The organism is Erwinia sp. PME.40.26/001 (assembly GCF_055556675.1).
The window spans coordinates 228562-286232 of sequence record NZ_JBVHNP010000002.1; the positions used below are offsets into that span (position 1 = coordinate 228562).

General features: G+C 57.5%; 54 protein-coding genes (1 of these 54 running past the window's edge). 33 read left to right on the forward strand and 21 right to left on the reverse strand.

Annotated elements, in window-relative coordinates:
• Positions 1-20: 20 nt before the first annotated feature.
• Positions 21-1490, reverse strand: a complete 1470-nt coding sequence (gene tolC / locus ACZ3HG_RS08570; protein ID WP_191933725.1) for an outer membrane channel protein TolC — start codon at positions 1488-1490, stop codon at positions 21-23.
• Between the two features lie 210 nt (positions 1491-1700).
• Between tolC and nudF the strand changes: the two genes are divergently transcribed.
• The 7 genes from nudF to ACZ3HG_RS08605 all read left to right on the forward strand — a co-directional run bounded on the left by nudF (position 1701) and on the right by ACZ3HG_RS08605 (position 7554).
• Positions 1701-2336: an ADP-ribose diphosphatase gene (gene nudF, locus ACZ3HG_RS08575; RefSeq protein WP_191933726.1), complete on the forward strand. Its 636-nt coding sequence runs from the start codon at positions 1701-1703 to the stop codon at positions 2334-2336.
• Positions 2336-2755: a DUF1249 family protein gene (locus ACZ3HG_RS08580; RefSeq protein WP_191933727.1), complete on the forward strand. Its 420-nt coding sequence runs from the start codon at positions 2336-2338 to the stop codon at positions 2753-2755. The genes nudF and ACZ3HG_RS08580 overlap by 1 nt, the downstream gene beginning before the upstream one ends.
• Positions 2756-2796: 41 nt before the next feature.
• Complete coding sequence (gene cpdA, locus ACZ3HG_RS08585) at positions 2797-3624, forward strand: 3',5'-cyclic-AMP phosphodiesterase (RefSeq protein ID WP_191933728.1); 828 nt, start codon at positions 2797-2799, stop codon at positions 3622-3624.
• Positions 3625-3627: 3 nt separating this feature from the next.
• A complete protein-coding gene (gene yqiA / locus ACZ3HG_RS08590; RefSeq protein ID WP_191933729.1) occupies positions 3628-4206 on the forward strand; it encodes an esterase YqiA in 579 nt (192 codons plus the stop codon).
• 55 nt (positions 4207-4261) lie between these two features.
• Complete coding sequence (gene parE / locus ACZ3HG_RS08595) at positions 4262-6157, forward strand: DNA topoisomerase IV subunit B (RefSeq protein WP_118665516.1); 1896 nt, start codon at positions 4262-4264, stop codon at positions 6155-6157.
• Between the two features lie 179 nt (positions 6158-6336).
• Entirely contained in the window at positions 6337-6504 is a 168-nt protein-coding gene (locus ACZ3HG_RS08600; protein ID WP_157076019.1) for a YnfU family zinc-binding protein, read from the forward strand.
• A 147-nt stretch (positions 6505-6651) separates the two neighbouring features.
• Entirely contained in the window at positions 6652-7554 is a 903-nt protein-coding gene (locus ACZ3HG_RS08605; protein WP_191936324.1) for a LysR family transcriptional regulator, read from the forward strand.
• Between the two features lie 88 nt (positions 7555-7642).
• Here the strand turns inward: ACZ3HG_RS08605 and ACZ3HG_RS08610 are convergent, their stop codons facing one another.
• Positions 7643-7951 carry a putative quinol monooxygenase gene (locus ACZ3HG_RS08610; RefSeq protein ID WP_062745822.1) on the reverse strand — a complete coding sequence of 103 codons (309 nt, stop codon included), beginning with the start codon at positions 7949-7951 and terminating at the stop codon, positions 7643-7645.
• A 43-nt stretch (positions 7952-7994) separates the two neighbouring features.
• Positions 7995-8576, reverse strand: coding sequence for an NAD(P)H-dependent oxidoreductase (locus ACZ3HG_RS08615; RefSeq protein ID WP_191933730.1), 582 nt, complete (start codon positions 8574-8576; stop codon positions 7995-7997).
• A gap of 132 nt (positions 8577-8708) precedes the next feature.
• On the opposite strand from ACZ3HG_RS08615, the gene ACZ3HG_RS08620 reads away from it, so the two are divergent.
• Positions 8709-9476, forward strand: a complete 768-nt coding sequence (locus ACZ3HG_RS08620) for a transporter substrate-binding domain-containing protein (RefSeq protein ID WP_191933731.1) — start codon at positions 8709-8711, stop codon at positions 9474-9476.
• Between the two features lie 147 nt (positions 9477-9623).
• Here ACZ3HG_RS08620 and ACZ3HG_RS08625 read toward each other — a convergent pair whose 3' ends face one another.
• From ACZ3HG_RS08625 to ACZ3HG_RS08645, 5 genes are all read right to left on the reverse strand, one after another.
• Positions 9624-10487, reverse strand: a complete 864-nt coding sequence (locus ACZ3HG_RS08625; RefSeq protein WP_191933732.1) for a ketose-bisphosphate aldolase — start codon at positions 10485-10487, stop codon at positions 9624-9626.
• 200 nt (positions 10488-10687) lie between these two features.
• On the reverse strand, positions 10688-11779 hold the full coding sequence (locus ACZ3HG_RS08630) for a PTS fructose transporter subunit IIC (RefSeq protein WP_465332688.1): 1092 nt from the start codon (positions 11777-11779) through the stop codon (positions 10688-10690).
• Positions 11780-11800: 21 nt separating this feature from the next.
• Complete coding sequence (locus tag ACZ3HG_RS08635) at positions 11801-12115, reverse strand: PTS fructose transporter subunit IIB (RefSeq protein WP_062745833.1); 315 nt, start codon at positions 12113-12115, stop codon at positions 11801-11803.
• A gap of 20 nt (positions 12116-12135) precedes the next feature.
• The gene (locus tag ACZ3HG_RS08640; protein ID WP_191933735.1) at positions 12136-12606 is read right to left on the reverse strand and encodes a PTS sugar transporter subunit IIA; all 471 of its coding nucleotides are present in this window, start codon (positions 12604-12606) and stop codon (positions 12136-12138) included.
• Between the two features lie 11 nt (positions 12607-12617).
• Positions 12618-14201, reverse strand: coding sequence for a BglG family transcription antiterminator (locus tag ACZ3HG_RS08645; protein WP_191936321.1), 1584 nt, complete (start codon positions 14199-14201; stop codon positions 12618-12620).
• Between the two features lie 403 nt (positions 14202-14604).
• On the opposite strand from ACZ3HG_RS08645, the gene parC reads away from it, so the two are divergent.
• The 3 genes from parC (at position 14605) to ftsP (ending at position 19305) form a co-directional block, all read left to right on the forward strand.
• Positions 14605-16881, forward strand: a complete 2277-nt coding sequence (parC, locus tag ACZ3HG_RS08650) for a DNA topoisomerase IV subunit A (RefSeq protein ID WP_191936320.1) — start codon at positions 14605-14607, stop codon at positions 16879-16881.
• A gap of 122 nt (positions 16882-17003) precedes the next feature.
• Entirely contained in the window at positions 17004-17741 is a 738-nt protein-coding gene (locus ACZ3HG_RS08655; protein WP_191933738.1) for a 1-acylglycerol-3-phosphate O-acyltransferase, read from the forward strand.
• Positions 17742-17877: 136 nt separating this feature from the next.
• A complete protein-coding gene (gene ftsP, locus ACZ3HG_RS08660; RefSeq protein ID WP_191936319.1) occupies positions 17878-19305 on the forward strand; it encodes a cell division protein FtsP in 1428 nt (475 codons plus the stop codon).
• Between the two features lie 96 nt (positions 19306-19401).
• On the opposite strand, the gene dkgA is transcribed toward ftsP, so the two are convergent.
• Both dkgA and yqhD read right to left on the reverse strand, forming a co-directional pair.
• On the reverse strand, positions 19402-20226 hold the full coding sequence (dkgA, locus tag ACZ3HG_RS08665; RefSeq protein ID WP_062745846.1) for a 2,5-didehydrogluconate reductase DkgA: 825 nt from the start codon (positions 20224-20226) through the stop codon (positions 19402-19404).
• Positions 20227-20312: 86 nt separating this feature from the next.
• Positions 20313-21470, reverse strand: coding sequence for an alcohol dehydrogenase (yqhD, locus tag ACZ3HG_RS08670; RefSeq protein WP_465332689.1), 1158 nt, complete (start codon positions 21468-21470; stop codon positions 20313-20315).
• A gap of 179 nt (positions 21471-21649) precedes the next feature.
• Between yqhD and ACZ3HG_RS08675 the strand changes: the two genes are divergently transcribed.
• The 3 genes from ACZ3HG_RS08675 (at position 21650) to ACZ3HG_RS08685 (ending at position 25618) form a co-directional block, all read left to right on the forward strand.
• A complete protein-coding gene (locus ACZ3HG_RS08675; protein WP_137269491.1) occupies positions 21650-22543 on the forward strand; it encodes an AraC family transcriptional regulator in 894 nt (297 codons plus the stop codon).
• A gap of 216 nt (positions 22544-22759) precedes the next feature.
• On the forward strand, positions 22760-24142 hold the full coding sequence (locus ACZ3HG_RS08680; protein WP_191934040.1) for a diaminobutyrate--2-oxoglutarate transaminase: 1383 nt from the start codon (positions 22760-22762) through the stop codon (positions 24140-24142).
• Positions 24143-24154: 12 nt separating this feature from the next.
• On the forward strand, positions 24155-25618 hold the full coding sequence (locus ACZ3HG_RS08685) for a pyridoxal phosphate-dependent decarboxylase family protein (RefSeq protein ID WP_465332690.1): 1464 nt from the start codon (positions 24155-24157) through the stop codon (positions 25616-25618).
• Positions 25619-25679: 61 nt separating this feature from the next.
• Here ACZ3HG_RS08685 and ACZ3HG_RS08690 read toward each other — a convergent pair whose 3' ends face one another.
• Together ACZ3HG_RS08690 and metC are read right to left on the reverse strand one after the other, a co-directional pair.
• A complete protein-coding gene (locus ACZ3HG_RS08690) occupies positions 25680-26336 on the reverse strand; it encodes a DedA family protein (RefSeq protein ID WP_191933743.1) in 657 nt (218 codons plus the stop codon).
• 222 nt (positions 26337-26558) lie between these two features.
• Positions 26559-27749, reverse strand: coding sequence for a cystathionine beta-lyase (gene metC, locus ACZ3HG_RS08695; RefSeq protein WP_191933744.1), 1191 nt, complete (start codon positions 27747-27749; stop codon positions 26559-26561).
• A gap of 248 nt (positions 27750-27997) precedes the next feature.
• On the opposite strand from metC, the gene exbB reads away from it, so the two are divergent.
• Together exbB and exbD are read left to right on the forward strand one after the other, a co-directional pair.
• Positions 27998-28732, forward strand: coding sequence for a tol-pal system-associated acyl-CoA thioesterase (exbB, locus tag ACZ3HG_RS08700; RefSeq protein ID WP_191933745.1), 735 nt, complete (start codon positions 27998-28000; stop codon positions 28730-28732).
• Positions 28733-28737: 5 nt separating this feature from the next.
• Positions 28738-29160, forward strand: a complete 423-nt coding sequence (gene exbD, locus ACZ3HG_RS08705) for a TonB system transport protein ExbD (RefSeq protein WP_191933746.1) — start codon at positions 28738-28740, stop codon at positions 29158-29160.
• An 84-nt stretch (positions 29161-29244) separates the two neighbouring features.
• On the opposite strand, the gene tcuC is transcribed toward exbD, so the two are convergent.
• Positions 29245-30564, reverse strand: a complete 1320-nt coding sequence (gene tcuC, locus ACZ3HG_RS08710; RefSeq protein WP_191933747.1) for an MFS transporter — start codon at positions 30562-30564, stop codon at positions 29245-29247.
• 334 nt (positions 30565-30898) lie between these two features.
• Here tcuC and ACZ3HG_RS08715 point away from each other — a divergent pair, with 334 nt between their 5' ends.
• A complete protein-coding gene (locus tag ACZ3HG_RS08715; protein WP_465332691.1) occupies positions 30899-31792 on the forward strand; it encodes an SDR family oxidoreductase in 894 nt (297 codons plus the stop codon).
• 52 nt (positions 31793-31844) lie between these two features.
• On the opposite strand, the gene ACZ3HG_RS08720 is transcribed toward ACZ3HG_RS08715, so the two are convergent.
• From ACZ3HG_RS08720 to ACZ3HG_RS08740, 5 genes are read right to left on the reverse strand one after another with little or no spacing between them, the layout of a single operon-like run.
• The gene (locus ACZ3HG_RS08720) at positions 31845-32834 is read right to left on the reverse strand and encodes a Csu type fimbrial protein (protein ID WP_465332692.1); all 990 of its coding nucleotides are present in this window, start codon (positions 32832-32834) and stop codon (positions 31845-31847) included.
• A complete protein-coding gene (locus ACZ3HG_RS08725; protein ID WP_465332693.1) occupies positions 32831-35254 on the reverse strand; it encodes a fimbria/pilus outer membrane usher protein in 2424 nt (807 codons plus the stop codon). The genes ACZ3HG_RS08720 and ACZ3HG_RS08725 overlap by 4 nt, the downstream gene beginning before the upstream one ends.
• A 3-nt stretch (positions 35255-35257) precedes the next feature.
• Positions 35258-35977: a fimbrial biogenesis chaperone gene (locus ACZ3HG_RS08730; protein ID WP_191936313.1), complete on the reverse strand. Its 720-nt coding sequence runs from the start codon at positions 35975-35977 to the stop codon at positions 35258-35260.
• Between the two features lie 24 nt (positions 35978-36001).
• Positions 36002-36526: a Csu type fimbrial protein gene (locus tag ACZ3HG_RS08735; RefSeq protein ID WP_342214466.1), complete on the reverse strand. Its 525-nt coding sequence runs from the start codon at positions 36524-36526 to the stop codon at positions 36002-36004.
• Positions 36527-36549: 23 nt separating this feature from the next.
• Positions 36550-37125 (reverse strand): spore coat protein U domain-containing protein, encoded by a 576-nt coding sequence (locus tag ACZ3HG_RS08740; RefSeq protein WP_062745880.1) that lies wholly within the window; start codon positions 37123-37125, stop codon positions 36550-36552.
• Between the two features lie 552 nt (positions 37126-37677).
• On the opposite strand from ACZ3HG_RS08740, the gene ACZ3HG_RS08745 reads away from it, so the two are divergent.
• Both ACZ3HG_RS08745 and ACZ3HG_RS08750 read left to right on the forward strand, forming a co-directional pair.
• The gene (locus ACZ3HG_RS08745; protein ID WP_191933752.1) at positions 37678-39810 is read left to right on the forward strand and encodes a putative bifunctional diguanylate cyclase/phosphodiesterase; all 2133 of its coding nucleotides are present in this window, start codon (positions 37678-37680) and stop codon (positions 39808-39810) included.
• A 64-nt stretch (positions 39811-39874) separates the two neighbouring features.
• Positions 39875-41290: an aminotransferase class I/II-fold pyridoxal phosphate-dependent enzyme gene (locus tag ACZ3HG_RS08750; RefSeq protein ID WP_191933753.1), complete on the forward strand. Its 1416-nt coding sequence runs from the start codon at positions 39875-39877 to the stop codon at positions 41288-41290.
• A gap of 31 nt (positions 41291-41321) precedes the next feature.
• Here the strand turns inward: ACZ3HG_RS08750 and ACZ3HG_RS08755 are convergent, their stop codons facing one another.
• Positions 41322-41804 carry a YlaC family protein gene (locus ACZ3HG_RS08755; RefSeq protein ID WP_191933754.1) on the reverse strand — a complete coding sequence of 161 codons (483 nt, stop codon included), beginning with the start codon at positions 41802-41804 and terminating at the stop codon, positions 41322-41324.
• A gap of 201 nt (positions 41805-42005) precedes the next feature.
• On the opposite strand from ACZ3HG_RS08755, the gene ACZ3HG_RS08760 reads away from it, so the two are divergent.
• Positions 42006-42986 carry a lysozyme inhibitor LprI family protein gene (locus ACZ3HG_RS08760; protein ID WP_465332694.1) on the forward strand — a complete coding sequence of 327 codons (981 nt, stop codon included), beginning with the start codon at positions 42006-42008 and terminating at the stop codon, positions 42984-42986.
• Between the two features lie 20 nt (positions 42987-43006).
• On the opposite strand, the gene ACZ3HG_RS08765 is transcribed toward ACZ3HG_RS08760, so the two are convergent.
• The gene (locus ACZ3HG_RS08765) at positions 43007-43462 is read right to left on the reverse strand and encodes a hypothetical protein (protein WP_191933756.1); all 456 of its coding nucleotides are present in this window, start codon (positions 43460-43462) and stop codon (positions 43007-43009) included.
• A complete protein-coding gene (locus ACZ3HG_RS08770; protein ID WP_465332695.1) occupies positions 43437-44390 on the reverse strand; it encodes a winged helix-turn-helix domain-containing protein in 954 nt (317 codons plus the stop codon). The genes ACZ3HG_RS08765 and ACZ3HG_RS08770 overlap by 26 nt, the downstream gene beginning before the upstream one ends.
• A 398-nt stretch (positions 44391-44788) precedes the next feature.
• Between ACZ3HG_RS08770 and ACZ3HG_RS08775 the strand changes: the two genes are divergently transcribed.
• The 13 genes from ACZ3HG_RS08775 to ACZ3HG_RS08835 form a co-directional block, all read left to right on the forward strand.
• A complete protein-coding gene (locus tag ACZ3HG_RS08775) occupies positions 44789-45403 on the forward strand; it encodes a cupin domain-containing protein (RefSeq protein WP_465332696.1) in 615 nt (204 codons plus the stop codon).
• 320 nt (positions 45404-45723) lie between these two features.
• Complete coding sequence (locus ACZ3HG_RS08780) at positions 45724-47160, forward strand: circularly permuted type 2 ATP-grasp protein (protein WP_191933759.1); 1437 nt, start codon at positions 45724-45726, stop codon at positions 47158-47160.
• On the forward strand, positions 47154-48083 hold the full coding sequence (locus ACZ3HG_RS08785) for an alpha-E domain-containing protein (protein WP_191933760.1): 930 nt from the start codon (positions 47154-47156) through the stop codon (positions 48081-48083). The genes ACZ3HG_RS08780 and ACZ3HG_RS08785 overlap by 7 nt, the downstream gene beginning before the upstream one ends.
• The gene (locus tag ACZ3HG_RS08790) at positions 48083-48883 is read left to right on the forward strand and encodes a transglutaminase family protein (protein ID WP_191933761.1); all 801 of its coding nucleotides are present in this window, start codon (positions 48083-48085) and stop codon (positions 48881-48883) included. Before ACZ3HG_RS08785 ends, ACZ3HG_RS08790 begins: the two co-directional genes overlap by 1 nt.
• An 18-nt stretch (positions 48884-48901) precedes the next feature.
• A complete protein-coding gene (locus ACZ3HG_RS08795) occupies positions 48902-49612 on the forward strand; it encodes a proteasome-type protease (protein ID WP_191933762.1) in 711 nt (236 codons plus the stop codon).
• A 153-nt stretch (positions 49613-49765) separates the two neighbouring features.
• Positions 49766-51487 (forward strand): bifunctional ornithine lipid synthase OlsF, encoded by a 1722-nt coding sequence (gene olsF, locus ACZ3HG_RS08800; protein WP_191933763.1) that lies wholly within the window; start codon positions 49766-49768, stop codon positions 51485-51487.
• Positions 51488-51742: 255 nt separating this feature from the next.
• Positions 51743-53395 (forward strand): malonate decarboxylase subunit alpha, encoded by a 1653-nt coding sequence (gene mdcA / locus ACZ3HG_RS08805; RefSeq protein ID WP_191933764.1) that lies wholly within the window; start codon positions 51743-51745, stop codon positions 53393-53395.
• Complete coding sequence (locus ACZ3HG_RS08810) at positions 53395-54249, forward strand: triphosphoribosyl-dephospho-CoA synthase (RefSeq protein WP_191933765.1); 855 nt, start codon at positions 53395-53397, stop codon at positions 54247-54249. The genes mdcA and ACZ3HG_RS08810 overlap by 1 nt, the downstream gene beginning before the upstream one ends.
• A 69-nt stretch (positions 54250-54318) precedes the next feature.
• Positions 54319-54618, forward strand: coding sequence for a malonate decarboxylase acyl carrier protein (gene mdcC, locus ACZ3HG_RS08815; RefSeq protein WP_191936310.1), 300 nt, complete (start codon positions 54319-54321; stop codon positions 54616-54618).
• Positions 54611-55447: a biotin-independent malonate decarboxylase subunit beta gene (locus tag ACZ3HG_RS08820; protein WP_191933767.1), complete on the forward strand. Its 837-nt coding sequence runs from the start codon at positions 54611-54613 to the stop codon at positions 55445-55447. Before mdcC ends, ACZ3HG_RS08820 begins: the two co-directional genes overlap by 8 nt.
• Complete coding sequence (mdcE, locus tag ACZ3HG_RS08825; RefSeq protein WP_191933768.1) at positions 55444-56244, forward strand: biotin-independent malonate decarboxylase subunit gamma; 801 nt, start codon at positions 55444-55446, stop codon at positions 56242-56244. The genes ACZ3HG_RS08820 and mdcE overlap by 4 nt, the downstream gene beginning before the upstream one ends.
• A gap of 133 nt (positions 56245-56377) precedes the next feature.
• Entirely contained in the window at positions 56378-57337 is a 960-nt protein-coding gene (locus ACZ3HG_RS08830; protein WP_191933769.1) for an AEC family transporter, read from the forward strand.
• A gap of 1 nt (position 57338) precedes the next feature.
• Positions 57339-57671, forward strand: the 5' portion of a protein-coding gene (locus ACZ3HG_RS08835; protein ID WP_191933770.1) for a malonate decarboxylase holo-ACP synthase. Its footprint extends 279 nt past the window's final position; 333 of the gene's 612 nt are visible here — the first part of the coding sequence; the start codon lies at positions 57339-57341; its stop codon lies off the right edge, out of view.

Consider the following 57671-nt stretch of genomic DNA (forward strand, 5'->3'; position numbering starts at 1 on the left):
CATCGCTGCCCCTCAGGGGACTACTGACCGAATGGATTGCCGCTGGCGCGAGGTGCTGCCGGGCGACGGGTCTCGGTGGCATTCGTGCTGCGAGGCGCTGTTTGTGCTCCGTCAGCATAGGCCGTCTGCTGTGCATTTTCCGGTGCAACAATCTCCGGCGAGGTGCCGACATCTTTGCCCAGATGATTGTTCAGCGTTTGCAGATCCTGCTCGTTCAGCGTACCCAGCGCAGACTTAATGTTGAGCTGGTTAATCATATAGCTGTAACGGGCGTTCGCCAGCTGCTGCTTGGCATTGTACAGCGTGGTGGTGGCATCCAGCACGTCGACGATGGTACGGGTACCCACCGAGTAACCGGCTTCCATCGCATCCAGAGAGCTTTGTGCCGACACAACAGATTGCTTATAGGCTTCAATGCTGCTGATTGACGCGTTCACGTTATTAAACGAAGAACGTACGGTCTGCACGGTGCTGCGGTGTGCGCTTTCCAGCTGCTCACTGGCGGCCACAAACGCATACTGCGCCTGTTTCACCTGGGAGCTGACCGATCCACCGCTGTACAGCGGCATATTGAAGCTCAGGCCGACCTGGTTGCTGCCGCTGATGTTGTCATTGCTGTTCGGGCTGGCACGTTCGCCGCCATAACGGGTATTTGACAGGCCGGTTGAGGCGGTCAGATCCAGCGTTGGCATATGACCCGTTTCTGAAGAACGGATCTGCTCACGCGCCAGGTCCTGAGACAGGCGGGCGGACAGCAGCGACAGGTTGCGGCTTTCCGCTTCTTTCAGCAGCGCATTGACCGGCTGAGGTTTTTCAGTTTTGAACGTATCAACGTTTAGCGAGGCCAGGTTTGGATAGTAATTACCAGTCACCTGACGCAGGGTTTCTACCGCGTTGTCGAGGGCATTACGCGCCGAGACTTCGTTGGCCAGTACGGTGTCGTACTGTGAGCGGGCGTTCTGCACGTCGGTGATAGCGACCAGGCCAACGTTAAAGCGCTGGGTGGTTTGATCCAGTTCGCGATAGATGGACTGCTTCTGCGCTTCGGTGTAGGACAGCGTATCGATCGCATTCAGTACGTTGAAATACGCCGTCGCCGTGTTCAGGATCAGCGTTTGCTGTGCCGTCTGATAGGTGACATCCTGAATACCGGCCGTTTTTTCCTGCAGCGTCAGCGCACGCCATTTTGACATGTCAAAAATGGTTTGCGTCAACTGCAGGGAGGCGCTTTTAGAATCGTTATGGGTATCCCGGGCGTCGCGGTAGCCGCTGTTATAGGTATAGTCAGCACCCAGGCCTAACTGCGGTAACAGCGGGCTGCGGGCTTCATTAATTTTCTCAAAGGCAGCATCACGATCGGCCGCAGAGCTACGAAGGTCAGGATTTGATAAACGTGCCTGCTGATATACCTGCAGCAGGTTTTCAGCCTGGCTGGCAACACTGAAGCCGCCCAGGCTCAGACCGATGAGTAAAGGGAGCAGTTTGTTCATTTGCATTCCTTGTAGTGCAGCAAAATTGCTATGGTAGCGCTGACGTAGGCCAAAAATTATCGCCGATAATAGCAGAGAGTTCCGATAAGGTAAGTTGGCTGAAAGTGCCATCCTGCCTTAATTTACTTAAATAAGTCGTTAAGAACCAGACAACTGTTGGAATACTCTTGCACTTTACGTTTTTGCCACCACTTCCCAGGAGAGGTTGTTATGGAAACTGGTCACAATTACCCAGTGACTTTCACCAAAAACGATGTAGAAATTATTGCACGTGAGACGCTGTATCGCGGTTTTTTTTCGCTGGAGCGCTACCGGTTTCGTCACCGCTTGTTTAACGGTGGCATGAGTGGTGAAGTGACCCGGGAAATTTTTGAGCGCGGCCACGCGGCGGTGCTGCTACCCTATGACCCCCAGCGAGACGAAGTGGTACTGATTGAGCAAATCCGTATTGCCGCGTACGACACCAGCCCAACACCCTGGGTGCTGGAACTGGTGGCCGGGATGATTGAACCGGGTGAAACCCCGGAAGAGGTGGCCCGCCGGGAAGCCGTGGAAGAGGCAGGGATCGTTGCCGGACGGGTTAAACCGGTGGTGAACTATCTCTCCAGTGCGGGAGGCACCACTGAGCGCCTGTCAGTATTTGTTGGTGAAGTGGATGCCAGCGTGGCCGAGGGAAACCACGGGCTGGAGGAGGAGAATGAGGATATTCTCGTTCATGTGGTCAGCCGCAGTCAGGCTTATCAGTGGGTGGAACAGGGGAAAATTGATAACGCAGCGGCTGTCATTGCTTTGCAATGGCTGGAGTTGCACCATAAACAGCTACGAGAAGAGTGGAATCCTGAATAATGAAACGCTATGTCCCCGATTTTCCTGAAATGATGCGCGTCTGCGAAACAAATTTTGCGCAGCTGCGGCGCCTGTTACCTAAGGAGGATCGGGCGGGAGAGTCGATGGCGTATCAGGTGAACGGTGCCAGCTATCGGATCACCATCCTGGAGTCGACCCGTTACACCACGCTGGTGGAGATCCGACAAACGGCCCCCGCAGTGAGCTATTGGAGCCTGCCTTCAATGTCGGTCAGGCTTTACCACGATGCGATGGTGGCGGAAGTGTGTTCAACACAGCAGATCTATCGCTTTAAAGCACGCTATGATTATCCTAATAAAAAATTGCATCAGCGTGATGAAAAACACCAAATTAACCAGTTTTTAGCGGACTGGCTGCGCTATTGTTTGTCCCACGGTGCGATGGCCGTTCCGGTATAAAAGATAGCTGCGACATTTTCAGAGCGAGTTAAGGACGTTGATTGGATAGCCTGTTAAAACTTCCTGTGGCGAGTGGGTCCAGAGTCAGGATTTTACAGATAACGGACACCCACCTCTTTGCAGGCAAACACGAAACGCTGCTAGGGGTGAATACCTGGGCCAGTTTTGACGCCGTTCTGGAGGTGATCACCGCAGAGCAGCGTCACTACGATCTCGTTGTCGCGACCGGCGACCTGGCGCAGGACCACTCCATTGAGGCCTATCAGCATTTTGCTGAGGGCATCGCACGTCTGTCGGCCCCCTGCGTCTGGTTGCCTGGTAATCATGACTTCCAGCCCACGATGTTCAGCACGCTGGCGGCGTCTTGTATTGCCGATCAAAAACAGGTGCTGGTGGGCGACCACTGGCAGATTGTGCTGCTCGACAGTCAGGTGTTTGGCGTCCCGCACGGAGAACTGAGCGACTATCAGCTGGAGTGGCTGGAAAGTGCGCTGGCGGCCGAACCGCAGCGCCACACGCTGGTGTTATTGCATCATCATCCGGTGCCGTCGGGGTGTTCATGGCTGGACCAGCACAGCCTGCGGAATCCGCATATGTTGGATATTGTCCTGCGACGCTATCCGCGGGCAAAAACCCTGCTGTGCGGCCATATTCATCAGGAACTTGACCTTGACTGGCACGGACGGCGCGTACTGGCTTCGCCATCGACCTGCGTGCAGTTCAAGCCGCACTGCACCAACTTCACCATTGATGCCGAGTCTCCCGGCTGGCGCTGGCTTGACCTCTATGATGACGGTCGACTGGAAACCCAGGTGCAGCGTCTGACCACGCGCATGTTTAACCCGGATCTCGATTCAGAAGGATACTGACCGATGGCCACGCTGCTGTATCTGCATGGTTTTAACAGCTCCCCCCAGTCCGCGAAGGCCACCCAGTTTAAACAGTGGCTGGCGGAACATCGCCCGGACATCCGGCTGCATGTGCCGCAGCTTCCGGCTTTCCCTTCTGAAGCTGCCGCCCTGCTGGAGACATTTGTCATGCAGTCGGCGGGGGAACAGCTGGGGATTATTGGCTCATCACTGGGCGGCTATTACGCGACCTGGCTGTCGCAATGCTTCACCCTCCCTGCCGTGGTGGTTAACCCGGCGGTGCGCCCGTTTGAGCTGCTGGCCGATTATCTCGGCCACAACGAGAACCCATACACCGGCCAGCAATATGTGTTAGAGTCTCGCCATATTTACGATCTAAAAGTGATGCAGATTGACCCGTTAGAGTCGCCGGATTTGCTCTGGTTACTGCAGCAAACGGGTGATGAAGTGCTCGACTACCGCCAGGCCCTGGACTACTACAGCGCCTGCCGCCAGACGGTAGAAGAGGGCGGAAATCATGCTTTTATCGGATTCGAACGCCATTTCTCCGCCATGCTCGCCTTCCTGGGTTTTCAGGAGTGAGTTTACGCCGGAGTCTGGTCACTCATTTTTAGCCACTACCAATCAGATTGTTACGATGACTCAATCCAGCTACAACGCTGACTCCATTGAGGTTCTCAGCGGCCTTGAACCCGTGCGTCGCCGCCCGGGCATGTACACCGATACCGTGCGTCCTAACCACTTAGGCCAGGAAGTGATCGATAACAGCGTGGATGAAGCGCTGGCCGGTCACGCCAAACGCGTGGAAGTGATCCTGCACGCCGATCAGTCGTTGGAAGTGATCGACGACGGGCGCGGCATGCCGGTGGATATTCACCCGGAAGAGGGCGTACCGGCCGTTGAGCTGATTTTCTGCCGCCTCCATGCCGGCGGTAAATTCTCAAATAAAAACTACCAGTTCTCCGGCGGCTTGCACGGCGTGGGGATCTCGGTGGTCAACGCGCTGTCAAAACGCGTCGAAGTCACCGTTCGCCGTAACGGCGAAGTGTACGAAATGGCGTTTGAAAACGGCGATAAAGTGCAGGATCTGACGGTCACCGGCACCGTCGGTAAACGTAATACCGGCACCCGCGTCCAGTTCTGGCCGGATGAGTCCTTCTTTGACAGCCCGCGCTTCTCCGTTTCGCGCCTCAGCCACCTGCTGAAAGCCAAAGCCGTGCTGTGCCCGGGCGTCGAGATTGTTTTCAAAGATAAGCTGAACAATACCGAACAGACCTGGTGCTACGCCGATGGCCTGACCGATTACCTGATGGAAGCCGTCAATGGTCTGCCAACGCTGCCAGAAAAAGCCTTCGTCGGCGCGTTCGCCGGGGATGTAGAGGCGGTCGACTGGGCGCTGCTGTGGCTGCCGGAAGGCGGTGAACTGCTGACGGAAAGCTACGTTAACCTGATCCCGACCATGCAGGGCGGCACCCACGTGAACGGCCTGCGTCAGGGCCTGCTCGACGCCATGCGCGAGTTCTGTGAATACCGTAATATCCTGCCGCGCGGCGTTAAGCTGTCGGCAGAAGATATCTGGGACCGCTGCGCCTACGTGCTGTCGGTGAAAATGCAGGATCCGCAGTTTGCCGGGCAGACCAAAGAGCGTCTGTCATCCCGTCAGTGCGCGGCGTTTGTGTCCGGCGTGGTGAAAGACGCCTTCAGCCTGTGGCTGAATCAGAACGTCCAGGCCGCAGAAATGCTGGCAGAGCTGGCGATTTCCAGCGCCCAGCGCCGCCTGCGCGCAGCGAAAAAAGTGGTGCGTAAAAAGCTGACCAGCGGGCCGGCCCTGCCGGGTAAACTGGCCGACTGCTCTGCCCAGGATCTTGCCCGTACGGAGCTGTTCCTCGTGGAAGGTGACTCAGCAGGCGGATCGGCCAAGCAGGCGCGTGACCGTGAGTATCAGGCGATCATGCCGCTGAAGGGCAAGATCCTCAATACCTGGGAAGTCTCCTCGGATGAGGTGCTGGCGTCGCAGGAGGTGCATGACATTTCCGTGGCGATCGGTATCGATCCTGACAGTGAAGACCTGAGCCAGCTGCGCTACGGTAAGATCTGCATCCTTGCGGATGCGGACTCCGACGGCCTGCACATCGCCACGCTGCTGTGTGCGCTGTTTGTTCGCCACTTCAGCACGCTGGTAAAAAATGGCCACGTTTACGTGGCAATGCCGCCGCTGTACCGTATTGATCTCGGTAAAGAGGTTTATTACGCGCTGGATGAAGAAGAGAAAGCGGGCATTCTTGAGCAGTTAAAGCGCAAGAAAGGCAAACCGGGCGTGCAGCGCTTTAAAGGGCTGGGCGAAATGAACCCGCTGCAGCTGCGCGAAACCACGCTGGATCCGAACACCCGCCGTCTGGTGCAGCTCACCATCAGTGATGAAGATCTCCCGCATACGATGGCGGTGATGGACATGTTGCTGGCGAAAAAACGCTCTGAAGATCGCCGTAACTGGCTGCAGGAAAAAGGCGACATGGCAGAAATCGAGGTCTGAGGATTTTCGACGTCAGCGCTGCGGGCCGACTGTTTTCCCTCACCGGGAGGGCAGTTGGCCCCTTTTTTTGCGAAATAATCCGCTGATATTCTGTCTGAGGCGAGATTTAAGCAATAAAGAGTAAGGGGAATGGGCCGTGAGGGTGTACTATACGCGTCCAAACAACACAGGAAATATTTATGGCTTATAATCAAAAACAACCTAAATCAAACGGTTTTCTCATCTCCATCGCCTGTCCTAAGTGCAGTAAAAGTGCTGATCACAGCGCCCCCAGAGTTCATAAGAATAAAAACCTTCTTTGCCCATTCTGCAGTGTCCTCTTTACCCCTTCTGAAACGAAAATTTAAACCCAGACTTCTGCTTTGCTGCCATTGGTCGGAATTTTCTGCCCTCAGGCCCGGTGAAGCCGTAAGCGCATAAAGACGTCAACCTGTGCGAGGTCCTGCCGTGATTCTGTTAGAATTGCAGGGTCATCTTTCTACCAGGTTGAACTCTTGAAAATCACCCTTGAAGAGCTTCGTGCGTGGGTCGTCGTGGTCGATACCGGTTCGATCACTGCCGCCGCGGAGCAGCTTAACCAGACCACCTCCGGTATCAGTCGCGCGCTCAGCCGTCTGGAAAGCAAACTGCAAACCACGCTGCTGCACCGCACCACCCGTCGCATTGCGCTGACCGAGGAAGGGCAGATCTTTCTTGAGCACGCCCGGCAGATTATCCGTTCGGTGGAAACCGCCGAAGAGCAGATTGCCCAGCGGCGTGAAATCCCCTCCGGTCGCCTGCGCGTCAATGCCGCCACGCCGTTTATGCTGCACGTCATCGTGCCGCTGATGCCGGAGTTCTCACGGCGTTTTCCACTGATCCAGTTAGAACTGAATACCGATGAAGTGGTGATCGACCTGCTGGAGCAGCAGACCGATATTGCCATCCGCATTGGCGAATTGCGTGATTCCACCATGCACGCCCGCGCACTTGGCAGCAGCAGGCTGCGGCTGATGGCCAGCCCGGCCTATCTGCAGGAGCACGGCGTGCCGCTTAGCGTCGCTGATATGGTGGATAAGCACCGTCTGCTGGGCTTCTGCAATCTGGATCAGCACAACATCTGGCCGGTATGGCGTTCGGAAGGGGAGTTTTTGCAGATTAAACCGACGGTGATGGCCTCCAGCGGGGAGACGCTGCGTCAGCTGGCGGTTAACGGCATGGGTATTGCGCGGGTGTCGGACTTTCTCAGCCGGGAGGATGTCGCCTCCGGCAGGCTGGTGCCGGTGCTGGCGGCGGAGACACGGGAGATGTTTCACCCGATCCATGCGGTGTACTACCGCAACAGCACGCTGGCCGTGCGCATCCGCTGCTTCCTCGACTATCTCAGCGAGCAGTTTGCCAGCAAGACCCTGCTGTAAAAGGACGAACCGAAACAGAAGGTCCGCCCCTGCATGGCAAGGTGATAACCGCCAGGGGCCGACTTTTTACCGGTCAGCCCGCCGGCCTTTACAGCGCCGGTTCCAGTACAAAAATTTTCACATCGACCACATCATCTTTGATGGCGGTGCGATGCCGTTCCATATGGTCAGCCTGCTGGTGCTGCTCCAGATGTCGCAGTGAATCCCAGTGCTCCACCATAAAAATGGAATCAGGAGAGTGCTGCTTCCAGGGCACCTGGGCTTTGTGGTCAATCAGCGCCTGGTAGCTACCGCAGCCTTCTTCATCCAGCACGGTGGGGGTCAGACGCTCAATAGCGTGTAAAACGGCAGTACGTCGGCCTGGCTTGATACAGATTTCAGCGATTACGGTCAGCATACTGTTTCCTTTTTACCGGGGAACCCAATGGGTGAGTGTCCAGTTAAGCAAAAATCGCGCTCAGATGAGTCCGATAGCGCGCGATATCGCCTTCAATATCCGGCTGTTTGATCACATCGTTACAGATAAAGGTCGGCAGACCGTCCATACCGAGGAACTGGTTGGCCTTGTGGAAGTGCAGATAGACACCGTCTACGCCCACGCCTTCAAAGAACTGTTCCGGGTCGGTAAACGCCTGGAGCGGCGCATTCCAGGTCAGGGACAGCATATAGGTTTTGCCCTGCAGCAGGCCGCCTGAACCATATTTTTTCGCCGCATCGGAGCGGGTACGGCCATCGCTGGCGTACAGTTTACCGTGGCCTTCAGTGAAGACTTCGTCGATATATTTTTTCAGCGTCCACGGCTCGCCCATCCACCAGCCCGGCATTTGATAAATAACGGTATCGGCGGCAAGATATTTGTCGATTTCATCGGCGACCACGTAACCGTCGTCCAGCACGGTGACATCGACCTGATGACCGGCATCGCGCAGGAAGCTCGCCGCAACGTGGGTCAGGGTATGGTTCAGTTCACCTTTGGAGTGGGCGAAGGCTTTACCGGCATCAATAATTAAAATCTGGCTCATGTATTTTTCTCAACAGTGTGCAATGCCGGAGAGTGTATCCGACGTCAGCCGTGAGAAAAATGGGGTGCTAATCACAATACTATTGCGTTTTAAGCAACAATACGCGGCACTGATAATAACAATGAGAGAACTATGATGATGAAAATCGGGGCTGCGGCCCTCCTGCTGGTCGCGGGCAGCGCCAGCGCGCAGTCACATCTTGACCGTGCAATGCAAAGCAAAACGCTGGTGGTCTGCACCACCGGGGACTACAAGCCCTATACCTATCTGCGTCAGGACGGCAGCTACGAGGGGATTGATATCTCCCTGGTACAGTCGCTGGCAAAAAGTCTGGGGGCGGAGGTGAAGTGGGTGCCGACCACCTGGAAAACCCTGACGCCTGATTTTATCGGTAAGCAGTGCGACGTAGCCCTGGGGGGCGTTTCAGTGACGCTGAAACGCCAGCAGACGGCATGGTTCGCCAACCCGCTGGATACCGATGGCAAAATCCCTCTGGTGCGCTGCGCGGATAAGAAGAAATACCGTACGGTGGAGCAGATGAACAAAGCATCGGTACGTCTGATTGAACCGGCGGGTGGAACCAATGAGGCCTTCGTGCATGCGTACCTGCCGAAAGCGAACCTGACGCTGTTTCACGATAACGTGACGATTTTCCAGCAGCTGGTGGACAAAAAAGCGGACGTGATGATCACCGATGCCTCTGAAGCGCTCTATCAGCAGAAGCGCTATCCGTCGCTGTGCGCCATTAACCCGGATAAACCGCTGCAGTACGGAGAAAAGGCCTGGATGCTGCCGCGCGATGATATCAGCTGGAAAATGTACGTTGATCAGTGGCTGCATCTGAGTAAAGCCACCGGTGAATATCAGCAGATTGTAGAGCAGTGGTTAGCGGGGAAATAACGGCAGGCCAGGGACAAATCAAATTCAAGGGGCGGCGGCGACTGGCCGCCCCTTGTCGCCCAACCCGCGCCGCGGGAAAGCGAAACGAACGTGACCTTAAGCCCTGGCCCTGGACCTTAAAACAGCGGCCCAAACCAAAGCCCCAGCCTAGCGATATAAATCCGCTTTACCCGTCGATCCAAACAGGGACATTTTATAGGCGATCACCGCTTTTGCCGCTTTGATCGGCTCCGGGTAGATGGCATTCGGATCCCACCAGGCTTCACGGCTGAGGATCTCACGCGCTTTAGCGAAATAGGCGTATTTCATATCGCTGGAGATATTGATCTTACCGACGCCGAGCGTCACGGATTCGGCGATCTCCGCATCCGGGTTGGCCGATCCGCCGTGCAGCACCAGCGGGATCGCGACGCGCTGTGAGATCTCGCGCAGAATATGCATCTGCAGTTCCGGCTTCATATCCTTTGGATAAATGCCGTGCGCCGTACCGATAGCCACGGCCAGCGTGTCCACCCCGGTGCGGGTGACAAAGTCCTCAGCCTGATCGGGATCGGTATAAATGACCTTACTGACCCCGCCCTCCACTGAAGTGCCGGTATCACCAATGGTGCCCAGCTCGCCTTCCACCGAGATCCCCACCGCATGGGCCAGCTTGACCACTTCCTGCGTCAGCGCCACATTCTCTTCATACGGCAGCAGCGACCCATCAATCATCACGGAGGTAAACCCGCACTGAATCGCGCGCTGGACGTGCTCAACCGATGCGCCGTGATCAAGATGGATAACAAAAGGAATACGGCTGCGCAGGGTGCGTTCACGCACATAGCCGAAGAACTCATCGGTCACGAACTCCAGTTCACTGGGGTGGATGGAGATGATCGCCGGGCTATTGCTGGCTTCCGCCTGTTCGACGACGGCGCGGATAAAGCAGCTGTCGGCGACGTTAAAGGCACCAATGGCGAAGCGATTTTCACGGGTTGGTTTTAACAGTTCGTGCATTGACATCAACATGGTTGTACTCCTTCAGGGTCAGATTTTAGGCAACACTTTCCTTCACCGGCGACGGACACCGGTGAGATACAGGGCAGGTGGAAAGGGATCAGGCGTTACGCACAGCCTGCGGTACCTGATCCGTTAACTGATTCAGTGACACAGGCGGTTTCTGTCGGGTCCGCCAGCGCAGTATCGAGTGAATGAACCCTCACCGCGCCTTATTCCAGGGTGAATGTAATGTCTTCGTCACGTAGCGTACCGTCGTCAACATCATCGAATTCTTCGTCGGCAGCGGTGACGGGTTTTTTGATCAGCGACAGCATGACGCCGCAGATCACCGTACCGATTGCCAGGGCCAGGCAGAACATTACGGGCTTCGTGAACAGCGGGACGACAAACATGCCACCGTGTGGTACCGGTGCCCCAACGGCCCAGACCATAATCAACCCGCCAGCAATGGCCGACGCCACGACGCAGCTGCCCACCACGCGAAACAGGTCGCGTGCCGCAATCGGGATCACCCCTTCCGTGATCATGCAGATCCCCATGGGTAGCGCGGCTTTCAGCGCCTCCTTTTCCGCCCGCGTGTATTTGTTGCGCGTCAGCAGGAAGGAGAGGGTAATACCAAACGGAGGGATCATCGAACCGGCAAACTTCACGGCTTCCGGGCCGTAAATACCATCGACCAGCATGCCGTCAGCGAACAGCGACATGGTTTTATTGACCGGTCCGCCGAAGTCAAAAGTGGCCATGGCACCAAGGATCGCCCCCATCAGAAACTTCGATCCGCCCTGCATCGACTCCAGCAGATGGATCAGCGCTTTTTGCAGCCAGACGATCGGCTGGCCGATAAAGGTCATCATCAGCAGCCCGGCGATCACCGTGCTCAGCACTGGCAGGATCATCACCGGCATCAGGCCCTGCATGGAGGCCGGTAATTTTATGGTGCGCTTCAGCAGCAAAACGGTATAACCCACCAGGAAGCCGCCGAGAATACCGCCGATAAACCCGGTGCCGATCTGCCCGCAGATAAAACCGACGATCAGGCCCGGTGCAAAACCCGGACGGTCGGCAACCGACCAGGCGATGGCCGCAGAAATCAGCGGGACGATCAGGCCCATCCCCCAGCCGCCGATCTGATTCAGCATCCACGCGACGCTACCGGTCTGTTTACCGACATCGGGGCCGCCGATCACCTGACCGAGAGCAATGCAGATCCCGGCGGCGACGATCAGTGGGATCATCCATGAGATCCCGGTCAACAGATGTCCCTTGATCTCTTGTCCCAGTTTTTTAGATTGACTGTTCATGGTGATCTCCCCTCAGAGTGGTCAGGCGCGTGCGAGCGAATCGGCCACTTTTTCAAGGAATTTCACCGGGGACTTAATCACGACATCGGTTTTGACCCGCACCACCGGTTTACCCTTAAAACGCTCTTCGCCGTTAATTTTGATATCCACCGCCAGGATCACCACGTCGGCGGCGGCAATATCTGCCGCACTCAGGGGATTCTCGGTACCGATGGTGCCCTGGGTTTCGACCAGAATGTCGAAGTGGAGCGCCTTTGCGCCTTTAATCAGTTTTTCTCGCGCGATGTAGGTATGCGCGATGCCTGCCGTGCAGGCGGCCACACAAACAATCTTCATGGTATGCCTCGTCTTCAGTGTTAACAGAGGTCTGTTTCCGCGTACTGGCTGAACAGTTCGATAATGCTTTCGGCATCCTGCTCCTGTAACAGTTGAGCTATCACGTCATCATCGGCCAGGGCGCAGGCCACCTGAGACAGAAGGCGAATATGGGTGGTATTTTGATCTTCCATGCGCACCGCAAATAAAATAATGCAGCGTACTTCGCTGCCATCGAGCGTTTCCCACGGGATATCGCTGCGGGTGCGGCCAATCGCCAGCGTGGTCTGTTTTACCGCCAGTGATTTACCGTGCGGAATGGCAATATGATTCTCAAACCCGGTTGAACCTTCCGCTTCACGCAGCCAGACGTCGTGCATAAAATCCTCTTTCGAGGTCAGGGCGCCGTCCTCATACAGCAAATCAGTCAGTTCGCGGATCGCTTCGTCTTTACTGCTGGCGTTCATGTTTAATTTGACGCGCCGGGCGCTGAGAATCTTAGTGATATCCATCGGCAAACCTCTTAAGTACAAGTTGAAAAGACGTGCTCTGACGCCTTGATACGATCGGTTGCCTGCAGTAATTTGCTGGCAATGACCTTCTCGGTGACGCGCTTAATATCGTCGTCGTTAAAAAAGGCGGATACGTAGACCACCGGGAGCGGCTGCTCCGCCAGATGGATGGTAGAGATCACCAGCTCAATATCCTGCTGCTGGCAGTACGTGTTCAGGGAGCTGGCAGAAACTACCCCCGTAATCACCCAGTCGGGGAAAGCGCGCAGAATGCGGCTTTTCAGCAGGTGCGAGGTACCCACGCCGCTGGAGCAGACGATCAGGATGCGTTTGTGGGCTATCTGGCGCTCCAGCGCGGCCTGAAAATGTACCGTCAGATAGCCGATCTCATCATCCGCAATCTCCGGTAAGTGAAAGCGCTGGCACAACTGCATCACCGCGTGTCCGGTGAGCTGATAAATATCGCCCAGCTCCTGTTTAATATCTTCCAGCAGCGGATTGCGGATGCGGATATGGTATTTCAGCCGGTTAAGCAGAGGTTTAATATGAATCAACAGACCTTCATGCAGCAGACGATCGTCCCTGAGATTGATATTTATTACCTCAGAAAAAGTTGCGATTAAATCCAGCGTTAAATGACGGGATTCACTATTGGATAGCTGACAGCACAGCGGTGGGTTGGCAGGATTGTCCTCAACCACAATGCCGGATGAGATAATATATTGATAAACAAACCACACTTCATCGCAGGGTAGCGTATTATTCATTTTTTGTTCAATCTGGTTGACCATTCCCTGAGCAATAGTGAAAACGATTTCATCGGCTTTCTGATTGATGTTTTCTTCGCTAAGAATAAGCGGGTTTCCCAGCGCCATTCGGTGCATCATAATTAAGATGTGAGTAAAAAGATTAATATAATACGGTTCACCTAATGGATACGTTAGCTGCTGTTCCATCTGCTGTAAAAGCTGCTGAACAAAAAGCACATCCTCTTCGCCAAAATAGTGCGTCAGTGCCTTATAGCTGCCGGGATCAAGACGTGAATGATTGACGACCCCCGGCTCCTGAAAATTCATTACATCATTAATCAGCGAGGCCATGGCCTGGCGGATATGGTTTTCACTGCCTTCAATATGCGTTCCGCTTTGGCCTCGTACCAGCGTCAGGCCGAGTGGGGCTATCCAGCTCTCAATGATTTTCAGATCGTTAACAATAGAGGCACTACTGATAAAGTAGCGTTCTGACAGCTTGCTGATGGAGGTTTCCCGTGGCGTATCACTCAGAAGCTGAGAGGCAATTTTCACCCGACGGGAATTATTGGCCAGCGCTTCCGCGCCTCCTTCTTCTGGCGTGAAAAGCTGTTCCAGCAGCATCAAACGCTGGCTGTCATCGACAATCAGCATAATACCAATGCCTGCCTTTTTCTCTGTCGTGATATTCCACTCCGTTAACAGGGTTTCGATAAAATGAATGTCGCGATGTACCGTCTTTTCAGAAACAGCCAGCCAGCTGGCCATATTTTTAACGGAAACATATTCCGGGTGTTGCAGCAGGTACTTAAGTAATTTCTGTTGGCGTAAGGTCAGAGCTTGCATCAGATCACCCTTAAGTTTTATTTATTTATCATTCCGGGTTGGATTTATCATGTGCTGACTGAGTGAGTGTCAATCTAGTTGCTGACAGGCAAGTGGGCAATACTAAAGCTTGTCCCTGTGCGGGACATAATTAAAACGGTGTGGCGAGGCGGAATTATTTGGGAGGCAGATCACATTAACCTTGAGAAAAATAAATGTGATCCTGTTCTCATATTATTCCCTTTATTCATTCTCTTTCACAAAGATTAATTTCGGCGTGAGGCGGTCACAATTTGTTGTCTGCGCCCGGGCTTAACCGTTGTTCCCTGTGACAGACCCTTATCAGATAAGGTACTATCCTCGCCAAACTTACCGCAGTGTGCCGCTGGCCCTTAACGCGCCGCGATGTGAGGAAAAGAGAACAATGACTGATCTGACGCAGGATGGTGCAGAGCGCCTTGCCCTGCATACCTTTACCGAGAATGCGTACCTTAACTATTCCATGTACGTCATCATGGATCGTGCGCTTCCTTATATTGGCGATGGCCTGAAGCCCGTTCAGCGACGCATTGTGTATGCGATGTCAGAACTGGGACTGAGCAACAACGCCAAGTTCAAAAAATCGGCCCGTACCGTCGGTGACGTGCTGGGTAAATACCATCCGCACGGCGACAGTGCCTGCTATGAAGCCATGGTGCTGATGGCGCAGCCTTTCTCCTATCGTTACCCACTGGTCGATGGCCAGGGCAACTGGGGGGCACCGGACGATCCAAAATCCTTCGCCGCGATGCGTTATACCGAGTCACGTCTGTCGAAGTATGCTGAAGTCCTGCTGGGAGAGCTCGGTCAGGGCACCGTCGACTATGTTCCTAACTTTGACGGCACCATGCAGGAGCCGTCAATGCTGCCGGCGCGCCTGCCGAATATTCTGCTCAACGGCACCACCGGTATTGCCGTGGGGATGGCGACCGATATTCCGCCACATAACCTGCGCGAAGTGGCGAAAGCCGCCATTGCGCTGATCGACAGCCCGAAAACCACGCTCGATGAGCTGCTTGATATCGTTCAGGGGCCGGATTATCCGACAGAAGCGGAGATCATTACTCCGCGCAACGAGATCCGCAAAATTTATCAGAGCGGTCGTGGCTCGGTGCGGATGCGTGCGGTATGGAAGAAAGAAGACGGCGACGTGGTGATCACCGCGCTGCCGCACCAGGTGTCCGGGGCTCGCGTGCTGGAGCAGATCGCCGCCCAGATGCGTAATAAAAAGCTGCCGATGGTGGAAGACCTGCGCGATGAATCCAACCACGAGAATCCGACGCGGCTGGTGATCGTGCCGCGCTCCAACCGTGTGGATATGGAACAGGTGATGAACCACCTGTTTGCCACCACCGATCTGGAACGCAGCTACCGCATTAACCTGAACATGATTGGCCTGGATAATCGTCCGGCGGTAAAAAACCTGCTGGAGATCCTCAGTGAGTGGCTGGTGTTCCGCCGTGATACGGTGCGTCGCCGCCTTAACTTCCGTCTGGATAAGGTGCAGAAGCGCCTGCATATCCTCGGCGGTTTGCTGGTGGCGTTCCTCAATATTGACGAAGTGATTCATATCATCCGCTCCGAGGATGAGCCTAAGCCGGTACTGATGTCGCGTTTCGACCTCTCTGAAACCCAGGCTGAAGCCATCCTTGAACTGAAACTCCGCCATCTTGCCAAGCTGGAAGAGATGAAAATTCGCGGTGAGCAGGATGAACTGGAAAAAGAGCGGGCGTATCTGGAAGGGCTGCTGGCCTCTGAGCGTAAAATGAATACGCTGCTGAAAAAAGAGCTGCAGGCCGACAGCGATGCGTACGGGGACGACCGCCGTTCTCCGCTGCGCGAGCGCGAAGAAGCGAAAGCAATCAGTGAAAGTGAGCTGGTGCCGTCCGAGCCGGTGACTATCGTGCTGTCACAGAGTGGCTGGGTGCGCAGCGCCAAGGGCCATGATATTGACCCGACAGGCCTCAGCTACAAAGCCGGCGACAGCTTCCGTGCCGCCGCGCGCGGCAAGAGCAACCAGCCGGTGGCCTTTATTGACTCGACCGGGCGCAGCTATGCGCTTGACCCGATCACGCTGCCGTCGGCGCGCGGTCAGGGTGAGCCGCTGACGGGCAAACTAACGCCGCCGCCGGGTGCGGTGATCGAACAGGTGCTGATGGAGGAGGACGATCAAAAACTGCTGATGGCCTCAGATGCTGGCTATGGTTTTGTCTGCACCTTCAGCGATCTGATCTCCCGAAACCGTGCCGGTAAGGCGCTGCTGACCCTGCCTGCCAACGCCAGAGTGATGACCCCGATGGCGATCCACAGCAACGATGACCTGCTGCTGGCGATCACCAGCGCCGGGCGGATGCTGATGTTCCCGGTCGGTGATTTGCCGCAGCTGTCCAAAGGGAAGGGCAATAAGATTGTCTCGATTCCGTCGGCCCAGGCGGCCTCCGGTGAAGACAAGCTGGCCTGGCTCCTGCTGCTGACGCCGCAAAGTGACATTACGCTGCACGTCGGTAAGCGTAAACTGACGCTGAAAGCGGCCGATCTGCAGAAGTTCCGTGCCGAGCGTGGCCGCCGTGGCACGCTGCTGCCGCGTGGTCTGCAGCGTATTGACCGGGTGGATGTCGATGGCCCTGCCCGTTCCGCCCCTGTGGATGACAGCGAAGAGTAATATTCTTCCCCCGCCTGCGCGTCAGTGACGTGCAGGCGGATGTGCTGTCGGAAAAAATATAATAAGCTCAGGCGTGCGCGGAGCTGCCTGGCGCGATACCTGCAAGTGATAATGAGGTTGTTATGCTCGCTATTTTACGTCTTATGATCGTCGTGATTTATTCAATACTGTTGTGTGTTTTTGGCTGTATTTATTGTTTGTTCAGCCCGCGCGATCCCCGCCACGTTGCCACCTTTGGCCATCTTTTCGGGCGTCTGGCCCCGGTGTTTGGCCTGAAAGTTGAGCTGCGCAAACCTGTCGATGCAGAAGACTATCCCAACGCGATCTATATCTGTAACCACCAGAATAATTACGACATGATCACCGCGGCCAAAATGGTGCAACCCACGACGGTGACCGTGGGTAAACGCAGCCTGCTGTGGGTCCCCTTCTTTGGTCTGCTCTACTGGCTCACCGGTAACCTGCTGATTGACCGTGATAACCGTGCTAAAGCACACGGCACTATCGGTGAACTGGTGGATCAGTTTAAACGTAAGCGGATCTCTTTCCTGATGTTCCCGGAAGGGACGCGCAGCCGGGGCCGTGGTCTGCTGCCGTTTAAAACCGGTGCTTTCCATGCAGCGGTGGCGGCGGGGGTGCCGATTATTCCGGTGGTGGTGTCAAATACGCACGGTAAAATCAAACTGAACCGCCTGAAGAATGGGCTGGCGATTGTGGAGATGCTGCCGCCAGTGGACACTCAGGCCTTTGCCGAACAGTCCGTGCGTAAGCTGGCCACCCACTGTCGTGAACTCATGTCAGCAAAGCTGGATGAGTTAAATGCCGAAGTTGCCGCACGCGAAGCGTCAGGTAAGCTATAAATTAACGCAGTGGCCATTAAAACGGCCACGTTGTCTGCATTTTGCGGCAGCACATCTCGCGGATACACAGCCCGCGCATAATGATAAAAATGGAATACGGTCGCTGTGGCGGCCGGTTTTGACTTACGGAGTGGGTATGTCCTTCAGTCGACGTCAGTTTCTTCAAGCCTCGGGTATTGCCCTCTGCGCCACGGCGGTTCCTTTCCGCGCCCGCGCTGCCGGGCAGCCCAGTGCGCTTCCCGTGCCTCCTTTAATTGAATCACGTCGCGGGCAGCCGCTGTTTCTGACGCTGCAGCGCAGCCACTGGTCTTTTAACGGCAGTAATAAGGTGCCGGTGTGGGGTATTAACGGTCACTATCTTGGCCCGACGGTGCGCGTATGGAACGGCGACGACGTGAAGCTGATTTACAGCAACCGTCTGAGTGAACCGGTCTCGATGACGGTGAGCGGTCTTCAGGTTCCCGGCGTGCTGATGGGCGGCGCGGCGCGCATGATGTCCCCGGGCGTAGACTGGGCCCCGGTGGTGCCGATCCGTCAGTCAGCGGCAACCTGCTGGTATCATGCCAATACCCCCAACCGCATGGCGCCCCACGTTTACAACGGGCTGGCGGGCATGTGGCTGGTGGAAGATGAGATCAGTAAATCCCTGCCCATCCCCAACCACTATGGCGTGGATGACTTCCCGCTGATTATTCAGGATAAGCGGCTGGATAATTTCGGTGCTGCGGAATATGACCCGCCAGGTAGCGGAGGGTTTGTCGGTGATACGCTGCTGGTCAACGGCGTGCAGAATCCCTATCTGGAAGTCTCCCGTGGCTGGGTGCGCCTGCGCCTGCTTAATGCCTCGAATGCGCGCCGCTATCAGCTGCGCATGAGCGACAGCCGGCCGTTCAATGTCATTGCCAGCGATCAGGGCTTTCTGCCTGCGCCGGTGGCGGTAGAGCAGCTGTCTCTGGCACCGGGTGAACGGCGCGAAATCCTCGTGGATATGTCCCAGGGCGATGAAGTGTCGATCACCGCCGGAGAGGCCGCCGGTATTGTTGATCGCCTGCGCGGCTTCTTTGAGCCCTCTTCTATCCTGACCTCGACGCTGATCCTGACCCTGCGCCCCACCGGCTTGCTGCCGCTGGTGACCGACAATCTGCCAATGCGATTGCTGGCCGACCAGGTGATTGAGGGGGCCGTCAGCCGTACGCGTGAGTTCCGCTTAGGCGACTCCATGCCGGGCATCAATGGCGCGCTGTGGGATATGAACAGGATAGATGTGCAGGCGCAGCAGGGGAGCTTTGAGCGCTGGATTATCCACGCCGACCTGCCGCAGTCATTCCATATTCAGGGAGTGATGTTCCTGATTAAAAGCGTGAACGGGGCACAGCCCATGGCGGAAGATCGCGGCTGGAAAGATACGCTGTGGGTGGACGGTGACGTGGAGCTGTTTGTGTCCTTCACCCAGGCCTCGTCTGAGCATTTCCCGTTTACCTATTACAGCCAGACGCTGGAACTGGCCGATCGCGGGACGGCGGGGCAGCTGGCGGTAAGCCCGTCACCGCAGCCCATGGGGTAAGGCGCTGCGGTGACGGGCTCCGGCTTGCCGCCGGGCGCTCAGTAATGGGGAAATGGAGGACGACCTGTTTTCCGTCGTCCCGCCCGATGCCTCCGCTTAATTCAGCTCATCGGGGTCCGGTCCCAGGCGGTTCCCCTCATCCAGTGCCGCAATCTCACTGATTTCCGTCTTTTGCAGGCGGAAGTCGAACACCTTAAAGTTCTCTTCAATGCGCGATGGCGTGACCGATTTCGGGATCACCACCAGACCACTGTCCAGGTGCCAGCGGATGACAATCTGAGCCGGCGTTTTATCGTACTTCTTCGCCAGCTGTTTGATCACGTCTTTATCGAAAACGCCTTTGCCGCCCTGTGCCAGCGGGCTCCAGGATTCGGTCTGGATCTGATGCAAAGCGTTCCAGGCATGCAGCGTGCGCTGTTGCAGCATCGGGTGCAGCTCCACCTGGTTGATCACCGGGCTGACGCCGGTTTCATCCAGCAGGCGCTTCAGGTGCGGTTCGTTAAAGTTACAGACGCCAATGCTCTTCGTCAGCCCCTGCTTTTGCAGTTCAATCATCGCCTTCCACGCTTCAACAAAGTTGTCCTTTGCCGGGCAGGGCCAGTGCATCAGATAGAGATCGACACTGTCGAGCTGCAGTTTCTTCAGGCTGGTTTCCAGTGCCTGAGGCGCGTTAAGCTGATCGTCATTCCACAGCTTGGTGGTCACGAAGATATCCTCGCGTGCCACGTCCGTTTCCTGCAATGCCTGGCCGATACCCTCTTCGTTCTTGTAGATAGCGGCGGTATCAATGGAGCGATAACCGACGGACAGTGCTTTCACGGCGGCGGCGCGGGCCTCATCAATACTGGCCTGCCAGACACCCAGGCCAAGCTGGGGCATCATATTGCCATCGTGCAGTTTAATAATCGGTTGATCTGCCATGTTATCTCCTTATCAGCGTGTGAACCGGTGCGCGGGCACCGGTTGATGGCTCTAAGTCTAGTTGATACACAGGACTCGGGGAGGGATTAACGGGCATCCAGATAAATCTGACGGCTGACCTCAGGGGAAATATCCTGATGCTCACCCAGGGCGGTCAGGCCTTTTTCCTCCAGTTTTTTCAGCAGCTGCGGGATCGAAGAACCGTCGAGCTGATAGTCCCTGAAGCGCGTCGGTACGCCCATCTGCTCAAAGAAATCACGGGTGGCAGCGATGGCGGCATCGATGCGCTCTTCGTCGTTACCGTCGTGGATCCCCCAGACGCGGGCGGCGTATTGCAGCAGTTTCTCGCGTTTGGTCGCGCGCTGAATATTCATCAGCGAGGGCAGGACGATCGCCAGCGTTTGGGCGTGATCCAGCCCATGTAACGCCGTGAGCTCGTGGCCGAGCATATGCGTGGCCCAGTCCTGTGGTACACCAGCCCCGATCAGACCGTTCAGTGCCAGGGTCGCGCTCCACATGATGTTGGCGCGAACGTCGTAATTTTCCGGCTCGGCCAGCGCCTTCGGGCCTTCCCCGATCAAGGTCAGCAGCAGACTTTCGGCAAAACGATCCTGCACGTGGGCCTCGACCGGATACGTCAGGTACTGTTCAATCGTATGCACAAAGGCATCCACCACGCCATTGGCAATCTGGCGCGGCGGCAGGCTGTAGGTATAAACCGGATCCAGCACGGCAAAGCGCGGGAAGACATGATGGCTGCGGAAGGCCTGCTTATCGTGAGTGGCACGGCGGGTGATCACCGCACTGCGGTTAGACTCGGAGCCGGTGGCGGGCAGGGTCAGCACCGAGCCGATCGGCAGCGCCTGACGAATCTCCGCGCCCCCTGTCTGCAGGATGTGCCACGGGTCCTGCTGATAAAACGCGGCGGCGGCGATGAACTTGGTGCCGTCAAGCACCGACCCCCCGCCGACGGCCAGCAGGAAGGTGATCTTTTCACGCTTCACCACCTCAACGGCCTGCATCAGCGTTTCAAAACTGGGATTAGGCTCAATACCGCCGAACGCCTGCACGTCGAAGCCCTCAAGGGCGCGATACACCTGCGCCATCACGCCGTTATTTTTCACGCTGCCGCCGCCGAAGGTGATCAGCACTCTGCTGCCAGGCGGAATTTCCGCAGCCAGATGGGCGATCTGGCCCTGACCAAACAGAATACGGGTTGGGGTATGCAGAACAAAATTATTCATCACGGGCAATCCTGTTGAAAGGGGGAACGGCTGGATCAGGCGTTCAATTGTCACCAGCGGCCGGGCATGGCTCAATGCTCATTTCTGCCTGTTTCTTGCCTGATCCTCCAAAGGGCTGGAGAAATACCGGAACGGAGGCGATGATACGCCCGGGTTTCATTCTGCAGGCGGGAATCAAAATGGATAGACAGGCAATCTGCGCCCGGCTGGCGCAACAGGTCATCAGTCTGGTGACCGGCGATAAACATCAGGTGGCTCCCGTGCCGGGGATCACCCTCATACACGCAGATCGTTACTGGGCACGCCAGCCGGTGATGTATCAGCCGGCTATTGTGATCCTGTTTCAGGGGCAGAAAACCGGTTATCTCGGCAACAGCGTATTTCAGTATGACGCCACCAAGTATCTGATGCTTACCGTGCCGCTGCCGTTTGAGTGTGAAACCTTCGCCACGCCGGAACAGCCGCTGGCGGGACTGTCGCTGCGCGTCGATGCGCTGAAGCTGCAGGATCTGCTGATTGATATCGGGGACGACGACGGCTTCCGCCCTGAGCCGCAAACGCGGGGTATTCACTCGGCGCTGCTGACCGAAGAGATGCTTTGCGCGACTGAGCGGCTGCTGGACGTGATGCGCCATCCGCGCGATGCCCGCGTACTGGGCCCGCAGATTGTGCGTGAAATCCTCTACCACGTCCTGCAGGGGCCCTGTGGCGGCGCGCTGCTGGCGCTGGTCAGTCGGCAGACCCAGTTCAGTCAGATTGCCCGTGCGCTGCGCCGCATTGAGCACCATTTTACCGACAATCTCAGCGTTGACCTGCTGGCGGCCGAAGCCAATATGAGCGTCTCGGCGTTTCACCATAACTTTAAAGCGGTGACCAGCACCTCGCCGCTGCAGTATCTGAAAAGCTATCGCCTGCATCAGGCGCGCATGATGATGTTGCAGGAGGGGATGAAAGCCAGCGTCGCGGCCATCCGGGTCGGTTATGAAAGCCCGTCGCAATTTTCACGCGAATTCAAACGCTACTTTGGCGTCACGCCGGGAGAAGAGATGTCCCGGATGCGCCAAGGGGGGTAGGTGGCCGATCCGGCAGGGGGCATTATATCAAAGGTTTACCGACTGGAAAATTAACAAGGCCTTGATAATTAGTAAGAAAATCTAAATAAAATAATGTATTGAGAAGATACTTAAAAAGCCATATATTGGCCGCGTTTTATGTAGGGCCCACTATTTACTTAATTCAATTAATTCAACTGCGGCGTTAATGATACCCCCGGTTGTAGGAGAGATATGATGACGGATAAAGTCCGTATTGATACTTTAGATGCCAAATCTTTTGATGGAAACAATGAGACCTATTTAGCCAGACAGGCTGAGTTTGAATCTAATGTAAGGAGCTATCCACGTAAATTGCCGTTTGCAATTGCGAAAGCTCAGGGTGTTTGGATCACTGATGTTGAAAATAATCACTATCTTGACTGCCTTGCCGGCGCGGGAACGCTGGCGCTTGGACATAACCATCCGGACGTTTTACAGAGCATCCAGAATGTCATTACCAGCGGCTTGCCGTTACATACTCTCGATCTGACAACGCCGTTAAAAGATCAGTTCTCAGAATACCTGCTGTCCTTACTGCCAGGACAGGGGAAAGAGTACTGCCTGCAGTTCACCGGTCCGTCCGGTGCCGATGCCGTTGAAGCCGCGCTGAAGCTGGCGAAAAAAGTGACCGGCCGTGCCGGTGTGATCAGCTTCTCCGGTGGTTACCACGGGATGACCCACGGCGCGCTGTCGGTGACCGGTAACCTGTCACCAAAAGAAGCCGTCGATGGCATGATGCCAGAAGTGCAGTTTATGCCTTATCCGCACCAGTACCGCTGCCCGCTGGGCATTGGTGGTGAAGCGGGTGTTAAAGCGCTGACCTACTACTTCGATAACCTGATCAACGACGTTGAAAGCGGCGTGCGCAAGCCTGCGGCCGTGATCCTGGAAGCCGTACAGGGCGAGGGTGGGGTTAACCCGGCACCGGCCGAGTGGCTGCAGCGTATCCGTCAGGTCACTCAGGAACACGGTATTCTGCTGATCATTGATGAAGTACAGGCCGGTTTCTGCCGTACCGGTAAACAGTTCGCCTTTGAACACGCGGGCATTGAACCGGACATCATTGTGATGTCAAAAGCCGTCGGCGGCGGTCTGCCTCTGGCCGTGCTGGGCATCAAAAAGCAGTTCGATGCCTGGTCTCCTGGCCACCATACCGGAACCTTCCGTGGTAACCAGCTGGCAATGGCCACCGGCCTGACCACGCTGAAAATCCTGAAAGACAATAACGTGGCGGCGAAAGTGGCAGAGCAGGGCGAGTGGCTGAAAGGCAAACTGGCTGAACTGCAGAAGCGCTATCCGGTTATTGGCCACGTTCGCGGTCTGGGCCTGATGATCGGCATTGAGCTGGTTAAGCCACAGGAAGCGGCGGATCATATGGGCTGCCATCCGGCCGACGGCGAGCTGTCCGCACTGGTTCAGAAGAAATGCTTCGAAAACGGTCTGATCCTGGAGCGTGGTGGTCGTCACGGCTGTGTGCTGCGTCTGCTGCCGTCCCTGTTGATCACCAATGAAGAGCTGGGTGTTTTCCTGGACAAATTCGAACACGCCCTGCTGTCTGCTGGCGTCAAACCTGTATAACTGGAGTAAGTGATGTCCCGGTTAAACCCGATTCTGGCCGCGTCAGCGCAAAGCACGGATGCGTATCAGCAAGCGATTAAACAGACCAGCGAAGCCGTGGTGCAGTGGCTGCAACAGCCTGAAATGTATCAGGGAAAAAGCGTGGCTGAACTGCGTGAACGCATCCAGCTGGACTTCACCTCTCAGGGCCTGGGCAACCAGGCCGCGATTGAGCGTGCGGTCGAATTCTTCTTAAAAGACAGCCTGTCGGTTCATCACCCACAGTGCGTCGCCCACCTGCACTGCCCGAGTCTGGTGGTCAGCCAGGCGGCGGAAGTGCTGATTAACGCCACAAACCAGAGCATGGACTCCTGGGATCAGAGCCCGTCGGCTACCATTATTGAGGTGAAGCTGATCGAATGGCTGCGCGCTCAGGTAGGCTACCAGCCGGGTGATGCCGGAGTGTTCACCAGCGGTGGCACCCAGAGTAACCTGATGGGCCTGATGCTGGCGCGCGATGCCTTCTTTGCGCGCCTCGGCCATTCTGTCCAGCAGGACGGGCTGCCAGGCGATCTGAGCAAGATCAAAGTGTTCTGTTCCGAAAATGCGCACTTCTCCGTGCAGAAGAATATGGCACTGATGGGACTGGGTTACCGTTCCGTTACGCTGGTGAAAACCGACCGCTTTGCGCGCATGGACGTCAATGACCTGGCTGAAAAGATTGCGCAGGCACAGGCCAACGGCGAACAGATTCTGGCGATTGTGGCCACCGCAGGCACCACTGACGCGGGGGCTATTGACCCGCTGCCGGCGATTGCCAGCCTGGCAGCAGAACATCAGATCTGGGTGCATGTGGATGCGGCATGGGGCGGGGCGCTGCTGCTGTCTGAGAAATACCGCGACTACCTGGACGGCATTGAGCTGGTGGACTCCGTCACGCTGGACTTCCACAAGCAGTTCTTCCAGACCATCAGCTGCGGCGCGTTCCTGCTGAAAGAGGCGCGTCACTACGAGCTGATGCGCTACCAGGCGGCGTACCTGAACTCCGAGTTCGATGAAGCGCAGGGCGTGCCTAACCTGGTATCCAAATCGCTGCAAACCACCCGCCGTTTCGATGCGCTGAAGCTGTGGATGGGCCTGGAAGCGCTGGGCCAGCAGCAGTACGCTGAGATCATCGACCACGGCGTCACCCTGGCGCAGCAGGTGGCGCAGTACGTCACTGAGCAGCCGTCACTGGAGCTGGTGATGCAGCCACAGCTGGCCAGCGTGCTGTTCCGCTATCGTCCGGCCTCCCTGGCCGACGCGGATGATGCGGCTATCGCGCTGCTGAATCAGAAAATTGGTGATGCGCTGCTGGATTCGGGAAGGGCCAACGTGGGGGTGACAGAATCGGACGGGGTAACCTGCCTGAAGATGACGCTATTAAACCCCACCGTCACCCTGCAGGATATTCAGGTCCTGCTGGCGCTGGTGGAAACCACAGCAGAGCAGCTGTAATACGCTGACTGACGCGGGGCAGGCACAATGCCGTTGCCCCGCGAGACATCCAGCCCGGTTATTACCGGGCTTTTTTGCCTTTTACCACCAGGGCGATACTGCCGATCAGACCAATGGTGAGCATAATCAGCGGCAGGATCATCAGGCAGGCCATCACCTGATCTTCATGACGTTTGATAAACGGCACCTGACTGATGGTGTAACCAAACCCGACCAGAATCCCCACCCACAGCAGCCCACTCAACCAGTTAAAGAGCTGGAAACGCCCGTTTTTCAGGCCGGAAATCCCCGCCAGAGTGGGCAAAATCGTGCGTACAAAAGCCAGAAAACGGCCGACCAGCAGCGCCATCAGACCGTGACGATTAAACAGATTCCATGCGCGCTGGTGATACTGCGCCGGTAAATGCAGCAGCCAGCCTTTGACCAGTCGGGTGTTACCCAGCCAGCGGCCCTGGAGATATCCCAGCCAGCAGCCGAGGCTGGCCGCGGTGGTGAGGATTAGCAGCGTGGGTATAAATGCCATCACCCCTTTGGCAATCATCGCCCCGGCGAGCAGCAGCAGGCTGTCACCCGGTAAAAACGCCGCAGGCAGCAGACCATTTTCCAGTAGCAGCGTCAGAAACATAATGCCGTAGACTATCCAAATCACATCCGGATTGGCCAGCGCGGCAAAATCCTGATGCCACAGCGCCTGAACAATCTCGTGTAGTACACCCATTCGTTATTCCCGTTAAACCCATTGCCTTTCTTGATGACGCTATTCTGCTGGCTACGGCGACTGACGGGGTCAGATCGTGCCGTCCCTGCCGTGACAGGATAGCGTCCGTTGCGTTGGCGAATACAACTTCCTTGTCCAGTGTAACTGTAAACAGGTTCCGGCACCTTGATCAAAGGCGCGAACCCACCATGCTATTCATCAAATGTTGAAGTTCAGGCGTCTTCAGCGGCTCAGGCGGTCAAAACCGGCGGCCAGGTCGTCAATCAGATCGTCGACATTTTCCAGGCCGATATGCACACGTACCAGCGTGCCGGTAAAATCGACCCCGCCAGCCGGGCGGATGGCCGCCAGCTCCTCCGGCTGGTTAGCCAGGATCAGCGACTCGTAGCCGCCCCAGGAGTACGCCATACTGAAATGGCTGAAGTTATCCAGGTAGTCCGCCAGCTGCGCGTCACTCAGCCTTTCGTTCAGTATAAAGGAAAACAGGCCGCTGCTGCCGGTGAAGTCGCGCTGCCAGAACGCGTGACCCTGACACTCAGGGAGTGCAGGGTGGTTGACCCGGGCGACTTCCGGGCGTGCTGACAGCCAGTGTGCCACCCGCAGGCTGCTCTCCTCATGCTGACGCAGGCGCACTGCCAGCGTGCGCAGGCCTCGGCTGGTCATGTAGGCGGTATCGGCATCGGCCATCTGCCCCATCAGATAGGAGTTTTCCCGCAGTTGCTCCCAGCAGCGCGCGTTCGCCACGGCAGTCCCAATCATCGCATCCGAGTGGCCAATCAGGTATTTGGTCCCGGCCTGAATGGAGATATCCACGCCGAAGTCCAGCGCCCGGAAAAGGATGCCCGCGCCCCAGGTATTATCGATCATGATAATCGTCTCCGGGGCCTTACGGCGGATCGCCGCGACGATGGCCGGAACATCCTGCACTTCCATGGTGATTGACGCCGGTGACTCCAGAAACACCACGCGGGTGTTGGGCTGGACGAGGTCAGCGATCTCACTGCCGGTACTGTGATCAAACCAGGTGGTGGTGACCCCCAGCTTACTGAGGATTTTGGTGCAGAAATCCTGTGTGGGTTCATACACGCTGCCGCTCATCAGCACGTTATCCCCGGCAGATACAAACGCCAGAATAGCATTGGAAACGGCTGCCGCACCGCACGGATACAGGGCGCAGCCGGCACCGCCTTCCAGTTCGGTCATCGCCTCCTGCAGCGAGAAGTGGGTCAGGGTGCCACGGCGACCGTAGAACAGCTCACCGTCTGCCCGACCAGCGGTGGCCCGCTTCTTATCGGCAACGGTGTCAAAGACCAGCGACGAAGCACGCTGGATGACGGTATTCACTGACCCCTGGGTATAACGTTTGCCGCGTCCGGCACGAATCAGTGCCGTCTCAATTTTTTCGCTGCTCATAAAGATCCTGTGTCATTTTTACCCTTTTTTTAACGTTAACACGCCAGCCGTCTACGCGGTATTCAGCATCGGGTTAAGTGATAAAAATTCACCATCCGTGCGCGCCGGGGAGCCTTCAGTCAACAAACTGAGCAAAAAACACCCAAAAAGTTGTAAATAGTAATGAGAACTACTATCAATTCCCGGCCTTTTTGGTATGATCCGCGAAGTATTTTTCGCTATCAACACTTAGACGTTGGAGACACAGCGTGACAAATGATTTGATGCAGATGGACCTGTCCGTCTGGGGCATGTACCAGCATGCCGACATCGTGGTTAAAGCGGTGATGATTGGCCTTTTGTTGGCATCGGTTGTCACCTGGGCCATTTTCTTCAGTAAAAGCGTTGAACTGAGCGCGGCGCGCAGGCGTCTGAAGCGTGAGCAACAGCAGCTGGCGAATGTCCGTTCGCTGGAAGAAGCCGCCCGGATCTGTGACGGCTTCCAGGGTTACAGTCTCAGCACGCTGCTGATTAAAGAAGCGGAAAACGAGCTGGAACTGTCGGCAGGATCGGACGATAACAACGGGATCAAAGAACGTACCGGCTTTCGTCTGGAGCGCCGTGTGGCGGCCTTCAGCCGTCACGCTGGCCGCGGCAACGGTTTCCTCGCCACTATCGGCGCTATTGCCCCGTTCGTTGGCCTGTTCGGTACGGTATGGGGCATCATGAACAGCTTTATCGGTATTGCGCAGACGCAGACCACCAACCTTGCGGTTGTCGCCCCCGGCATTGCTGAAGCGCTGCTGGCCACCGCGATTGGTCTGGTTGCCGCGATCCCTGCGGTCGTTATCTATAACGTCTTTGCCCGTACCATCGGCAGCTACAAAGCCTCGCTGGGTGACGTAGCCGCGCAGGTTCTGCTGCTGCAGAGCCGTGACCTTGACCTGGCGGCGAGTGAAAGCACACAGCGCGTTCAGCCAGCGCAGAAACTGCGGGTGGGTTAAGTATTATGGCCATGCGATTTAACGAAGATCTCGATAGCAACGGTGAAATGCACGAAATCAACGTCACGCCGTTTATCGACGTTATGCTGGTGCTGCTGATTATCTTTATGGTCGCCGCGCCGCTGGCCACCGTTGACGTTCGCGTCAATCTGCCTGCTTCCACCAGTTCCCCGCAGCCGCGCCCGGAAAAGCCGGTATACCTGTCTATCAAAGCCGATAACCAGCTGTTTATCGGTAACGATGCCGTGACGCAGGAGACGCTGGTCGAGACGTTAATCAGGCAGACTGAAGGCAAGAAGGACACCACCATCTTCTTCCAGGCCGACAAGACCGTCGATTATGAAACGCTGATGAGTGTCATGGATAAGCTGCGGCAGGCCGGGTATCTGAAGATCGGCCTGATGGGCATGGAAACGACGGGCAAATAAATATTCTGTCGAAGAATGGCGGGGGCGGACCTTTTTCCGGTTGCCCCCGGCGGGCTGACTGCAACAGACGGTCAGCCGCACTCGCTACACCTGAATCGCGGGCTCTTTCAGACGCCGCACCTGATACTGCTTCACCAGCCGCTTAATCATTAATGCCCCTGCCAGCCCACACACCGCAGCAATTGTCAGCCAGACGCCCGGCATCGCTTTATCACCGGTGACATGGATCAGATAGCTGCACATCGCCGGGGTAAATCCGCCAAACAGGGCAGTCGCCAGACTGTAAGCCAGCGAGAAGCCCGTTGCACGCACTTCGGCGGGCATCACCTCGGTCAGGTACACCACCATGGCACCGTTGTAGCTGGCGTAGAGGAAGGAGAGCCACAGCTCGGCTTCCAGCAGGTGCGACAGACTGGGTGATCCCACCAGCCAGTGCAGCACCGGCCAGGCGGTGAGGATCATCAGAACGGTGAACAGCAGCAGCAGCGGACGGCGGCCGTAGCGGTCAGAGAGGGAGCCCATCACCGGCAGCCAGAACAGGTTGGAGATGCCGACGCACAGGGTGACAAAGAAGCTCTGTTTGTCACTCATCATCAACACGGTTTTACCGAACGTTGGCGTAAAGGCGGTGATCATATAGAACATCACCGTGGTGGTGACCACCATCAGCATACCGGCGAGGATCAGCGCCCAGTTACTGCCTACCGAACGCAGAATCTGCTTCATGGACGGGTGATGTTTACGCTGGCTGAACGCTTCGGTCTCTTCCAGCATCCGCCGGATCCAGAACAGGAAGGGGACAATCATACAGCCGATCACAAACGGAATACGCCAGCCCCATTCGCTTACCTCCCCTTTATCCAGCAGATGGTTGAGCAGCAGACCCAGCAGCGCGGCAAAAATTACCGCTATCTGCTGGCTGCCCGACTGCCAGCTGACGTAGAAACCTTTCCTGCCCTTTGGCGCGATTTCCGACAGGTAGACCGACACCCCGCCCAGTTCGACGCCGGCAGAGAAGCCCTGTAACAGGCGTCCCAGCAGGATCAGGATCGGCGCGGCCATCCCGAGCGTGCTGTAGCCGGGCACCACCGCGATGGTCAGCGTGCCGATCGCCATCAGCCCCAGTGTCAGCAGCAGCCCTTTACGACGCCCGTGCTGGTCGATATACGCGCCGAGGATGATTGCACCCAGTGGACGCATCAGGAAACCCGCCCCGAAGGTCATTAGCGTCAGCATCAGGGAGGCAAAGGGGTCATCACCGGGGAAGAAGGTTTTAGCAATGGCGGTAGCGTAATAGCCAAACACCATAAAGTCGTACATTTCGAGGAAATTACCGCTGGTGACATTGAAGATTGTTTTCGCACCGCCCTGCCGCGATGTCCCTGTCGGGGTTGTTGTGGTCATTACCGCATCCTTTGTCTGTTTTTTCTCGTTTTTACCCTGCGGCAGGTGGCGGTGAATGTGATGGCGATCACTGTGTTAATTTACTGTTTGTTCACATTAGTAACCAAAAATTAACAGGAGATAAAAAAGCACAGCTCTGCACATATCCGGACGCTTATTGGCCGCTGCGTTGGGTTATTGTTCATATTTCGTTATATTTTTTTGCATTTGCACACCGTCTTTTTTTTACCAAAAATCAGCGGGATGGCCATTCTGCCGGTTTCTCTTCTCGACAGTTTCTCTGTGCTGACTAGCCTTACTGGTGAACAAAACTGTTATGAACCCAGGAGGAACCATGGCCGACCAATATGAAATGCAGAATCCTCTCACGCAGTATCCCGCCACGGAATATCCTAAACAGCGTCAGCCCGCTCCGGGCGTGCAGGCCGACATGCAGCCCCGGCCTGACTGTGGTGAAAACAGCTATCGCGGCAGCGATCGGTTAAAAGGGCGCAAGGCACTGGTCACCGGCGCCGACTCCGGTATCGGGCGCGCGGCGGCGATTGCCTATGCCCGCGAAGGAGCCGATGTGGCCCTCTCTTATCTGCCAGCCGAGCAGAAAGACGCCGAAGAAGTGGCAAAACTGGTGGAGCAGGCCGGACGCAAAGCCTTCCTGCTGCCCGGCGATGTCAGTCAGGAGGCGTTCAGTAAGAAGCTGGTGGAAGACGCCCGCGAACATCTCGGCGGGCTGGACATCCTGGCGCTGGTGGCCGGTAAGCAGGTGGCGGTAGAAGATATTGCCGACCTGACCACGGAACAGTTCCGCAAAACCTATGAAACTAACGTGTTTTCGCTGTACTGGATCACTCAGGCTGCGATCCCGCACATGCCGCCGGGGGGCAGCATTATCACCACGTCCTCCATTCAGGCCTATCAGCCGAGCCCGCACCTGCTGGACTATGCCTCGACGAAAGCCGCTATCCTTGCCTACACGCGCGGGCTGGCGAAGCAGATCATCAATAAAGGCATCCGCGTGAACTGCGTGGCACCGGGCCCGATCTGGACGGCACTGCAAATCGCGGGCGGGCAGACACAGGATAAGATCCCGGAATTCGGTCAGCAGACACCGATGAAAAGGGCAGGCCAGCCGGCTGAACTGGCACCGGTCTATGTCTATCTGGCTTCTCAGGAGTCCAGCTATGTGACCGCTGAAGTCCACGGCGTCACTGGCGGTAACCACCTGGGTTAACCGCCTGCGGCGGGGCGTCAACCCCGCCCCATCTGCCTGATAACTAGCCTGCTCAGAACGATAAATCCACCGTCACCGTATCGCTGTAATTTCCGGCCACCGGTGTGGCCTGACTGGTCAGCACCTGCGCATTGTAATTAAAGGTCCGCGTTAAGCCGTCACCGCTGACGGCATTCGCTGCGGTACTGGCCATCCGGTCAGGGGCCGTACTGCCCCAGCGAGAGGTTCCTGATCCTTTATAAATCTCATAGGCCAGCTTCCCCGTTGTGGTAGCGCTGGTCATATAGCGCTGCGTCCCCACGGCATTCAGGCCGTTACTCAGACCCACCGTATAAGTGCTGCCTTTGGTGCAGATGACGTTAATCGACTGGCTGATGCTGTTAAAGCTGCTGACCAGCGGTGCGCTGCCAAAGCTGACCGCCGGTGCGGTGATGGTGGTACAGTCTTTGGAAATCGCCATGTTAACGATAATCGACTGTGCGCTGGTGCCGGTCTGCTGCGAGCCCAGCAGGCAGGCCCCGAGCAGACCGACGCCGGTACAGACATCGTAGTTCACCGTCACCGTCAGTGTGACGGTGTAGTTTCCCTCCGCCACCACGGCACCCGGTACTGTTCGCAGATAAAGGGGGACATTAAACACCACCTGTCCGACGCCACCGATGTTCAGGCCGAGCAGCTGGCTGCGGGACAGGGTATAAATTGTACCGTTGAGCCCCAGTTCGTTGCTGCAGTTAACATCGGAACAGAGCTGCAGCGGGATCAGATCCGTGTTCAGCTTCAGTGCCCCCCGACTGCCCGTGGTGGCAACGGCAGTGGCTCCGGTCAGCTGCAGCTTGATGCTGTCGCTGGAGAGCAGGGCCAGTACACCGCCACCGCAGTTGACGGTGATATTGCGCTGAACAGTGCCTGGCGTGGTATTGACCGTAAACGAGCTGACGCCGCCAAAGCTGGCCGTCACCGTGGGCGTCGTACAGAGCGCCATCGCGGGCAGGGTGCCCGCCATCAGCAGAAGGGCGCTATACAGCAGCAGTCGTATTCTCATGGTGTGTTTCCGTAGGGTGGCTGTGGCAGCGTGCAGACCAGCGGACCGTAAGTGGTCAGGGAAGCAGGACGTCCACCGGACAGCGTGAGCACGGTGTCACAGCGGCGTCCGTCCGGGGTTGTGGCATGAATCGGGTTCTCTCCGGCCAGGTTCTCCAGCCAGGTAATGCCGTCCCAGCCGACAAAGGTAGAGGGCTGGCCAGGGCGATCGATCTGCGTCGACAGCGGCAGCGGCTTGCCGTCCTGGTCGTGCAGGATCACGCTGGCGGCGCGCAGCGGTTCAATCGGGAAGTGCAGCAGGTAACCGCTCTGCCGCTTGACGGAAAAACGCTGCTCGACGCTGCTGGCGGCCATATTCGCCGGCAGATCGAGCGTGTCGATATCATACTTTGCCGGATAATAGGAGCTCACCTGCGGCACCAGCAGATAGCCATTTTGATCGGTTTTGCCCATCAGCTGGTTTTCAAAGCGGACGTTGATGGCCGGGTAATCGGTTTTCACCAGCACAAAGGCATCCGTCACCTGGTTGGCGGCAAAGACGCTGCCGTCCATCAGCACCAGCGAACCGGAGATATCGGCAAACTCCGTGCTGTAGCGATCGTCGCCGTAGAAGCCGGCTGACGTTTCTACCTTCTGGTCCCGCCAGCGCAGACTGCCCTGACGATAACTGCCGCCCTCGCTCTGATTGGCCACCGAGGCATCCCAGGCCAGACCGCCGTCGGTAGGCATGGAGTGGGACAGGCTGAGTCGCTCTGAGGTCCCTCCCTGTTGATTACGCTCCACGTTGACGCTGGCGTTGCTCAGTTCGCCGAAGGGGATTGTCAGGCCAACCGCGCCGGACCAGTCACCGCGCTCCCGATCGCGGCTGGCCGAGACATACAGGCTTGAGCTGCCCCACAGGCTTTTGCTCCACGACAGGTTCATCAGCCGGGTGCGGCTGCCGTCACCGCTGGTAATATCAATCAGCGCCGCGCCGACGCTGCCAAAGCGATCCAGCGATACGCTGGCGTTATACTGGGCGCTGCGACGGCTGAGAGTATTGAACTCCCTGATCTCACTGCTGTTTTCACGGTCGGCATACAGAGCGAGGTTGCCAAAGCCGGTGGTGCGCTGAGTTTGCTGCATACCGAGGCTGAAGCGGCTGGTGCTGTACTGGTAGCCCCAGCCGTATTGTCTGCCGTGGTCGCCCTGCATCTGGCTCTGGCTGACCGAGCCGTTAACCACGCCGTACGCTCCCAGCTTTAACTGCATTCCGGCCCCTCCCAGCGCCAGCGATGGAGCGGCTTCGGCGTGGCTTTCCAGCGTCAGCCAGTCGGTCAGGCCGTAGCGGTAGGAGCCGCTGGACGCCGCAGAGCCGTAATCAAAGCTCTTCAGACCATAGTTCTGGCGCAGAGCCCCGGCAGAGAGGGCGTAATCAGAGAGGCCCGTTTTCAGCAGGTCGCTGGCGACGTAGAACGGCAAGGTGGTACTGATGCGGCGACCCTGCGCATCGGTGGTGACCACCACGGCATTCCCGGCCCCGTTAACAAACGGCATATTGGTCAGCGAGTAAGGGCCCGGCTGGACATTGTTAGAACTGGTTTTATAACCGTTTACGAACAGATCCACCGTGGAAGGAACCGCCGCCTGGCCGGAGAAGGAGGGCAGCGGGTAGGTCACCAGGTCGGGGCGCAGCGAAAAATCACGCCCCAGCTGGATCCCGCCCAGGCGCACGCTGCTGCTCCACGCCAGCGAGTCGCTGATCAGGTCACCGACCTGCCAGTTCAGTGCGTTCTCTTCATTCTGACTGGACCACCAGGTGTCATAGCGGATGTAGCCATTTTTCAGGTAACCCTCTTCGCCGGAAAGCTGCTGCTGATAGTTACCGTTACTGATGAACTGGCCGTAACCGCCAAACAGACGCAGCTCATTCCAGGCGGACAGGCGGGAACCGCCGCCGGTAGTATGGCTGGTATACAGGTCGTAGTTGAACAGCGCTCCGTTACTGCTGCGTCCCTCAAAGCGTGGTCCGTTACGGGTCGTTCCGGCAAAGGTTTGTGCGGGCAGCCATTCCGGGGGAACCGTCAGCGAAATGCGCTGGCGCTGACGGTCATAATCGACCCTGACCCGATCCAGGGTGGAAACATCCATCAGCGATGAGGTGATATGCGCAGTCGGGATGCCGGCCTGCTGCAGGTCAGCGGCGCGCAGCAGGTAATGGCCGTCACGAAACTGTACCGGTACCACCAGGCCGCGATCGTCGTCGTTCACCACCAGCCCCAGCATAAAGGCCTGTTCGTTCGCCGTGGTGGTACTGGCACCGGGCGGGGGCGGCAGCGAGGTATAGACTTCCGCACTGCCGGTCAGCGGAGACAGGCAGGTCAGCAGGCCGGTGAAGGCCAGGGTGCAGTGCCCTCCCGGCACCGGACGGTATCTGTTCATCTGCTAGCGTGCTGAACTGGTACTGCGCCAGGTCTGTTTGTGTTCCAGCTGTGCGCTGATTTCAGCACGCCCGGACGCCGGGAAGCTTAACGGGAAGGTGTTACTGGAGTTGGCCAGCACATACCCCAGCAGGCTGCCGGAGAGCGATCGCCCACCCAGCGTCACATTGCTTAACCGGGCATGCGTACTGCCCCGATTGGTGATTTCCAGCGCCTGCTTACCCTCGCGGTTAACCAGCTGCCAGCTGAGTTCCGGGCGGGCGGTGTCGGGGTCGAGGCCGCTGCCATAGACAAACAGTGGCACGGAATACCGCATCTGGAACGTCAGTCCGGCCTGATTTTCCCCCGGGGCCCTGGGGGTGGGGATCTCATCCAGCAGCACGCGGTAAGCGAGCTCCTGGCCTGCCGTGGGCGGCGTCTGGTTGATCAGACGCACCATCTGGCGCTTACCGGGTTCAATGCGCACCACCGGCGGGCTGGCGAGCACCTGCTGCTGGGTCTGATACTGTTCCTGGCCGTTCACCTGCTGCCAGCTGAAGACGCGCACCTGCATCAGTGTGGTGCTTGCCCCCCGGTTTTCCAGCCACAGTTCGGTGGCTTTCTCGTTGTGGCTGAGTTTGGGGTCGATGGGCCAGATGAGCACGGAATTACCGGCCTGGGCCTTCAGCGACATTACGCCGCAAAGCAGGACAAAAAACAGTCCCGGAAAGGTATATTTCTTCATTATTGCTCCTTGTACTGCCCGACATTACCAGCTCAATATCACCGTCAGCGTGTCGCTGTAGGTGCCGGCCCGGTTCACGCCACTCAGCTGTAACTGACCGTAGATGGGCAGCATAATATTGTTGGCATTACCCAGCGGCACTGCCACGTCCTGATTGACCGGGATAGACGTCGTGTGGGCGGCGTTGGTGTAGAGGTTGTACGCCACCAGGCTGGTGTTACCCGCCACTTTCAGATTGCGCGTGGTGGTATAGTTGCTGCCGCCGTCAATGCGCATATTCAGCGTGGTACCGGGCGTGCAGGCCAGCGTAATGCCAGCGTTCTGCACATAGGCCGCACTGGCAGTGACGCTGCCCACCCCGGGCTGCGTACCAAAATCGAGCGTGCCGAAAGAGGACGTACCGGCACCGGAGATCACGCAGCCGTTCACCACCGAGGCACTCACCGTAAAGTTCACGCTGGGCAACGCCTGCGCACTGCTGCTGTAGATCAGCAACAGCAGGATCAGCGGATAAAGGGCGTCCGCGGCGCAGTACACCCGCTTCCACACGATGCGTTCCCTTATCGCGACAATCAGTAATTCACTGCGACGTTAATCGTGTCCTGATAGGTCGCGGCCGGAATGGCGACGTTATTGTTGCCCCCGCCGGTTATACGGCCGTAGATCGGGTAGTTATCCCCGTTCGCCGGGTCGGGCGTCCCGGCGCTGACCAGGTTAGTGTTGTTGGCTATCGGGGTGGTGTAGTTGGTGCTGCCGTACAGGGTATAGGCAATACCCACGGTGGCGGTGGTGGCATTGATCAGATAGCGGGGCTGCGTGGTTTCTGCCCCGTAAACTGTGGTGGGTTTGGCGCTGCTGCTGGTGATCTGCACCGAATAGGTTGAGCCGGTTGAGCAGCGGACAAAGATACCGTTACCCAGGGATCCGACGAGGGTGGCTGATAGCGTATCGAAGGTCGCCGGGCTGGTACCGAAGTCCAGGTTACCGAAGTTGACGCCGGTACTGTTGGTGGCCAACTGTCCATTGACCAGACAGCCTGCGGTCAGGATCAGTTTAGCGGCAATACTTCCGGTGGTCGTGGCGGCATAGCCTGAACTGGCTACACCCAGGCTCAGGCCGCAACCCAGCAGTAAAAGCTTCATTTTCATAACCATTCCTTACTGATTAGAGTGATGAACGTGCTTTTCCGCCTGATGGAACAGTGTCGTCAGCAGGGCTGAATCAACAATGAAAATAATCAAAACCCTTTAGCGGGTAAAATATCACGTAAGGAATAGTCTGTTATTTGAATTAACGCGTTAGCATTCATTAGCGTAACTATAGATCAGCTCATGCCCCGCTGATAAGCGAATCGTAAAAATATTATTTATGTGTTAACAAGATCATGGATAAGTGCGCTTTCAGCCCAGCTGTGACGGGGGTGTGAAATTTTCAACAATATTTACTGGCGGCTCTAGGCTATTTATCAGGCCAGTGCTATGTTCACTGCAGAAGACGAGTAAGTTTAATAAACTTTATAAATTATAGGGCTATATCCCATCGCTGAAAAAAAACGTTTCAGCGTCCTCCTCTTTCCCGTTACTCGGCTAAAGCTGGCTGATTTTTAGCCGATAAAACAGGCTTCAGCCCGATTAATTTTTTTAATGACACCGGGCCACCACACACTAAGTCAACATGGCTTCTGCATTCGAGACTGTCCTATGCTCATGAGTTCGTACGATCAACTGCTGGTTATCGTCTCTTTCATCGTCGCGTTCCTTGCCTCCTACACCGCGCTGGATATGGCGGGGCGGGTGGCAACCTCCACGGGGAAAGTGGCCAGAGTCTGGCTTTTCGGCGGTGGCTTCGCGATGGGCGTAGGTATCTGGTCGATGCACTTTATCGGCATGCTGGCGATGAGCCTGCCGATGGTCATGAGCTACAGCGCCAGCCTGACGGTGGTGTCGATGGTGATTGCGGTCGCTGCCTCTATTTTTGCCCTGTGGATCGTCTGTTATGGCGAGCTGCCGTGGTACCGGCTGTGCGGCGGCGCGGCCATCATGGGCAGCGGTGTGGTGGCGATGCACTACACCGGCATGGCCGCGCTGGCAATCCAGCCGGGGATCATCTGGGACTGGCGCTGGATCTGGCTGTCAGTGGTGATCGCGCTGGTGGCGTCCGGCGTGGCGCTGTGGCTGGCCTTCCGCCTGCGTCAGGGCATCGGCCGCCTTGCCCTGATGCGCAGCGGGGCCGCGATGATCATGGGCGTGGCCATTGCCGGGATGCACTACACCGGCATGGCCGCCGCCAGCTTTCCGATGGACAGCCATGCCACGCACCTTGGTGTGAACAGCAACTGGCTGGCGATTCTGGTGGTGGTGGTCACGCTGGCGATCCTCGGGATTACCCTGCTGGTCTCCATGCTGGATGCCCGTCTGCAGGCGCGGACGTCCGTACTGGCCTCATCGCTGGCGGAAGCCAACCGCGAACTGGCACAGCTGGCGCTGCATGACAATCTGACCCGTCTGCCAAACCGCATTCTGCTGGAAGACCGTCTGGATCAGGCCATCAATAAGGCCACACGTGAAGACTCGAAATTTGCCCTGATGTTTATGGATCTGGATGGCTTCAAAGCCGTCAATGACGCCTTCGGTCACCATATCGGCGACAGTCTGCTGATCGCGGTTGCCGAACGCATGCGGGAAAAAGTCGAAGGGCACCATACCCTGGCGCGACTGGGCGGGGATGAATTTGTCTTGCTGATTGAAATCGATGACCCCAATGATGCCGCTGTGGTTGCAGACTCGCTGGTGAAAGCGGTGGAACGGCCATTTGCTATCTCCCGCTATGAGCTGGTGGTCTCTTTGAGTATCGGTATTGCGGTCTTCCCGGGCGACGGTCACGACGAGCGTGAGCTGATGTTTAACGCGGATGCCGCCATGTACCACACTAAAAATAATGGCCGTAACGGATACAGCTTCTTCCAGCCCTCGATGAATACCATTGCGCAGAATCAGCTGCAGCTGATCAACGATCTGTGGCTGGCGCAGGAGAACGACGAGCTGCGCCTGTTCTATCAGCCCAAGTTCTGTGCGCCGCGCGGACCCATTATCGGCTTCGAGGCGCTGCTGCGCTGGCAGCATCCCCAGCGCGGACTGCTGACGCCGGACGTCTTTTTGCCGCTGGCGGAAAAAACCGGGCTGATTGTCAGCATGGGTAACTGGGTTATTGGTGAAGCCTGCCGCCAGCTGCGCTGCTGGCATTTGCAGGGGCACAGCGAGTGGTCGGTGGCGGTGAACCTGTCGGCGCTGCAGTTTGAACAGGCCGGGCTGGTGGAAACCGTGATCAGGGCGCTGGAAACGCACCACATATCCCCTGAGCTGCTGACGCTGGAGGTCACCGAAACCACCGCCATGCGCGACCCGGATGAGAGTATCCGCATTCTGACGCAGCTAACCGAACTGGGGGTGAAAGCCTCTATCGATGATTTTGGCACGGGTTATTCCAGCCTGTTGTACCTGAAACGCTTACCGGCCAGCGAGCTGAAAATCGATCGTGCCTTCGTCAAAGAGCTGCAGGCACAGACCGAGGACGCCACCATCGTCACCGCCATTGTTGCCCTGGCACAGACACTGAATCTGAAGGTGGTGGCCGAAGGGGTGGAAACCGCCGAGCAGCAGGCCTTTCTGACCGGGCTGGGCTGCAATACGCTGCAGGGCTACCTGCTGGGTCGTCCGGTACCGGCGGACAAAGTGCCTGAGCTGAAACAGTATGTGGATGAGGATGACAGGGAGACGCTGGAGGTGGCCGCCCCAAAGCTGGCAACCATCGTGCCGCTCCCTGATGCGGTGTGATTTACTGCCGCGGGCTGCCGACCTATAATAGTTTACACTTTCGTTAAAACGGTCTGTAACAGTCGTGGCAAAATATGAACAGCTGGTGGCACAGATCCAACAGCAAATTGAAACGGATATCTGGCAGCCGGGGGAAAAACTTCCCTCGCTGCGTCAGCAGGTAGAGCTGAGTGGCATGAGCCTGATGACGGTAATGCACGCCTATCAGGTACTGGAAAGCCAGGGATGGATCCAGTCGCGCCCCCAGTCAGGCTACTACGTTGCCCCCCGCGCCGAATTTCTCAGCCAGCCGCCGACCCACCAGAAGGTGCAACTGGCCGAATCGGTGGATATTAATGCGTTTATCTTCGACGTGCTGCAGGCCTGCCGCGACCCGCAGATCGTTCCGTTTGGCTCGGCGTTTCCTGACCCGGAGCTGTTTCCCCAACGCCAGCTGATGCGTGCCCTGACCACCGTTTCCCACAGCATGAAAGCCGTTGATGCTCTGCATAATCTGCCGCCGGGGAATGAAGCGCTGCGCAAAACGCTGGCGCAGCGCTACGCCCTGCAGGGTATTCAGGTTTCCCCTGATGAAATCGTGATCACTAACGGGGCGATGGAGGCGCTGAACCTCAGCCTGCAGGCACTGACCGAACCCGGTGACTGGGTGGCCATTGAAAACCCCTCGTTTTACGGTGCGCTCCAGGCCATTGAACGCCTCAAGCTGAAAAGCGTGGCGATTGCCAGCGATCCGCAGACGGGGATCGATCTTGACGAACTGAGCCGTTCGCTGTCCCGCTGGCCGATCAAAGCGCTGTGGATGATGACCAACCAGCAGAACCCGGTAGGCTGCACGCTGAGTAAAGAGAAGAAGGAACAGCTGGTGGCGCTGCTGGCCCGGCACGACGTGGCGCTGATCGAGGATGATGTCTACAGTGAGCTCTATGTGGGCCATGAGAAGCCTCTGCCAGCTAAGGCTTTCGATCGCCAGGACAACGTGCTGCACTGCTCCTCTTTTTCTAAAAACCTGGTGGCGGGATTTCGTGTCGGCTGGGTGGCGGCGGGCAAACATGCCCAGCGCATTCAGCGCTTACAGCTGATGAGCACCCTGTCGACCAGCGCACCCATGCAGCAGGCGCTGGCAACTTACCTCGGAACCCGCAGCTATGACCGCCATCTGCGGCGTCTGCGTCAGGTGCTGGAGCAGCGTAAAAATCTGGCACGTCAGGTACTGAAACGACATCTGCCGCCGGGGGCGCAGATTAATGATTCGCGGGGCGGGTACTTTTTGTGGGTGGAGCTGCCGAAGCAGGTGAACACCACCGAGCTGTATTACCGTGCGCTGGAAAAGAATATCAGTATTGCCCCGGGAAAGATGTTCTCCTCCAGCGAGCAGTACGCCAACTATTTCCGCTTTAACACCGCCTGGTGGCATGAATCGCAGGAAGCCGCGGTCGCCACGCTCGGCAGCCTGATCGCAGACCTTATGCTTTCCCCGTAGGGACGGACCTTTTCCGGCCCGTCCGGCCGGTTTACACCGTAGCGGCGCTTTTCTGACCCCAGGTCAGATGGAAGACGTCATAAAAATCGACTTCGCCCTTCAGGGAAAGCAGTTTGTTAATTCCCTGCTTCACTTTTTCCGGCACTTTCTCATTACTGAGAATATCGCCCACCGCCTGGTCAGACAGCGTACGGACATAATACCATTCGCCGTTGTAGCAGACGCGCAGGTCGAGGGTATCAATGTCCTCGAAGCGATATTTCGGGTTGACGTCCATCAGCATCAGACCGCTCATCAGCAGTACGAAAATCGTCGCGCCCCAGAAAGCGGGCCAGCCAAGAAAATCCGTGGTGAAGATCAGCGCGACGGTCAGGATGTAACAGCCATACATTGATGCCCACAGGCCCGGATGGGTCTTGAGAAACTGAAAACTAAAGCGCGGTTTGTTGTCGCGCTGCTCCTCGCGATTCAGGGTGTCGATCTCGCGCAGCAATATTTTTTTTACTTCTTCCATTTTTTACCTCTGCAAAAGAGTGCGGGCAGAGTGAAAGTAAACCATGTTTGAACCTATAATAGCAGGCACAGTTTTCGGTTATTCAGCTATAACAGTTGCTCACAGGGATGGGCCCGTCGTCATCGCCGGTGACGAAGTGTAAAATTCAGGCTCCCCCTGAGGGCCTGCTTATTATGGATTAAATGACCCAAGATGATGTTAATGAAAACCCCTACGCTTATCGGCTTCGCGCTGCTGCTCTGCTCCTTTACCGCCAGTGCAACCGACTGTGGGCGTGCCGCCACCGTGGTGGAAAATACCATTTGTGACAATCCTGAACTGGTGTGGCTGGATCAGGTCTTCAACAACGCCTTCAGTGAGCTGTTAATCAGCGACCCGCCGCATTTTACCCGGATCGCGCAGGCGATGATGCGCGAACGTAACGCCTGCGTCAGTAACAGCTGCCTGCGCAGTGCTTATCTGGGGGGACTCAGCCAGCTGTACGGGGCCGATCGTGAAATGGACTGGCAGGGGGTCTGGTGGAATATGAGCGCGCCCCACGGCAACGGAGGCAAGATCCGCATCACCCAGTTTGCGGGCAATGAATTTAACCTGGATGCCACGGTCTGGGGCGGCTTCTACCAGTCATCCTTCAGCGGCAAAGTGACGCTGACCGAGGGTGTCGGCTTCACCAACACGATCCTTTGGGGCGGCGGGTGTGCGCTGGTGCTGACGCCCCGCCCGGACAACCGTATTGAAGTCGCCAGTGACTCGCACGGACGCTGCGATATGCTGCTGCCGGGCAGGATGTCGATAGACGGCGTGTATGTGAAAGCGGCAAAAGACCCACGTCCGGCCGCCACGCTGCTGACGCTGGGTATTTTTCCCGATAAGGCGCTGGACGACCGTTTCCGTCAGCTGGTGGGCAAAGACTATGCAGAATACCTCGCCACCGCTACCAGCTTTGTGTACAGCCAGGATCTCGATCAGCAGGGGGCAACGGTTCTCACGCTGTGGGTCAAGGGCATGGCAAACCGGCGGTCAGCCATGATTATGTATAACCCGGAAGGAAAAATCTGGGCGCTGCGGGTGAGCCCCGATAACAGCAACGGGGTACAGGTAGTTTATGTCACCACGGAAAAAGACAAGGAGACGATGCCCAAAACGCTGCGTACCTGGCGCGCCCGTTTTACTGACCGCTGAGAAAGAAAACGATCGCTGCGCTAGCGATAGCGCAGCATTTGCCCGGAGGGGGTGATCATCAGACGCTCCCTGCCCAGACGCAGGGTGTCAAAGCGCACGCTGTTATTTTCCGCATACCCAAGAATATTTTTAATCATCCGCATCTGGCCATCGTCTGAATAATAAATCTTATGGAAGGTAAACATCACACCCTCCGCATTCTGGCTCTGTTTTTCCAGACTGACTTTGGCCATAAAGCGATTATCGTTAGGGCTGGTCAGCGTCAGCAACACGGTATTCCCTTTGCCATCGAATTGCGTATCGTAAATCTCACGCTGGCGCGCCAGCAGGTCATAATATCCCAGCTGCAGAGTGGCCTTGATGAAGTCCTGCGTAAACAGCCCGCTACCGGTTGGCAGATATTTCGCCACCGCCACCGCCACGGGAACCAGCAGGGTCACAACCAGTAAGCTAATTGACGCAGTTGGCCATTTCATTAATTTTTCTCTCGCCTTCCCGATAGATCAGGGCGCTCAATTGAGCACCATCTGTACGCCAGTTGATAATGTTCATCGCCAGCTGTTTACGATCGCACTGATTAGATAACGTCATGGTGTAGTTCAGCGTGGTGCCGGAGATGTAATAAAAAATCTCCATATTCACCTGCTTATTCTTCAGGTTTTGATTGAGGGTAAACAGCACGGGTCCCAGCAGCTTATTTAAATCATAGGACGCCGACGCGCTCTCCCAGCCCCGGCGTAACTCCATCAGCTGAATATGGCTGTACGGCACGGAGTTTTTCTCTATCAGTTTGCTGCTCGGCAGCGGGAACAGCGTTCGTCCGGCCCACACCAGTACCAGCAGCAGCAGCAGCACCTGAGCAACAATAAGCCAGAGCCAGAACCGGCGGCGGGCAGGTGTGTATGTCTCTGCCTGTATCACCGGCGTTAACAGCGGCGGAGGGACAGACGTTCCGCCCGGGGAATAGTCCGCCGGTAACACGTCCCGCCGGTTTTCGCTGGCGGAGCCCGCGTACCCGGCGTCGTCAGCTGCCTCTGAATTATCCATGCCGTCAGGGGGTTCGACCTCGCGGGATATACGCTGGCAAAACTCAGCCTCAAGGATATAGCCCTTTTTGGGAATGGTTTTGATAATGCGCTGCTGTTTACCGTCATCTTCCAGGGCGACACGCAGGGCATGAATGGCATTCGGCAGACTGTTATTGCCAATAACCCGTCTTTCCCAGACCAGCGTATTCAGCTCTTCCCGGGAGAGGATTTCACCCGCATGTTCTGCCAGTACCTGCAGCAGCCTGAGCTGATATTCACCCAGCCGACGCTGTTCACCACTTCCCTGGTGAAGCAACGTCCCGGATGCAAAATCAATGTACCAATGGTGAATAATATAATCCGCAGTCGCAGTCATAAAGTGTCGTATATCAGAAAGTCAGTGAGTGATAGTGAGGCTTTTTCTGGCGTGTACAGGAATTAACCGGTAATTACCTGTTAAGAATCTTCTTATATTAGCGCATCAGACAGTTGAACCGGAATTGTTATCGTTATTTTTATCTGAATAAGACGGCTAAGCAATGATTATAATCGTGATTTGTTATTGTCACCGCAGGGTAGCGGGGAGGTGATGCGGAAGCAGGAGGCGTAATCGAGGAGAAATACGCCCTTCATTGCGCAAAGAATTTGGCTTAAGTTCAGTTAAATTAATAAGTTATGTGATCTGCCACGCGAAGAAAACATTGCAAGCTGGTGGAATAATGCCACAATTAATTTAACAAACTCTCAACAAGGAACTTGACCCAGGAGCCTGATATGTTGACTACTTCTCGCAGTGTAATGTTAATGATGTCGTTTGCTGCCGGGACCTTTGCTGCAGGTGCCTCCTCAAACCCGCGCCATCTGATACTGGCGCAGCCTTCTCAGGGTATTCCCAATAACCCGCTGCCGTTAATTATCTATCCACAAGTGGTCCCGGAAGAGGACGACGAAGGGGTTGAAGACAGCACGCCCGTTGATCTGGCCGAGTGGTTCAGCGCTGAATTTGGCCGCCATGGCTGGCCGGTGAGCTGGCATGCTCCAATGTACCCCTATACCCATTATCATCCGAATACCCATGAGCTGCTGGGTATCACCTGCGGCTGGGCAGAGATCCTGTTCGGTGGCGAAAGCGGGCGTATGGTGACCGTTTACGCCGGGGACGTAGTGCTGATCCCGGCAGGTGTCGGCCATCAGCAAATCGCCGCCAGCGACGACTTCATGGCCGTGGGCGCTTATCCCCCGGGCGTGACGCCAAAAACCCTGCGCGACGAGCAGGCTTTGATGGAACAGTCTATCCTTGAAATAAAACGTGTCGCGATGCCTGAGACCGACCCTGTGACCGGTGGGGAAGGCGCACTGACGGAGGTCTGGCACCCGCTGGCACAGTAAGAACGGGTCTGGTCAGTTTACCGGCCATGCCCCACCCGGGCAGGGCTTAACATCTTCACGAACCCGGTGAATGCACCGGTCTTTCCGCGCTGCCCGTGCCTGACCTGGCTGCGACCGTCACATCTTCAGGAGCCGGTTCTCATCGCTCCAGCGGAATGCACTGTCATGGTGCATTCCCCTTTCGCGCTTCGCTTTCCCTGACCTTGTTTTTCATCAGGCTGATGCCCGTTCCTCGCCCCGTGCGGGGCGGGCCGATCCTCACGACTCTGGCACACTTTGTGCAGCACTAACGCAGGTTCACAGACAGCGGTAGGGAAATCATGAATCAAAGCTATCAGGTTGCGTCGCACTTTTATGATGAGATGTTGCTGAAGGACGGGCGCTATCGTGGACATTATCGGGAATACTGGCAGTGGCTTCAGCAGGCTGACCAGCAGGCCATTGCGCGCAAGCGCGAAGAGGCCGCGCTGTTATTTCATCGTTTAGGGATCACCTTCAACGTCTACGGCGAGGACGGAGGGGAAGAAAGACTGATCCCGTTCGACAGCGTTCCGCGCATTATCCCCGCCGGGGAATGGGCGATGCTCGACAAGGGCATCCGCCAGCGCGTGCAGGCGCTGAACGCCTTTCTGCACGACATCTATCACGATCAGCGCATCCTGAAGGCGGGGATCATCCCGGCGGAACAGGTGCTGGTCAACGACCAGTATCAGCCCTGTATGCAGGGGCTGAACCTGCATCGCGATCTTTACGCGCACATTATTGGCGTGGATATGGTCCGCAACAGCGACGGCGAATATTACGTGCTGGAAGACAACCTGCGCACCCCGTCCGGCGTCTCCTATATGCTGGAAAACCGCAAAATGATGATGCGCCTGTACCCGGAGCTGTTTGCCGATCGGCGTATCGCTCCCGTCGAGCGCTACCCGTCGCTGCTGTTACAGACCCTGCGCGAAAGCTCGCCCGTTAACGATCCGGTGGTGGTGGTATTAACCCCTGGCCGCTTTAACAGCGCCTACTTTGAACACAGCTTCCTCGCCCAGCAGATGGGCGTTGAGCTGGTGGAAAGCGCCGATCTGTTTGTCAAAGACGGGGCGGTGCTGATGCGCACCACTGCCGGCCCCTGCAAGATCGACGTGATCTACCGCCGGGTGGATGATGCTTTTCTCGATCCGTTAGCCTTCCGGCCGGATTCGATGCTGGGCGTACCGGGACTGCTGTCCGTTTATCGTGCGGGAAATGTGGTCCTCGCCAACGCCATCGGCACCGGCGTGGCCGATGACAAGTCGATCTACCCCTACGTCCCCGATATGGTGCGCTTCTATCTTAATGAGGACCCGATCCTTAACAACGTGCCCACCTGGCAGTGCCGCCGGCCGGATGAGCTCTCCTGGGTGCTGGCTAACCTTGAAAAACTGGTGGTGAAAGAGGTTCACGGCGCGGGGGGCTACGGCATGCTGATTGGACCGGTGGCCAGCAGGCAGCAGCTGGCGGATTTCCGTGCGCTGCTGATCGCCCGGCCGCAAAACTACATTGCGCAGAATACGCTGGCGCTTTCCACCTGCCCGACGTTTGTGGAAACGGGCCTGGCTCCGCGCCATATTGACCTGCGGCCCTTTGCCCTCAGCGGTGCGGATATCCGCCTGGTGCCCGGCGGGCTGACCCGCGTGGCGCTGACGGAGGGATCGCTGGTGGTGAACTCGTCGCAGGGCGGCGGTACCAAGGACACCTGGGTTCTGGAGGATGACGCATGCTGAGTCGCACGGCCAGTGGCCTGTACTGGATGGCGCGCTATTTAGAGCGTGCGGAAAATATTGCCCGGGTGCTTGACGTCACCAACCGTCTGTCACTGATGCCGGTGCGCGGCAGCCATAATAATGAGCTGCGCGTGCCGCTTAATCTGACCAGTACCGATGAGCTTTACTGGTCGGTCAGCGAACAGCTGACCATGTCGCAGCTGTTCCACTTTTTTGCGCTTGATGAGCGCAATCCCGCCAGTATTTACAACTGCTGGCAGTCGGCCTGGAACAATGCGCATGCCGTGCGCGGCAGCCTGTCGTCCGAGGTGTGGGAGAGCATTAATTCCAGCTGGATCGAGCTGCGTAAACTGCGACATAACGGTGTCAGCAGCGGCGGGGCGGATGCGTTTTTCGACTGGGTCAAAGAGCGTTCACACCTGTTTCGCGGCGCGATGTTTGGCACCCTGATGCGCGGCGATGCGATGAGCTTTATCCGCCTCGGCACGCTGCTGGAGCGTGCGGACTGCACGGCGCGTCTGCTGGATGTGTATCAGTATCTCAGTGATGAAGATGACGACACGGTACGTGAATATTACCGGCTGGATACGCTGCTGCGCTCGGTGTCAGCGCGTGAGGCGTACCACACTATCTACAAGCAGCAGCTGGCGGCCGACGGCGTAAACGAAATGCTGATCCTGCGCGAGGAGAGCCCGCGATCGCTGCGATCCTGCCTGGATGAAATTGCCAATCAGCTCAACCTGATCGGCAACAGCGGTGAAGATCGCCCGCGCTATCTGCTGACCGTTCTCCATGCCCAGCTGCGTTACAGCAGCTGGGAATCTCTGATGAGCGACGGGCTGCATGTCTGGCTGCAGGCTTTTCTCAGCGAGCTGGGCAGGATTGCCGAGAGCATTCATCACACCTATCTGGAGGCGAAATAATGAAGCTGACCATTGCGCATAAAACCTGTTTCAGCTATCAGAGCATGGTGCGGCAGAGCACACAGTACCTGCGGCTGACGCCGCAGAATTCGGTGCATCAGCAGATTATTTCCTGGGATCTGCTGCTGCCGGAAGAGGCGATCTGCACCACCGATACCTGGGGCAACGTGCTGCACGTCCTGACCCTCGACCGCCCGCATCAGGAAATTGAGATTGAAGCGCGTGGTGTGGTCGACATTCTGGACGAGGGGGACAGCGCACCGGACCCTGACTGTACGCTGTCGCCGCTGGTGTTCCTGCGCCACAGCCCGCTGACCCAGCCCGACGCGGAGATCGTTCACTTCGCCCGCCGCTATTACCGTGAAGAGTCCCCGCTGGTCAGTCTGGAGCGCCTGATGGGGGAGCTGCTGTTGAAAATGCCCTATCAGCCGGGCAGTACGCTGGTCACCGATCCTGCGGCAAAAGTTTTCGCGGCGGGTAGCGGGGTATGTCAGGATCACAGCCACGTCTTTCTCGCCTGCTGTCGCAGCCTGCATATCCCCGCTCGTTATGTGAGCGGCTATCTGTATACTGATCACGTGGAACATGTGGCGACGCACGCCTGGGTGGAAGCCTGGGTGGACGGCAGCTGGCACAGTTTCGATATCACCAACAATACCCGCAGCACGCGTCAGCATCTGAAGCTGGCGGTGGGCGTGGACTATCTGGATGCCTGCCCGGTGCGTGGCATGCGCCTGGGCGGCGGCAGCGAAAATATGCAGGCAGTGGCTGCGGTGCAACTGGTGTTTTCGCAGCAGTAATCTTTTACCGGACTCACTATGACCTATTGTGTAGCTATGCGCTTATCGTCAGGGATGATTTTCGTTTCCGATTCCCGAACCAATGCGGGCGTGGATCATATTTCCTCGTTTCGTAAGCTCCATGTTTTTCAGCAGGACGGCGAACGGACCCTGGTACTGCAAAGCGCCGGTAATCTGGCGACCACCCAGAGCGCATTAAGCCTGCTGCGGCGCAGCTGCGAGGACGGAAAGCAGCCCAGCCTGATGAACGCCACCAATATGTACGATGTGGCGCTGCTGGTTGGCGAGACGCTGCGTTCGGTGATCAAACGCGACGGTGAAGAGTTTGGCGGCACGCTGATGCTGGGCGGGCAAATCAGGGGCGAAGAGCCCAGGCTGTTTCAGATCTACCCGCAGGGCAACTTTATTGAGGCCAGCACCGATACGCCCTATTTTCAGATAGGAGAAAGCAAGTACGGCAAACCGATTATCGACCGCGTGCTGCGCTATGACACGCCGCTCGACCAGGCGATGCAGTGCGCGCTGATCTCCATGGATTCTACACTGGCCAGTAATATTTCGGTCGGGCTGCCGCTGGACGTGATGGTCTATCCGGCCGACAGCTACAGCAGTATGCAGCAGTACCACATTACGGAAAAACACCCCTATTTTTCCCAGATCCGCCAGCTCTGGAGCAGCGGTTTGCTGAGCGTTTTTTCACAGCTTCCGCCGCTGGAGCTCGACGAGTAACCTGTAGCCCCTCCCTGTTCTTTCAGGGCTGACCGCGTTTTGCGGTCAGTCCGCTTCCCGCCAAATCAGCGCATCTTTCTCCTGTCATTTTCCTGACACGCTATCGTCATCCGGGCTGGTTAGTGTGCCGTTAAAACACCCGGAGGCTAACCTGTGTTTACTATCGAACGCGTACTGGACGACCTGAGTCCCGGTCATGACACCCCCTCCTGGCAGAAAAGCGTGCTGCGCCGCCTGCTTCATGAAAAAGAGTTCCAGCAGTTCAACCAGCGCAACCGTCACCTGAAAGGGCTGGATATGGTGGAGCAGGTGCTGGAATACATGGACGTCAGCTGCGAACTCAGTGAACGCGACCTGGAGCAGATCCCCAGCAGGGGCCCGGTGGTGATTGTTGCCAACCATCCGCTGGGAACCCTGGATGGTCTGGCGCTGCTACACGCGGTGTCACAGGTGCGGCGCGACGTCAAAATTGTGACCAACCGCCTGCTGCACTGCCTTGAGTCCCTGAGCAGCCTGATGGTGCTGGTGGACAACATGGGTAACCGTACCAGCCGCCATCAGGTGGGACAGATGCAGGAGCAGCTGGAAAACCAGGGGGTGCTGATCTTCTTCCCGGCGGGGGAGGTTTCCCGCTTTGGCAGCAAAGGCATCAAAGATGGTAAATGGAGCCACGGCTTCCTGCGCCTGGCCGCCCGCTTCCGGGCACCGGTTGTCCCCATTCATATCAGCGGACGCAACAGCGCGCTGTTCTATCTCACCTCGAAAATTTACCAGCCACTGTCGATGCTGCTGCTGGTACGGGAAATGTTCGGCAACCGCGGCGCGCGGCTGAAGCTCAAAATCGGTAAACGCATCCCCTATGCCAGCTGGCACGATGGCCGCACTCCGGCGAAGGAGCTGGCCGCGCGTTTTCGCCGCCACCTGTACCGCATCGGCCAGGGCAAATCAGCGCTGTTTCAGACTGAGGCGGCCATCGCACGTGCTGAAGATCGTGCCGTGCTGAAACGGGCGCTGGCGGGCTGTGAAGTGCTCGGTCAGCTGCCGGATGGCAAAATGATCTACCTGTACCGCCGTCAGGGAGAGGACTATGTGCCCATACTGCGGGAACTGGGCCGACTGCGCGAAATCGCCTTCCGGGCGGTGGGTGAGGGCAGCGGCACGCGACGCGATCTGGATGATTACGACGACGACTACTATCACCTGATTTTATGGGATGAAGAGGCACTGGATATCGTTGGGGCCTATCGCTTTATCCCCACCGCCGAACAGTTTGAACGCAAAGGCTTTGAGGGCATCTACAGCCACAGCCTGTTCCATTACGATCACCAGATGAACCCGGTGCTGATGCAGGGTATTGAGCTGGGCCGCAGCTTTATTCAGCCCGCCTACTGGGGCAAGCGTGGTCTGGATTACCTGTGGATGGGGATCGGGGCTTATCTGGCGAAATACCCCCAGTACCGCTATCTGTTTGGTCCGGTCTCTATCTCGGGCGGCCTGCCGCTGGCGGCGCGCGACCTGCTGGTGGCCTTCTACCGGCTCTACTTTGCCCCGACGCTGCCGCTGGCCACCTCCCGCCGCCCTTATCCGGCCTCGCTGCCGGACGTTCTGGCGCAGTTTAGCGGCGATAACTACAGTGAGGATCTCAAGCGCCTCAAGCGCCTGTTAAGCAATATGGGCACCGGGATCCCCCCGCTTTACAAACAGTATTCTGAACTCTGTGAGGCCGGCGGGGTGCAGTTTATTGACTTCGGCAGCGACCCCGACTTCAATCACTGTATCGACGGGCTGGTGCTGGTGGATCTCACCCGGCTAAAAGAGAGCCGCTTCCAGCGCTACATCGCCATCCATCACCCTGAGGAGAGGGTGGCCGGCTGACCCCGCCCGCCACCTGAAAAAGAACCCGCCATGACGGGTTCTTTTATTTCCCTGCCCGGTCAGCACGAAAAAATTGTGACCTCGCCCTGAAAATGAATTCTCTAATACATTGATAAAATTATCTTTTTTATCAACTGTTACTCCATGTGTAATGTTTGATACGCCGGACGTAATTGTTTGAACGCCTTGTTTGGGTGCAGACTCGTCATCAGACTGAAGCATCCCTGACAGGATGCACTTACAGGAGGTTTTATCATGATTTCCCACCCGTCCCCCCGTGTCTGGGATACGCGCCGCCGTGAAAAACAGCGCCGTATTGCCAGCCTGGGTCTGAACAATAAAATCCTGCCTACGGGCGATCTGGTTGCCATGCTGGAAAAACTGATCGTGCCCGGCGATCGCGTGGTTATGGAAGGGAATAACCAAAAGCAGGCGGATTTCCTTTCCCGATCGCTGGCGCAGGCGGATCCGAAAAAGCTGCACGATCTGCATATGATCATGCCGAGCGTCGGCCGCAGCGAACACCTGGATATCTTCGAAAAGGGCATCGCCCGCAAGCTTGATTTCTCCTTCTCCGGCACCCAGAGCCTGCGTATCTCGCAGCTGCTGGAAGACGGACAGCTGGAAATCGGGGCCATTCACACCTACATCGAACTTTACTCGCGGCTGTACGTTGATCTGATCCCGAACGTAGCGCTGGTCGCCGGTTTCAAAGCCGACCGCAAAGGTAACCTCTACACCGGTCCCAGCACCGAAGACACCCCCGCTCTGGTGGAAGCCGCCGCGTTCCATGACGGCATTGTTATCGCTCAGGTCAATGAACTGGTCGACGACGAGTGCGATCTGCCGCGCGTGGATATCCCGGGATCCTGGATCGACTTTGTCGTCGTGGCCGACAGGCCGTTCTTTATCGAGCCGCTGTTTACCCGCGATCCGCGCCTGATCAAGCAGGAACACGTGCTGATGGCGATGCTGGCGATCAAAGGTATTTACGCTGAGCACCAGGTGCAGTCGCTGAACCACGGGATTGGTTTTAACACTGCGGCCATTGAGCTGCTGCTGCCCACTTACGGCGAACAGCTGGGTCTGAAAGGCAAAATCTGTCGCCACTGGACGCTGAACCCGCATCCGACCCTGATCCCGGCGATTGAAAGCGGCTGGGTAGAAAGTGTGCACTGCTTCGGCGGTGAGCTGGGCATGGAAAAATACGTTGCTGCCCGTCCGGACGTGTTCTTCACCGGTGCCGACGGCTCCATGCGCTCGAACCGTGCCTTCTGTCAGATGGCCGGACAGTACGCCGCTGATATGTTTATCGGTTCGACCTTACAGGTCGACGGTGACGCCAACTCCTCTACGGTCACCCGTGGCCGTCTGTCGGGCTTTGGCGGTGCGCCGAATATGGGCCATGACCCGCACGGCCGCCGCCATGCGACGCCCGCCTGGCTGGCGATGATCAATGAGCCCGATCCGATGGCACGTGGCCGCAAGCTGGTGGTGCAGATGGTGGAAACCTTCCAGGCCGGATCAAAACCGACCTTCGTCGAGAAGCTGGAAGCGGTCGACGTGGCGAAAGCGTCCGGTATGCCGCTGGCTCCGGTGATGATCTACGGTGACGATGTGACCCACGTCCTGACCGAAGAGGGGATCGCCTACCTCTATCGGGCGAAGTCGCTGGAAGAACGACGTGCCATGGTCGCCGCCGTGGCCGGTATCACCGATATCGGATTGGGTGTCGATGCGAAGCGCGTCACGCAGCTGCGCCGTGAAGGCAAAGTCGCCTTCCCGGAAGACCTGGATATTCGCCGGACCGATGCCCGTCGCTCTCTGCTGGCCGCCGGCAGCGTCGCAGACCTGGTCGAATGGTCCGGCGGGTTATATCAGCCACCGGCTAAATTCAGGAGCTGGTAATGAGCCTGCAGCGGCAGATCGCCGCCTCTCCTGCTGAACGTCACGCGCAGCGTCTGGCCTCTCTGGCCACCCGTTGTCTGCTGATGGAAGCGAACCTGACGCCAAAGCCGGGGCTGGTCGACCGCCGCGGTAGCGGGTCGCATCACGACCTGACGCTGGCGCTGATGGAGCGTTCTGCTCACAGCCTGACGCCGATGTTTCGTGAGATGGCGCTGCAAAGCTGGCGACGTCCGGCGGATATCGCCCTGCGCCAGACGGCAGGCCGGTTGGGGCGCGACGGGGAAGCCGTCATGATGCGGGAGACCGGTGGGGTCAATACCCATCGCGGAGCGATCTGGGCGCTGGGACTGCTGGTTTCCGCCGTGTCAATGTGTGGCGGCACCGGCAGTCTGACGCAGGTGATCAGTACGGCAGCCCGCCTGGCACAGCTGCCGGACGAGGCCGCGCCGAAACTGTTCAGCAACGGCCTGCGTGCCAGTTCACGCTACCGCCTGCCGGGGGCCCGTGAAGAGGCCCGGGAGGGGTTCCCTCATGTGGTCAGACTGGCGCTGCCGCAGCTGTGGCAAAGCCGCCAGCAGGGGGCCGGTGTGGACGCCGCCCGGCTGGATGCGCTGATGGCCATCATGACCTCTCTGAGTGATACCTGCGTACTGTCGCGGGCCGGAATGGCCGGTCTGGTAACGATGCAGCAGGGGGCCCGTGCGGTGCTGGCCGCGGGGGGCGTGCAACAGCCTGCCGGCTATCAGGCTCTCCTGCAGCTTGATGCGCAGATGCTGGCACTGAACGCCTCACCGGGCGGTGCGGCTGACCTGCTGTCTGCAGCGCTGTTTCTGGATCGTGTCTGTGTGGGGTAACCCGGTGCTTTGTCGGGCAGATCCTGTTGACGGTCTGCCCGCACATGAAACAAATTTTACGAGGATCTTATGCAACAGATAACCTTTTCTTTTCCGGCTACACGCCACCTCAGCGGCAAAGCGCTGGCGGGTGTGGTCGGATCCGGCGACATGGAAGTGCTCTACGTCGCTGATGACAAAGACCTACTGCGCGTGGCGATCACCACCTCCGTGGATAACAGCAGCCCGCGCTGGCAGGCGTTATTTGAGCGCCTGAGCAGCTTCGGGGCGTTACCGTCCGGCCAGATGACCATTCATGATTTTGGTGCCACTCCGGGCGTGGCACGCATCCGCATTGAACAGGTGTTTGAGGAGGCAGCCGATGCGTAACGACAGCAGCTTTATTGAACTCAAAGCGCGTGAGCGCGCCCGCCTGCTGCTGGATGACGGCAGCTTCCGCGAACTGCTCGATCCGTTTGACGGCATGATGTCGCCGTGGCTGGGGGCGCAGGGTATTGTGCCGCAGTCTGACGACGGCATGGTGGTGGCAAAAGGCACCATTGACGGCCAGCCCGCCGTGGTGATAGCCATCGAAGGCGGCTTCCAGGGCGGCAGCATGGGCGAAGTCTCCGGGGCGAAGATGGCCGCTGCGCTGGAGCTGGCAGCCGAAGACAACCGCAACGGCATCCCCACCCGCGCCGTGTTGTGCCTGGAAACGGGGGGCGTGCGCCTGCAGGAGGCCAATCTGGGCCTGGCGGCGATTGCCGATATTCATGCTGCCATCGTTGACCTGCGTCGTTACACCCCGGTCGTTGGCATTATTGCCGGTACGGTAGGCTGCTTCGGCGGCATGTCGATTGCCGCCGGGCTGTGCAGCTACCTGATTGTCACCCGGGAAGCCCGGCTGGGCCTGAATGGTCCACAGGTCATTGAACAGGAGGCAGGCATTGATGAGTACGACTCCCGCGACAGGCCGTTTATCTGGAGCATGACCGGCGGCGAAGTGCGCGCCCGCAGCGGCCTGGTAGATGCCATTGTTGCCGATGGTCAGCAGGCGATTAAACAGGCGATGCGCGCTGCGCTGGCGAAAGGCGTTCCGGCGGCACCGCGTTCGCGCCGCTATCAGCACTACCTGCCGCGCCTGGCGCAGTTTGATACCCGCCAGCAGGCCGATGCACAACAGATCACAGCGTTATTCAGTGAGGAGGATCGCAAATGAAACAGCCAACAGGACGGGGTGAAATCTGGCTTCAGCAGCTGACTGCCGGGGCGACCCGCCTGGCGGGATTATGCCCGTCAGTACAGGTGGCTGACGGTGAGCTGAACGGCGAGGCCGCCCGCTTTATTGCCGTGGTGCCCGATGCCGCCAACCATTATCCCCGCGCCGCACGGGGCGAAGTCGGGCTGCTGGAAGGCTGGACGCTGGCAAAAGTCATCAACGAAACGGTGGAACAGGATGCGGCCAGCGGGCATAAGCGGCCGATCGTCGCGGTGATTGACGTACCGAGCCAGGCGTACGGACGCCGTGAAGAAGCCTTTGGCATTCATCAGGCGCTGGCGGCGGCGGCGGGTGCCTACGCCGAGGCTCGCCTGGCCGGGCACGTCGTGATTGGGCTGATCGTCGGTAAGGCGATGTCCGGGGCTTTCCTCGCCCACGGCTACCAGGCCAACCGGCTGATCGCCTTCAACGACAGCGGCGTGCTGATCCATGCCATGGGTAAAGAGGCGGCGGCGCGTATTACGCTGCGCAGCGTTGAGGCGCTGGAAAAACTGGCGCAGACCATTCCGCCAATGGCCTATGACATCAAAAACTACCACACCCTCGGACTGCTGGAGTCGCTGCTGGACATTCGCCAGCCGGATGCGCCGGACGCTGACGACGTGGCGCAGGTTCAGCAGGCGCTGACTGACGCTCTCGCGGCCGCCCGGCGCGATCCTGGCCTGGCGTGCCGCCTGCAGGCGGAAAACCGCCGCAGTTCAAAAGCCGTCAGGGAGCGGATGCGCAGCCTCTGGTAGTGCCCACGTGAAGAGTAAAGAGCCATAAGACAACCTGCCAGGTGTCGTCGGGTATGGCAGACATACCCGACAATCACCACCTGTAAAATAATAATCATCGCGCCTGTGCTCACTTCAACTACCAGGTGATGTTATGACTTATGTAATTATTAATGCTCTTGCCCCTATCTTTGTCATTATGCTGCTGGGCTTTTACGCCGGTAAAGCCGGGATGGTGGACAATAAAAACGTTTCTTTACTGAATATCTTTGTGATGGATTTCGCCCTGCCGGCGGCGCTGTTCAGCGCCACCGTGCAGACGCCGTGGGCCGGTATTATCCAGCAGTCACCTCTGATTCTGGTGCTGGTGCTGGCGATGTGGATTGTCTATGCGGCGATCTATTTTATCAGCACGCGGCTGTTCCATAAGTCTCCGCAGGATGCGGCGGTGCTGACCCTTACCGTGGCCCTGCCAAACTATGCGGCGCTGGGCCTGCCGATCCTCGGCAGCGTACTGGGAGAGGGGGCCTCGACCTCACTGTCGGTTGCCGTCTCGATTGCCTGTGGTTCGGTGCTGATGACGCCCTTCTGTCTGCTGACGCTGGAAAGAGAAAAAGCACGTGCGGCAGGGAAGGGGGCGAACGCCGGGATCGGCATGCTGCCGGTGCTGATGTGGCGTTCGGTGACCAAACCGATTGTCTGGGGGCCGCTGCTGGGTGTGGTGCTTTCCGGGCTGGGTGTTTCGATGCCGGGCATGCTGCTGTCGGCCATTAAACCGTTAGGATTAGCTGCCACCGCTGGTGCGCTGTTCCTGACCGGGGTGATCCTGTCGGCCCGCCAGTTGAAAATCAACGGCGTGGTGGTGTTGTCCAGCCTCACCACCATGTTGATCCAGCCGTTTATCGCCTGGGGACTGGTGATCGCCTTCGGCATTAGCGGTCAGGTAGCGATCACCGCGATCCTGATGGTGGCGCTGTCGGCCGGGTTCTTCGGCGTGGTATTTGGCAACCGTTTTGGCGTACAGTCACCGGATGCCGAGGCGACGCTGCTGATCAGTTCACTGTTGTGTATCATCACGTTACCGCTGTTTATCACCCTTACCGCCGGGATGTAATATGACCATTGCGCCACATGATTTGATCTGGGTTCAGACGGCTGACGCCCTTGAGGGCGATCTGCCTGAGTGGGTCGCCAGCCAGTGGCGCTGCGACCTGCCGCTGGTGGTGCGTCGCGACCAGGATCGGCATGGGCGCATTCCGGTGGGGGTGCGAGGCCTGCGACGCGATCGGCGTGCCGCAGGCTGGGTGGCCGCAGAGCGTATCGTGCGCACGCTGTCGCCGGAGGCGCTGAGCGTAACGGAGCGTTTGCTGGCCTCGCCCTTTGTTTCCCAGCAGCCGGTGCAGGCGGCGATCCAACTGGCACAGCAGCGCTGGGAGTGGCGATGGGGG

Bases quoted from the DNA above. Each gene is read 5' to 3' on its own strand.
- tolC (WP_191933725.1), bottom strand. From the start codon at position 1,490: ATGAACAAACTGCTCCCTTTACTCATCGGTCTGAGCCTGGGCGGCTTC.
- nudF (WP_191933726.1), top strand. From the start codon at position 1,701: ATGGAAACTGGTCACAATTACCCAGTGACTTTCACCAAAAACGATGTA.
- ACZ3HG_RS08580 (WP_191933727.1), top strand. From the start codon at position 2,336: ATGAAACGCTATGTCCCCGATTTTCCTGAAATGATGCGCGTCTGCGAA.
- yqiA (WP_191933729.1), top strand. From the start codon at position 3,628: ATGGCCACGCTGCTGTATCTGCATGGTTTTAACAGCTCCCCCCAGTCC.
- parE (WP_118665516.1), top strand. From the start codon at position 4,262: ATGACTCAATCCAGCTACAACGCTGACTCCATTGAGGTTCTCAGCGGC.
- ACZ3HG_RS08600 (WP_157076019.1), top strand. From the start codon at position 6,337: ATGGCTTATAATCAAAAACAACCTAAATCAAACGGTTTTCTCATCTCC.
- ACZ3HG_RS08610 (WP_062745822.1), bottom strand. From the start codon at position 7,951: ATGCTGACCGTAATCGCTGAAATCTGTATCAAGCCAGGCCGACGTACT.
- ACZ3HG_RS08615 (WP_191933730.1), bottom strand. From the start codon at position 8,576: ATGAGCCAGATTTTAATTATTGATGCCGGTAAAGCCTTCGCCCACTCC.
- ACZ3HG_RS08620 (WP_191933731.1), top strand. From the start codon at position 8,709: ATGATGATGAAAATCGGGGCTGCGGCCCTCCTGCTGGTCGCGGGCAGC.
- ACZ3HG_RS08625 (WP_191933732.1), bottom strand. From the start codon at position 10,487: ATGTTGATGTCAATGCACGAACTGTTAAAACCAACCCGTGAAAATCGC.
- ACZ3HG_RS08630 (WP_465332688.1), bottom strand. From the start codon at position 11,779: ATGAACAGTCAATCTAAAAAACTGGGACAAGAGATCAAGGGACATCTG.
- ACZ3HG_RS08635 (WP_062745833.1), bottom strand. From the start codon at position 12,115: ATGAAGATTGTTTGTGTGGCCGCCTGCACGGCAGGCATCGCGCATACC.
- ACZ3HG_RS08640 (WP_191933735.1), bottom strand. From the start codon at position 12,606: ATGGATATCACTAAGATTCTCAGCGCCCGGCGCGTCAAATTAAACATG.
- ACZ3HG_RS08645 (WP_191936321.1), bottom strand. From the start codon at position 14,201: ATGCAAGCTCTGACCTTACGCCAACAGAAATTACTTAAGTACCTGCTG.
- parC (WP_191936320.1), top strand. From the start codon at position 14,605: ATGACTGATCTGACGCAGGATGGTGCAGAGCGCCTTGCCCTGCATACC.
- ACZ3HG_RS08655 (WP_191933738.1), top strand. From the start codon at position 17,004: ATGCTCGCTATTTTACGTCTTATGATCGTCGTGATTTATTCAATACTG.
- ftsP (WP_191936319.1), top strand. From the start codon at position 17,878: ATGTCCTTCAGTCGACGTCAGTTTCTTCAAGCCTCGGGTATTGCCCTC.
- dkgA (WP_062745846.1), bottom strand. From the start codon at position 20,226: ATGGCAGATCAACCGATTATTAAACTGCACGATGGCAATATGATGCCC.
- yqhD (WP_465332689.1), bottom strand. From the start codon at position 21,470: ATGAATAATTTTGTTCTGCATACCCCAACCCGTATTCTGTTTGGTCAG.
- ACZ3HG_RS08675 (WP_137269491.1), top strand. From the start codon at position 21,650: ATGGATAGACAGGCAATCTGCGCCCGGCTGGCGCAACAGGTCATCAGT.
- ACZ3HG_RS08680 (WP_191934040.1), top strand. From the start codon at position 22,760: ATGACGGATAAAGTCCGTATTGATACTTTAGATGCCAAATCTTTTGAT.
- ACZ3HG_RS08685 (WP_465332690.1), top strand. From the start codon at position 24,155: ATGTCCCGGTTAAACCCGATTCTGGCCGCGTCAGCGCAAAGCACGGAT.
- ACZ3HG_RS08690 (WP_191933743.1), bottom strand. From the start codon at position 26,336: ATGGGTGTACTACACGAGATTGTTCAGGCGCTGTGGCATCAGGATTTT.
- metC (WP_191933744.1), bottom strand. From the start codon at position 27,749: ATGAGCAGCGAAAAAATTGAGACGGCACTGATTCGTGCCGGACGCGGC.
- exbD (WP_191933746.1), top strand. From the start codon at position 28,738: ATGGCCATGCGATTTAACGAAGATCTCGATAGCAACGGTGAAATGCAC.
- tcuC (WP_191933747.1), bottom strand. From the start codon at position 30,564: ATGACCACAACAACCCCGACAGGGACATCGCGGCAGGGCGGTGCGAAA.
- ACZ3HG_RS08715 (WP_465332691.1), top strand. From the start codon at position 30,899: ATGGCCGACCAATATGAAATGCAGAATCCTCTCACGCAGTATCCCGCC.
- ACZ3HG_RS08720 (WP_465332692.1), bottom strand. From the start codon at position 32,834: ATGAGAATACGACTGCTGCTGTATAGCGCCCTTCTGCTGATGGCGGGC.
- ACZ3HG_RS08725 (WP_465332693.1), bottom strand. From the start codon at position 35,254: ATGAACAGATACCGTCCGGTGCCGGGAGGGCACTGCACCCTGGCCTTC.
- ACZ3HG_RS08730 (WP_191936313.1), bottom strand. From the start codon at position 35,977: ATGAAGAAATATACCTTTCCGGGACTGTTTTTTGTCCTGCTTTGCGGC.
- ACZ3HG_RS08740 (WP_062745880.1), bottom strand. From the start codon at position 37,125: ATGAAAATGAAGCTTTTACTGCTGGGTTGCGGCCTGAGCCTGGGTGTA.
- ACZ3HG_RS08745 (WP_191933752.1), top strand. From the start codon at position 37,678: ATGCTCATGAGTTCGTACGATCAACTGCTGGTTATCGTCTCTTTCATC.
- ACZ3HG_RS08755 (WP_191933754.1), bottom strand. From the start codon at position 41,804: ATGGAAGAAGTAAAAAAAATATTGCTGCGCGAGATCGACACCCTGAAT.
- ACZ3HG_RS08760 (WP_465332694.1), top strand. From the start codon at position 42,006: ATGAAAACCCCTACGCTTATCGGCTTCGCGCTGCTGCTCTGCTCCTTT.
- ACZ3HG_RS08765 (WP_191933756.1), bottom strand. From the start codon at position 43,462: ATGAAATGGCCAACTGCGTCAATTAGCTTACTGGTTGTGACCCTGCTG.
- ACZ3HG_RS08770 (WP_465332695.1), bottom strand. From the start codon at position 44,390: ATGACTGCGACTGCGGATTATATTATTCACCATTGGTACATTGATTTT.
- ACZ3HG_RS08775 (WP_465332696.1), top strand. From the start codon at position 44,789: ATGTTGACTACTTCTCGCAGTGTAATGTTAATGATGTCGTTTGCTGCC.
- ACZ3HG_RS08780 (WP_191933759.1), top strand. From the start codon at position 45,724: ATGAATCAAAGCTATCAGGTTGCGTCGCACTTTTATGATGAGATGTTG.
- ACZ3HG_RS08785 (WP_191933760.1), top strand. From the start codon at position 47,154: ATGCTGAGTCGCACGGCCAGTGGCCTGTACTGGATGGCGCGCTATTTA.
- ACZ3HG_RS08790 (WP_191933761.1), top strand. From the start codon at position 48,083: ATGAAGCTGACCATTGCGCATAAAACCTGTTTCAGCTATCAGAGCATG.
- ACZ3HG_RS08795 (WP_191933762.1), top strand. From the start codon at position 48,902: ATGACCTATTGTGTAGCTATGCGCTTATCGTCAGGGATGATTTTCGTT.
- mdcA (WP_191933764.1), top strand. From the start codon at position 51,743: ATGATTTCCCACCCGTCCCCCCGTGTCTGGGATACGCGCCGCCGTGAA.
- ACZ3HG_RS08810 (WP_191933765.1), top strand. From the start codon at position 53,395: ATGAGCCTGCAGCGGCAGATCGCCGCCTCTCCTGCTGAACGTCACGCG.
- mdcC (WP_191936310.1), top strand. From the start codon at position 54,319: ATGCAACAGATAACCTTTTCTTTTCCGGCTACACGCCACCTCAGCGGC.
- ACZ3HG_RS08820 (WP_191933767.1), top strand. From the start codon at position 54,611: ATGCGTAACGACAGCAGCTTTATTGAACTCAAAGCGCGTGAGCGCGCC.
- mdcE (WP_191933768.1), top strand. From the start codon at position 55,444: ATGAAACAGCCAACAGGACGGGGTGAAATCTGGCTTCAGCAGCTGACT.
- ACZ3HG_RS08830 (WP_191933769.1), top strand. From the start codon at position 56,378: ATGACTTATGTAATTATTAATGCTCTTGCCCCTATCTTTGTCATTATG.